The sequence below is a fragment of the Photorhabdus sp. RW14-46 genome (genome assembly GCF_963887965.1).
In the GTDB taxonomy this organism is placed as follows: Bacteria; Pseudomonadota; Gammaproteobacteria; order Enterobacterales; family Enterobacteriaceae; genus Photorhabdus; species Photorhabdus laumondii.
The window spans coordinates 1-54500 of sequence record NZ_CAWPHH010000030.1; the positions used below are offsets into that span (position 1 = coordinate 1).

The following is a 54500-nucleotide window of genomic DNA, read 5'->3' on the forward strand; positions in this document are numbered from 1 at the left end:
GGCTGATGACGATCCCCGGTATTGGTCCCATCACGGCGAGTGTGCTTTCCTCACCACTGGGTGATGGAAAACAATATTCTCGCAGCCGGGATTTTGCGGCCTCGACGGGTTTGGTTCCCCGCCAGTACAGCACCGGGGGAAGGACGACCTTATTGGGTATCAGTAAACGGGGTAATAAGACGCTCCGGCAACTGTTGGTACTCTGCGCCCGGTCATTCATGCAACAGATTGAACACCGGCAGGGAAAACTGGCTGACTGGGTTAAGCAGCAGCTTGAACGAAAGCACTCTAATATCGTGGCCTGTGCATTGGCTAATAAACTCGCCCGGATAGCGTGGGCCATTACGACACAACACACGGTATTTGTCGCCTAAAGCTGGCGTCATTGTGAACCTATTTAAATGTTACCCCACTGGTTTTGCGAAGACTGATTATGGATGACATGAACGGCCTACCGGCCTGATGAGAAACCTAACATAAAAAATGGCTCTTTCAAGCCGACAAGGTTTTAAGGTTCATCAGGCGCGGAACTCATCGAGGCGCAGGCTCCTTGCCTACAGTGACGCCGGATAGATTTAAGCAAGCCAAAAATTCATCAAAATAAGCGTTTAAAAATATTCTGTCAGGTGAAGTTAGGAATTTCACATTTGAGATATTCTTTTATCTTTGATTTTAGATTTAGCACCTTTAATTAGAGTAGATGGCATATGTATATTTTGCTGATTTATTTGTTGCTTAATATGTTGCACCACATAGGCAGCATCCTGATCGATCCCCAGAAAACGTCCAGAACCCCATGTATATAACCACGGCAAACCAATAAATGTGACATTCGGATCGATAGTAATACCACGGTCATGTTTGGGATAACCATTGGTTTGAAAAATATCTAAATCAAGCCATGAATAGTCTGGTTTAAAACCAATACACCAAATCACGGAAGTCATATTTTCTTTTGCTAAATCAATGTGTGTGATTTCCTGCTCAGGCTGCCAAACCGGTTGATATACCGATGCAGGTTCATCGGTTGCAATATTGTTTTTCTCTAAATACTCATCAATCGAGGCATTAATACGATTATAAGTAGCATCGGCAAGGTCCAGGTTTTCTGATAAATTTGGTTTAAACCAGAATTGACCCTCTTTAAAGTCATCAAAATGTCCGAACAGTTGCATACCTTCTAAGGCAAATTTACGCAGGTCAATATCACGCCCGCCGTCACGCCCTGTGACATAGTGGTTAGTACTGTTACGTACCTCTTCACTATAACGATGATGTTTGACAGTCGTTTCGTAATACCCCATATCAAACAGCCATTTCACCACATCTTTGCCGCGATAGAAGCGAGCACAACGTGGTGCATTGCCTGTCGATAAATAGACTTTTTTGCCTGCCAGATGTAAATCTTCGGCAATCTGTGCACCGGATTGTCCTGACCCGACCACCAGCACCGCACCTTTAGGCAGTTGCTCTACATTTAAATACTCTTCCGAATGCATCACTTTCACATGGTTAGGCAAGGTATCACTTAATTTTGGATAAATTGGGGTGTGATACCCGCCTGCTGCAACGACAAGCTGTTTGGCTGTGGTTGTACCGTGATTGGTTTCAATGACAAACTCATGCGCTGCCACTTTTTTCACATGTTCTACCTGAATATTTAAAATGGCGGGAGGATTAGTTTTTTCAATAAATTCGTCAAGATATGCCACAATTTCGTGCTTTTTCATAAAGCCGTCAGGGTCGTTCCCCTGATAAGGGTGTTCAGGCAATAGACACTGCCAGTTTGGTGTCACCAAAGTGAAATTATTCCAACGTTTATGGCGCCAGCTATGGGTCAACTCGGATTCTTTTTCCAATACCACATGGTCAATGCCCGCTTTTTGCAAATAGTGACTGATACATAGACCAGCCTGACCGCCACCAATAATTACCACATCATAATTTGGCTGTAACATTTGATTTTGGATACTTAACATGGAATATCCCTCTCATTGATTCGTCATTTCGATAATTTCAATTTGATCTTCCGGACTTAACCCGAAGAATTTGGCTTGGCGTTTGATTATCGCCAGATTGTCCACGGCTGAACTACAGAAAAAGCCATAACGTGCCCGTACCCTTTCCGATGCGGCATGCAGACCATTTTCAACTTGATGCAAGAACTGCATACTTGGGTAACGCTGACCAATGGACAGATATTCATAAATCACCGTTGAGGGTGAGTAATATTGAATCAGCTCCCCATTAGGCCATTTCACAGTAAAATTCACACTGGGCATAACATCGACTCCTGCTGACTTTTAGGTTTAATCTGTACGGATTGAGCCTGTAACTTTTTTAACGCATCGGCATAACAAAAACCGGTAAACATTTGGTGGTTAAAATCCCAAAATATTCCGTATTGCTGCTGTTGCTGCACGGCAACCACACCACTGGCATTGGTTTCACCAATCACCGCGCAGGCAATACCCTGACGGTGAAACAGCTCGATAATTTCTTCACATTCATTTGTATCGGCCGTCAGTAAAAAACCAAAACTGGGGAAGATTTGGAGCCATTTAAACCAGTCCACATTCTCAGGTTTAGGAATGGTATCTAAATTGATATGTGCCCCCGATGCTGTGGCTTCGAGCAGCATCAATAAACTGCCTAAGATACCGGCGTTGCTAATATCGCGGGCGGCATGAACCAGATTTGCCTCCGCCAATTGCGGCAACAAGGCAATTTGTGACTGTAAAATGCGGTCAGACACTCGCTCAAAGCATTTCCAATAAGGGGTATTGGGGTGGAATTGTCCTTTCAGATTTAAAGCAATCAGAATTTTTTGTTGTGGTTTGACATGCAACACCGAGAGTAGTTTTCGTGCTATGCCTTGAATCGCAACGGATAAAGTAGGCTGATAAACCACCCCAATATTGGTATGTCCACCGACCAATAGCACACTATAAGCACGACAAGCATCCTGCATACCTTGCATTAACAACTGGGCATGTTCGCTACTGGTATGCCAAAAACTGTTCACCACCGACAATGCCCGACCACCCATTGCGGCAATATCACTAATATTCGCCATGACTGCTGACCATCCGGCAAAGTAAGGATGATTGGTCACAAAGCTTGGTAACATGCCTTCACAGGCGTGCAATACATATTGACCATTTAGCGACACTGCCGCCGTGTCATCTCCGGGATAGGCATATAAGCTATCCAATGAATCCATATGGCAAGTTGTGTCAATTGAAACATTGTGAGCAATCGCCTGCTTGGACTGCATTGCAGGTGTATGTTTTAACATTTCGAGTAATTGATTGAGTTTCATCACTGTGTCTCCTTTTGCATATAGGCTTGCATTGGGACATGCGGTAATGGATAGTTTTCAATCTGTGCCTGCATCAGCACATGTGGAATGTTGGCAATGGTTAACTGACGCAAACTATCCCAACACAACCTTTGGAAATAGTGTTCATTTTGACTTTGCACGGTGGCTAAAAAAGTACGGCATCCTAAGTGCTTGGCGGTCGATACCGCGGTATTGATTAACGCTTTACCAATGATATGGCGACGTCGATATAAAGGTTCTACGCATAAACGCCCGCCATACCATGTCTGTTCGCCATCCGGGAAAATCCGTACTGCGCCAATCACTCGATCATGCGCACCCAACATTTTCTCAATGGCAACAATGCCTAATGCTTTAACATCGTATTCGTCACGATCTTCTTGCAAGATTTTCTGTTCATCGCGAAAGGTCATTTCACGCAAACGATAATATTGGCGACGCTCCCAATCTTCCGACACAATTTTGATGGCAATGTCATCGCTAACAAATTGTTTCCGCCCTTCATTTGGCTCCAGCAGCCAAGGATAGTGAGAAAGTTTCATATCACATTCTCCTTATTCATACGCTTTTAGCGAAGAGCAAGCGCCACATTTGGCACAGCCGGCTTGAGTATTTTCTGAGTTCAAACCATGTTGTTTGAGTTGTTGTCCGATTTTCGGATAGAGCGATTGCATAAAAGCTTGATCAGGTTTAGGGTGATGCTCTAATGGTGTACCTCGAATCGGCACAAACGGTACCACAAATGGATACACCCCCATTTCAGTCAGTTTGGCGCTCATCTCCACGATTTCCAGTTCGGTATCGCCCAAACCGGCCAAAATGTAGGTACTGACCTGTCCTCGGCCGAACACCGCAACGGCTGCCTCAAACGCCGCAAAATATTTTTCCAACGAGACTTCGGCTTTACCCGGCATCATTTTCTGCCGTACACGTTCGCTTACCGCCTCAAGGTGCATGCCAATCGACACCGCTCCTGCATCTTTTAAACGTTGGAACCAGGCAAAATCATCAGGTGGTTCGCACTGTACCTGTATTGGCAAATCGACTTGCGCCTTAATCGCTTTAACTGAGTCATATAAAATCTTGGCACCACGATCTCCTGTGTTTGGCGTACCTGTGGTGATCACCATTTGCTTAACGCCATCCAGCTCAACGGCGGCTTTCGCGACCTCAGCCAATTGTTCCGGGCGTTTACGGATCAAGGTTCGACCCTCTTTTAAAGACTGATCAATCGAGCAAAATTGGCAGGCAGTTGCTTTGTCCTTCATACGAATGCAATGCTGTAACACCGTTGTCGCCAGCACATCACGGCTATGTAAGGTGGCAATTTGTTGGTAGGCAATGCCTTCGGCGGTTTTTAAATCATAAAAACGGGGTCGTGCAGGTGCAGTTAAGGTCGCCACAGGAATCCGGTTTTTAAAGACAATCACCTTGTCAGAGTGCGGTTCAGGCTTGGCGGTGTAGGGAGAATCTTGTGCTGCAAGGTTCAGCACAGGAATCATCATGGTCTGCCCGTCAAGGCTCAGCGCTTTATGATCGCTTGGCCCTGCGCCACCTTTACGAGACAAGCCAAAATTGCCTTCCCATTTCAGACCATTACATTGTAAATCGGTTAATAGTTGCAAATCGGTTAATCGTTGTATTGCAGACATCTTTAACCCCCTATCGATTGGGTTTACATCAATATGGTTTCGACATGTTCTTCATTAAATGTTGAGAGCTTTTCGGGATGACTTTGAACTGATGTTTCGACTTTCAGTTCGTGTAATACGTGTGTTGGACGGCGATCAATCATTAAGCTGAGTAATTCAGGTCGGCTGTAATGTCCAATCGAATCCATCATGCGTTTGCGTTTATCAATCAGGCTAAAGTCCAGATCGGCAATACAATAACCTTCACCTTGTGTGATCGGTTCAGCCAGGAGCTTGCCTTCGGGAGAAACGATGGCGGCAAAACATCCGCCTGAAATTGGACCGATATCACAGCCAGTATCCTGCATAATCTGCCGTTGCTGTTCGGGATGCAGCCATGCGGTGGCGTTGATCACAAAGCAGCCAGACTCTAAAGCATGGTGTTGAATGGTTGCGCGGATTTGATCGGCAAAGACTTGCCCTACCAATGAACCGGGAAACATGGCGGCATGAATTTGCTCACCATCAGCCATTAAGGCAAAACGTGCCAACGGGTTGTAATGTTCCCAACAGGCCAGCGAACCAATACGCCCTACCGCAGAATTAATGGCACGTAAACCACTGCCATCACCTTGTCCCCACACCATGCGTTCATGGTAAGTTGGGGTAATTTTGCGGCGATGCTGAATGATTGAACCGTCGGCATTAAATAACAGTTGCGCGTTATAAATCGTACTGCCCGCACGTTCATTAATGCCAATCGATACCACCATGTTGGCTTCAAGACAGGCTTGACCAATCGCTAAAGTTGCTTCGGAAGGTACAACCACCGATTCATTTAATAGCTTTAAATGCTCTTTACCCATAGCAAATGGCGGTTGTACAAAGGAGAAATAAGGGTAATAAGGCACGACGGTTTCAGGAAAGACTGCGAATTGCACTCCCTGTTTTCCAAGCTCTAAAATAATGCCACAGATTTTTTTTACTGTTGCGGCTTGACTATAAAGCACTGGGCTACATTGTACTGCGGCGGCTTTAATGATTCGGTTCATAACCTTATCCCCTCGTGGTTTATGTTTACTTAGGCAGTCCAGGTATCAATGACTAAGGCATTGTCGCGACGCATCAGCAGTCTTAAATCCATCACATCCAATGGATTAATTGGCCGAATTCCCGGAATAAGCGCTTTTTCGGTTTGACCATAAAATGCTTGTAATGCAAAACGGCAGGCATAGACTTCGCCACCTTCTTCCATAAAGGCTTTCAACTGATTGTTGACGGCTAAATGACCTGGAAAAGCTTCTGCCCCTAAAGTTGGAAAACCCCGTTGTACACCCAACTGCACGCCTGGGCCGTAAAGCAAAATTTTGGTTTCAAAGCCTTTGCGCAACAGACGTTTTGCCTGTAACACATTGACCAAGCCGGCTGATCCTTCAAATGCAACGGTATGGAAAGTCACCAATGCTTTTTCACCTGGCAGGGCTTTGACGTCCTCAAACACTTTTTCTTCGTAATCAACAAGAAAATCGCCGTCTTTATATTGCTCGATATCAATCTTTGGCATGACCAACTCCTCGTTCAATGTTATTTGGGAATGAACCAACATGTAGTCTGTCTGTACTATTGCGAGAAATTATTGCGAGAACTGTGCCAAGTTGTATTTTGGAGTGGAAGTTAATTTTTATCACATTGAAAAATATCATTTAATTTTTATAAAAATAGTTTCCATGGAGATAAATTGAACGACTAGGGAATTAGGATTTTTCGTAGTATTATGAAATTTAATCGCTTAAATTATGAAATTTCATATACTCTATGGATTTTAAGAGGCAACTTGAAAGATGACAGGTATAGTAACTAACTTTATCTCGGACTGGGTAGTTTACGAAGACTCGATTCGCCCGCTGGTATTTGAACACACGTCACAGGCATTAATTGTGCTAGATCCACATCAAAACCAGTTTATTGATGTGAATATTAGCGCCACTCAATTATTACAATATGAACGTCATGAAATTATTCAAAAAACGGTGACTTCCATTTTTGGTCATTTCAGACAACTGCCATATCTTATGGCATTTACCGAAGAAGCTTTGGTAAAAGGTCGGGCCTGGAACAATGAGTTGTATATCTTTGATAGAAACGGTGAAAAAATCCAATTGGATATTACTGCTGTTTCATTGTCTTATAAAAATAAAACCTTGCTGATATGGTCGCTGGTGGATGTCAAAGATTTAGCATTGCGCCAACTCAATAAAAATGCCGATAAAGCCATTCGTATAGGTTTAAAAGAATCGCAAGCCTTACAAGAGCTGTTTATTGACTCTGACACAGGCAAGCATTTATTACTGAGTTCAGTCGGTGACGGTATTTACAGTATTAACAAACAAGGCTTGTGTACCTTTATTAACCCTGTCGGGGCTAAAATGTTGGGGCTGCAACCTGAAGATGTATTGAGTGACAATATCCATAACGTTCATCACCATACCCATGAAAATGGCGACCCCTATCCTGAAGAAGAGTGCCCGATTTACGCGGCGGTACATGACGGTATTGTGCACGAAGGGGTTCAGGAAATTTTTTGGCGTCGTGACGGTAGTTGCTTTCCAGTGGAATTTACCAGTACCCCAGTGATTCGTGACAGTGAAATTATTGGCGCGGTAGTGGTGTTCCGTGATATTACCGATCGGCTGAATACCGAAAAACAACTGACCCATGCCCTTGAAGAACTACAAGATTTAAAAAGTCGACTGGAACAGCAAAATGAATATCTGCAAGAAGAAATTTTACATGAAAATCAATATGATGAAATTATTGGCAGAAGTGCATCCATTTTACAGATTATTGAGAAAATCAAGGTGGTCGCTCCAACCGATGCCAATGTGATGATTTATGGTGAATCAGGTACAGGCAAAGAGCTGATTGCTCGTGCTATTCACCAATCCAGTCACCGTAAACAGCAACCACTTATTCGAGTCAATTGTGCCGCCATTCCTTCGGAACTGTTTGAAAGTGAATTTTTCGGACATGTTAAAGGTGCATTTACCGGGGCTGTGCGTGACCGTGCCGGACGTTTTGAATTGGCAGACCAAGGCACACTGTTTTTAGATGAAATTGGTGAAATTCCTATCGAGCTACAAAGTAAATTGCTGCGTGTATTGCAGGAAGGAACCTTTGAGCGAGTCGGCGAAGAAAAAACGCGACATGTGGATGTGCGGATTATTGCCGCCACCAACCGCAATTTAAAAGAAGAAATTAAACACAAACGTTTTCGTGAAGACCTCTATTTCCGTTTAAATGTATTCCCGATTTATTCACCGGCTTTACGTGACCGTAAAGAAGATATTCCACTTTTAGTTACGCATTTTACTAAGTTGATTTGTGACAAGCGTAAAATTAATTATCTCCCATTTTCACAAAGGCATATTTTAGAATTACAGCAATATGATTGGCCTGGTAATATTCGTGAATTACAAAATGTCATTGAACGCGCACTCATTATAGCGAAACAAGGCACGGTTTCGTTTAAATATTTGCTAGAACAAGATCAACAGCAAAATGAAACGACGCATCAGAATATTCACAATAAACTTCAACACATTGAAGTTGTGCTGACCATGCAGCAACTGAAAGACTTGGAAATTAAAAATTTCTCTCTTGCCGTTAAACAATGCAAAGGTAAAATTTTTGGTGATGATGGCGCAGCAAAATTGTTGGGAATGAACCCAACGACATTGATCTCACGCTTAAAGAAATTAGGAGTTGATTATTAAAAATCTCATCTTGAGTTTGGAAAATGCGCCTTATTTACTAGTTACAAAAACCCGCAAAAAACTGCGGACTCAATGCGGGCGGGGATATAAGGGGGAGCTAACCCGGTGTTTTCTGCGATTCTACATACGCCTTTAGTGTCTCGATGGTTGTACCGTCTGCACTATAGGCGAAATAAGAGCGTGATCATAGCCCCCCACTATCAGACTGCTTTCGCAGAATGGTTTTTTGAATTTTAAGTGAGAATTTGAATTTTTTTACATTTTTTATGCGCTCGTTGCAAATATTGCTTTACTGAGCTGGCAGAAACTTGGAGTTGATCAGCGATTTCGCTATAACGTAGTCCTTGTAGCTGTGCCAGTAAAAAAGCGCTTTTTACTTGAACTGGCAATTTATCAAGAGTGATCTCAAGTTTTTCAAGCTGTTCAAATGTAGCGATTCTGCTTTCAGCAGAGGGCATGGTCATTTCTGGTGTCGAGTTTATATATTCCAAATAGCTCTCCTCGTTCTTTCTTCGACGGTAATAGTTGGCAACCAGGCAACGGGCCACGGTTGCTAGAAAAGACCGTGGCTGGCGGATGTCTGACAAATTTGAATTTGATAGAACGTTCAGGAAAGTATCCTGCGTGAGATCCTCCGCATGGCAAGGGCAAGGGACTTTACGGCGTAGCCAGTTATATAACCAGTCATGATGTTCAAAGTAAAATTGTTGCGCAGAACTATTAATTTTAGGCATGTCTTTGGTGTTGGTATTATGATTTCCAACAATTTTTATAAATGAAAATGATTATTATTTTCATATGATCATCGTCTGTCAAGCTGTTGGCTTTAAGTGAATTCCCTTATGGCATTTTGCTGCAATCGGATGGGTTTTTAAGATCGAGAAAAAGCGCAAGTGTGTCATGAAAAAACAGATAAAACTTTAATCATTAAAGGTAAAAGGCTGTGATTAGGTTTTTTCAAAGCGGGTAGAAAATTCAACATCATACCGACATTGAACGAGAAAACATTAGGAAGGATGGGTTTTAAATTGATTAATAAGGTAGCAAAATGACTGGGCTAACTAAATATACCCGTTATCTTTCAAGTTGCTTCTTTGTTGGCTGCACTCGCTCACCCCAGTTACATAGCTTGCTATGCTCCTGGGGATTCACTCCTTTGCCGTCGCGATGCATCTTGAAATCCATAGGGTATATATCTTTTTATACGTTTTTATGCTGATTAAGTAATCATTTCGTCTATTACCGAACAAGTTGTATATCAGTATTGAGACGTTCGTTGCCAATCCCTATTTTGGAGAAATTCAAACAGACATAAATAATAACCGAACAGCAAATCCGATCAGCACCAGTCCCATCACCCGCTCGAACCAATACCCTTTCCGTATAAATTTATTACGAATCAATGTATTAGAAAAAATAACACTGACCAATACAAACCATACCGCATTGACCACACACATCCAAACCCCATAAAACATTTGTATCAGGATAGGTGTATTGCTACTCACCACAGTCGTAAAAATTGCCAAAAAGAACAACGTCGCCTTAGGATTCAGGGCATTTGTCATAAACCCCATCAGAAATGCTTTCTATCTACTCTGTGAAGCTTGAACAATTCCCTCACTTTCTAAGACAGCCAAATCGGTAGGCTTACTCCTGATAAATTTGATACCGAGCCATATGATGTAAGTTCCGCCAACAAGTTTTGCTAATTCCATTAACCACGGAGTGGTATGCATTAATGCACTAACCCCCACTAGTGTATAGATGACATGTACTGATATTCTCGCTCCGATACCCACTGCCGTACACATCCCAGCCCAGCGACCAAACCTCACACTTTGTCGTATGGTAACCGCGAAATCTGGCCCCGGTGCTACTACTGCCAGAAAATGAATCACCGCCAGTCCTAGAAATTCCCCCTCAATAGTTATACAACATATTAACTCCAGAATGACAGCGGGTTTGCCGCTCCGCGATAGCCAATAAAACAGGACAAACTTAAACGTAGATTGTCTACACCAGCAGTCACGGCGTGCATACATCGGGAGTTAAAGATCAAAAGATCACCCACATTCGGCTGGATCTCCAATGCTGGTTTACCAAGCAGGGAAGGTTCAATGCCATAACTGTTACCACGCATAGAATCAAACTCTTCAGGAGAAAGTTTATCTTTCCAGATCTGTAAGGTGCCGCCTTCACTGGGCATAGCAAGATAAACATTGGCCGCAAACTGTGCTTGTAGGCTCTTAGCTCTGAAACTATCCGGGGCATCCTTAGCAAAAATGTCGTGATGAGCAAGAAAGGTAACCCCAGGTTTAATCACCCTCGACAACCCCACGTACATTTTCTTTCCATAAAGTGTTTCTAGTTGAGCGCCGGCGGACCAAATCTCATCCAGAGTACATCTCAGTAGATCCATCGGGGATAGATAAGGTGAACAGCGTTGCCGCAAATCATTGATGTTTTTAAACACACTTTCAAAATAATCAGCTACACGAGGTGGCTCATTTTCTGCTTCATAAAATGCCATTCCAATCCGTCCTATGCTCGGGGCGTTCAAATATTTATCAAATCCATGTCCCAGTATTTTTTTACCCAGTTGCATCGCTAAAACACTAGGAACAAATTGCTTTACTCGAATGGCCAAAATAAATAAGTTTGTTAAAAGGATAATTAAATCATGTGACGCAAAAAAACTAAATAAGATGAACCATACGATAAAATAACAAGAGTCTTAATTTAACAGGTGTCCATTCTGACGACAATATACCTTCTTTAATAAAGAAATGACTAATTTATCAATCAAGGTAATTATGATTATTAAATAAAAATAATAATTAATTCAGCTAAATAAGTGTGATTTTTCAGAAGAGCAATCAGTTGCGATATTTCAGCGTCAGGGTGAGAAAGAAACTTGGAGAGTTGAATGGTCAGCAGTCTGAGTTCCCTCAAATAGAGGGAACTATCAGGTGAGAAATCAAAACTTCTGGGAAATACTGAATTTAATGTTACGTCCAACCCCGGAAACCGATTCACCGAGGTATGGGCGATAATCACGATTAAACAAGTTATTTACCGTGACACGTGCTTCAAGACCTTGCCAGAAATTGGGTTGCCAACTGGCGAATACGCCATGCAGTGCATAACCTTTGCTTTTGGGTATTGACCAGAGTGTTGCCATGGGATCTCCATCTTTCGGCGATCTGTCTTGTTTACGGATAAAATCTCCGGTCCAGCCTATTGCCATCTGCCATTGAGGGATTTTTACCCCTAACATGGCGCGGGCGGAGGTGGGTGGAATTTCCGCAATCCAGGTTTTATTACCCCAAGGATCGCGAGGTGAAGCATCTCTCTGACCACGGATAGTCGAATAAGAAAGTTTGCCGAACAAGGAATTGCTGTCGTAGAAAGTCTCGATTTCCAATCCTTGAATGGTATATCCCGGTAAATTACGGTAGTTGGATAAAGGTTTTCCGCAATCCGGTGATTTACATACTATTCCGCGACGGGTAAATATTTCATCCTTGCCTCTATTACGGAATAAAGTTGTACGGATTTGCAAATTATCTTGGTCTGCCAGTAGGTTATTGAAATTCAGAATCGCACCGAAGCGTAAACCCGTTATTCTTTCTACATCCAAGTTACGGCTGGTGGCAGTAACACTTGCCCGGGCATATTGCATTTCATACTGTTCATCCACCAACGGAGCGCGCCATGTCCGGCTGATATCTGAAAATAGTGACAGGTTTTGTGTTGCTTTCCACATGATACCAAAATGAGGAGACCAGCCAGTATAAGTAACACTGCGGTAATCGTGCCCTATATTTGGTGAATTATTATTGTAGATTGCCGCGATATTGGGTTTACCAATATTGGTGATATGGTCATAGCGAACACCGGGTGTCAAAGTAACATCGCCGATAACCATTGCATCCTGCAAATAGAAACTATTCGTTTTTTGCTCGCCTGAAGGCATATAGGTTGGCTGAAAATAGCCATAATTATATTCAGGTTTTTTGTCTTTACTTTTATCATGGATAAGGGTATTCCGTTGATTTTTATGCCAACGAACTCCAACTAATAATGTGTGCTCTATTGGTCCGGTTATAAAAGCACTTTTGTTATTTATATCTGCTAAGTTATCTACATAGTCGATCCAGCTTTCATTTCCTAATGAACCAAGAAAACCGCTGTGGGCTTTTTCAGAGCGTTTATCATGCTGTTCTGTTTTCGAATAGGCATAGGTTGCTGTCAGGTTAAGTAACGGATTGTCTTCTGGTGCAATATTCCATTTAGCTGTGTAATTTTGGTCTGTTTGATCACGATAAACTAACTTCCGGCGCCAGGCTTCATTCCAACCATATTTTTCAATGTCGGCTTCTGACGGAACGGCTATCTCATCACGTTTTGCTGCCCACGGCTGCCAGCCATCAGAATCAGCGCGGATAGCGGAAAGTGTCAATGTATTAGCATCGTTCAGGTAAAAATTCGTTTTCAGTAAATAGGATGCCTGATCACTTTTAGAGAACGCAAAACGGGTGCCATCCGGTCGTTTAATATTGCCGCCATCTCGTTTGCTCATATATAGCAGACCGTCAGCAAAGCCCTCTATTGTTCGGCCATAGACTGCGCTGCTATAAATATTTTGGCGATCATTGGTGTGATAACTGTATTTCAGCAATCCGCCAAAATCTTCTCCGGGCCGTAATAAATCACTGGCATCTTTGGTCACAACTTTAACCGTTCCGCCAAATCCGCCATTACCATCAAGTAGATTATGTGGGCCTTTATCGACATCGACTCGCTTGATTAATTCGGGTTCAATAAAGATAGAGCCTTGGAGATATTTCTCGAAGCCTTTCGGTGCATCATCTAAGGTGACTTTAACGTCTTCGGTATCACCCATTCCCCAGATATTCAGAGTTTGGCCGCCTGGACGAGGCGATCCTGACATGGAAACGCCGGGAAGTTGATCAAGCAGTTCGGCAATATTATCTGCCTGGGTACGTTCAATATCCTCTTTTTTCAATACCGAGCTTCCGGCACTGACGCTGTTATTCAATCCGCCAATAACAGAAAGTGTAGAAAGTGTAATGACTTTCTCTGATTTTTCCGGTTTTTCTTTTGATTTTTGCTCTCTATTTTCCTGTGCAGCCAGATAACCTGGCAGGCTCGTACTCAGCATAATTATGCTTGATAAAGCATAATAAAGAGTGCGATTAATTGGCTGTGTAGTCGCTGTAATTGGGGTTTTTTGTGGTTTCCCGCTATTTTTCATTGTTATTAGCATCCTTGGAATGTCGTTAAGTAGAAAAGTTGCACTTACAGGATAGGTCACTTAACGCAAGGAATCGGGCAGGGAAAAGTTAATAACGGTATTAATTAATTATTTTATTGGTCAAGATATTTTCAAATTTGAGCTAAAAGTGTCTTTTAACCGTCGCTCTGATGGTGTTACTAGCCGATATTGTTACTAGATTGCTCTTGAGTCTATTTTTATGTATGTTTATACAGTTGTTGTTGATAGGCTAAAGCAGAATGCGAAAGATTATTCATATTGATATGGACTGTTTCTACGCAGCGATTGAAATGCGTGATGATCCGTCACTTCGTCATATTCCCATTGCTGTGGGCGGCAATGCAGACAGGCGAGGTGTTATTAGTACCGCTAATTATCCTGCCCGTCGTTTTGGAGTACGTAGTGCAATGTCTACTGCAATGGCGCTGAAACTCTGCCCTCAGCTTAAAGTTCTTCCGGGGCGTATGGCACTGTATAGGGAGGTTTCCCGGCATATCCATCAGATATTGTCTCGTTATACTGAGTGGATAGAGCCTCTGTCATTGGATGAAGCTTATTTGAATGTTACTGATAGCCATCATTGTTATGGATCTGCCACGCTTATCGCACAGGAGATCCGTCAATCCATTTTTGATGAATTACAATTGACGGCATCAGCCGGTATTGCACCGGTGAAATTTTTGGCAAAAATCGCTTCTGATATTAATAAACCGAATGGGCAGTATGTCATTCCTCCTGATCGAGTGGCTGATTTTATTAAGGTTTTACCTTTGCGAAAAATTCCGGGGGTTGGCAAAGTCATGGTGCAACGGCTGGCTAATATGGGGCTGGAAACCTGTTCTGATGTACAAAAATATGACGTCATTGTTTTGGTGAAACAGTTGGGGAAATTTGGTCAGGTACTTTGGGATCGTTGTCACGGTATTGATGAACGGTTGGTGAATCCAGATCGTTTGCGAAAATCAATTGGTGTGGAGCGGACACTTGCGAGAGATATTCATCAATGGGAACAGTGCACTGAACTGATAGAAAGTTTATATCTGGAATTAGAAAAACGGTTGAGTAACGTTAAACCTGATCTGCGGATTGCCCGTCAGGGGATTAAACTGAAATTTGATGATTTTCAACTCACCACTCAGGAGCATGTTCATCCATTATTGGATAAGCAGGATTTACTGCAATTGGCCCAGAAAACATGGACATCTCGCCGGGAAGGGCGTGGCGTTCGTTTGGTTGGTTTGCACGTGACGTTGCAGGACCCAGAAATTGAGCGGCAACTCTTGCTTGAATGGTAATTCCCCTGCCATCACATAGGGCAGGGGAGAACTGATTAAGCCTTTTCAGGAATGGCTTTCAAAATTGCAGTCAGCAGTTGCCAATATTGCCCGACACTCTTGATGTGCACTTGTTCGTCAGGAGAGTGAGCGCCCGTAATGGTTGGCCCGATAGATACCATATCCATATCAGGATAAGGTTTCTTGAATAGGCCACATTCCAGCCCTGCATGGATTACCATAATATTAGGTGTCTTATCGAATAACTGTTGATAAGTTTCACTTACTAAGTGCATTACAGGAGAACTTGCATCTGGCTGCCAGCCGGGGTAATCACCTTTAGCGGAAATCTCGGCATTTGACAGTTTAGCGAGCGAAGAGAGCATACCGATGATATAGGACTTGCCGCTGTCGATAAGCGAACGGATTAAGCAAATGATATTCACTTTATCTTGTTCCATTGCAACAACGCCCACGTTTAGCGAGGTTTCTACTACACCTTTGATGACATCACTCATACGGATAACACCATTGGGGGTACTGTTTAGCAGTGAGATAAAACGGTTTTGGCAATCATCAGTTAATGCCTGAATATCGGTTTCAACCTCTTCCAGTAATACAGTCAGGTTTTTCTCAACGATGGCATACTCATTTTTCAGTATATCCAAGTAGTTATCTTTCAGTTGGGTAAGCTGTGCTGCTTTATCGGCAGGAATAGCAACAATAACATGGCCTTCACGAGGAATGGCATTACGCAGCGTACCGCCTTGGAAGTCGAGCAGTTTTAGCCCCAATTCCTGAGTATGGGCGACAAGGAAGCGAGCCAATAGTTTGTTGGCATTACCCAGTCCTAAATGAATATCACAACCGGAATGCCCGCCTTTTAGACCTTTAATGACCAGTTTTAGTGTTTTATAGTGAGCCGGCACAGCTTCACGGGTCAATGCTAAAGTGGTGGTAAAATCGATACCTCCAGCACAACCCATGTAGATTTCCCCTTCTTCTTCTGAATCGGTATTGATCAAGATATCAGCTTGAAGCCAGCCCTGTTGCAGGCCAAAAGCGCCATCCATTCCGGCTTCTTCCGTCATGGTCAATAAAACTTCTAGCGGGCCATGTTTTACATTGTCATCAGCCAGTACCGCCAATGCTGATGCCAGGCCAATACCATTATCGGCCCCCAGTGTTGTACCTTGGGCAGTAACCCATTCACCATCAACATAAGGGCTGATCGGATCTTTAGTGAAATCGTGCACTGTATCGTTGTTTTTTTGCGGCACCATATCAAGATGTGCTTGCAAAACAACCGCTTTACGATTTTCCAACCCTTTACTGGCTGGCTTTCTGATCAGAATATTGCCGACTTGATCACGTTCAACGTGCAACTCTTTTTCTTGCGCCCATTGAACAATGTGGGTTGCCAGCGCTTCTTCATGGTAAGAAGGGTGAGGAATAGAGCAGATTTTGGCAAAGATGTCCCATAGAGGTTGAGGGGATAATTGTGATAGTTCTGACACGACGAATCTCCTATGACTGCATCTCAATTAAGTTTCTATATGATGAGCGCTTAACGCCATGATGTTATTGGGCTCAGAATACCACTTTACTTTTGTTAAGAATAATACGATTCATTGATTCCCTGTTTCCGCTAGTTTTTACAGACCTAAGTCACTATAATTCGCGCAACTTTTTTTGCGAGATGCTTTTCTAAAGTATTTTTAAGTTGTCGGGATCAATTCTTATGAGCGAAAAATATGTCGTAACTTGGGATATGTTGCAAATACATGCCCGTAAATTGGCACAACGTTTACTTCCTGTCGAACAGTGGAAAGGCATCATTGCCGTGAGTCGCGGTGGTCTTGTCCCTGGGGCGCTTTTGGCGCGTGAATTGGGTATTCGTCATGTAGATACCGTCTGTATTTCCAGCTATGACCATAATAATCAACGTGAGCTGAAAGTTCTGAAAAAAGCAGAAGGCGATGGTGAAGGTTTCATCGTTGTGGATGATCTGGTTGATACTGGAGGCACTGCTCAGGCCATCCGTGAAATATATCCCAAAGCCCATTTTGTGACTATTTTTGCAAAGCCGGCAGGCCAACCGTTGGTTGATGATTATATTGTTGATATTCCTCAAGATACTTGGATCGAGCAACCTTGGGATATGGGTGTAGTATTCGTTCCACCCATTTGTGAAGGTAGATAAAATCAGCATTAGTTATGGCAAATCGGAACCTTTCAGAATCACTTTTTAAGCCAAGACAAAAACATCAGGAAACTTCCACGTTGGTAAAGCACCGCGATCCTCGGTTAATTGCGGGTAATTACAGTACGTTAGATGGTAATAGTCATGGTAGCTGGTATCGTATGATTAACCGGCTGATGTGGATTTGGCGAGAAATTGATCCGTTTGAAATAGAAGAAGTGTTGTGCCGGATTGCCATGACAAACGCACAGCGTAGTGATGATAATTTACTGGATACTGTGATTGGGTATCGTAAAGGTAACTGGGTTTTTGAGTGGTCACATCAGGCGATGTTGTGGCAACAGAGAGCGTTGCAGGCAGAGCAGATCCCAGAAGCGGGCAATTTCTGGTTGAAAGCGGCTAATTTGTATAGCATCGCTGGTTATCCCCATCTTAAGGGGGATGAGTTGTCTCAGCAGGCTGTCATTTTAGCCAATAAAGCTTATGAAAATGCGGCTCGTTGTTCTGGCTATCAGTTGAGGAAAATAGAGTTCAAACTCAAGGAAGGGGGTTGTGTGACCGGTTTCCTTCATCTGTCTCAGCAACTGCAAAGACCTTCTCCAACTATTTTGGTTTGTGGCAGTTTGGATAATTTGCAAAGCGATTATTATCGGCTGTTCCGTGATTATCTGGCACCACTTGGATTTGCGATGTTAACTGTGGATATGCCCTCGATTGGTTACTCTTCACGCCTGAGGATGACACAGGATACCTGTATTCTCCATCAACAAATCATCCATCAACTGGATGAAATTCCCTGGATTGACCACACCAGGATTGGTCTATTTGGTTTTCGCTTTGGTGCCAATATTGCCGTCCGGTTGGCCTATTTGGAATCTAAACGTATTAAGGGCGTTGCGACTCTTGGCGCTATCGTTCATGAGTGGCTCAGCAGTGTTGAACGTCAACAAAATTCACCTTCGATGTATCTTGATATGTTTGCTAGCAGACTGGGTATTTATAATGTGGATGAAAAGGCGTTTCGTCTCGAACTCGGTTGTTACTCCCTTAAAAAACAAGGTTTGTTAGGTCGGCGTTGTTCCGTTCCTATGTTAGCGGGTTATTGGCAGAATGATATTTTCAGCCCGAAAGAAGAATCTAAGCTGATAGCAATGTCATCAATGGATAGTCAATTACTGGCTATTCCGACAACACCTGTTTATAACAGTTTCAATAAGGCGTTACGGGAGATTAGTCAATGGTTGAGAAATAAAGTCTGTTGATGAAATTTACGTTACTTGTTGATTATTAACTGCTTTATTTTATAAAGATTTCATGCGCTTTCGGGTGAAGTGAACAATGTTGATTTGTTCTAAGCGCCTATATTTTTCAATTTAGCATTATGATGCCTGTTGGCATAACGCTTCTCTCCTGTTAAAACTGAGCACTGTTTTTTTAATTTAAATTTAATGGCAAAAATATGATGAATAGCAGCCAAACATTGGTTGTGAAACTGGGGACGAGTGTACTGACAGGCGGCTCTCGTCGCCTGAATCGAGCTCATATTGTAGAACTGGTAAGGCAATGTGCTCAGCAACATGAAAAAGGTCATCGCATTATTATTGTGACTTCCGGTGCTATTGCGGCAGGGAGGGAACATTTGGGCTATCCGGATCTACCTGCAACAATTGCATCCAAGCAATTGCTGGCGGCGGTCGGCCAAAGTCGGTTGATTCAGTTATGGGAGCAGTTTTTTTCTATTTATGGTATCCATGTTGGGCAAATGTTATTGACCCGGGCGGATTTAGAAGATCGCGAACGTTTTTTAAATGCCAGAGATACTTTACAGGCTTTGCTTGATAATCGCATTGTGCCTGTCATTAATGAGAATGATGCGGTTGCGACGGCGGAAATAAAAGTGGGTGATAATGATAATTTATCTGCACTAGCGGCAATTCTGGGGGGCGCCGATAAATTGCTATTGCTGACGGATATTGAAGGGCTGTATACCGCTGATCCGCGTAACAATCCAGACGCAAAACTTATCCCGGAAGTTTATGACATCAGCGATGAATTACGTATGGTTGCCGGTGATAGCATTTCGGGTTTAGGGACGGGAGGCATGGCAACTAAACTTCAGGCGGCGGGGATTGCTGGTCGCGCGGGGATTGATGTCATTATTGCCGCGGGTAATAAACCCGATGTCATCTCTGATGTCATTGAAGGTAATCCGGTAGGTACTCGTTTTCATGGGTTGGAAAGCCCGATGGAAAATCGCAAGCGTTGGATTTTTGGCGCACCTCCGGCGGGTGAAATTATTGTAGATCATGGCGCTGAAACAGCAATCTGCGAAAAAGGCAGCTCTTTATTACCGAAAGGGATTAAAAATATTAAAGGTGATTTCTCCCGTGGAGAGGTTATCTGTATTCGTAGTCTGTCTGGTAAAGATTTGGCGCATGGTGTTTGCCGTTATAACAGTGATGCTCTACGTTTAATTGCAGGCCACCATTCACAACAGATAAGCCAAATCCTCGGTTATGAATATGGTGCTGTTGCGGTTCATCGTGATGACATGATCGTGAGTTAAGGATTCATAATGTTAGAACAAATGGGAAAAGCTGCCAGGGAAGCTGCATGGCAACTGGCACAGCTAAGTACAAAACAGAAAAATCAGGCATTAATTCGCATTGCAGATTTACTGGAGCAGGAAAGTGCAATCATTCTTGAAGCTAATCAGCTTGATATGATTCAGGCCCGTGAACAGGGCATGAGCGAAGCATTGTTGGATCGTCTATTATTGACGCCGGAACGTTTGACCGCGATAGCTCACGATGTTCGTCAGGTATGCGGTTTATCTGACCCGGTAGGGGAAGTCATTGATGGCAGTTTGCTTGACAGTGGCTTGAGGTTGGAGCGTCGCCGTGTACCGCTGGGTGTGGTCGGGGTGATTTATGAAGCACGCCCTAATGTCACCATCGATGTTGCATCTCTGTGTTTGAAAACCGGTAATGCGGTTATTTTGCGTGGGGGTAAAGAGACTCACAACACTAATCAAGCGACAGTGAAAGTCATTCAGCAGGCACTTGAACAGAGTGGATTACCGGCCGCCGCCGTGCAGGCGATAGATAAACCGGACCGTGAGTTAGTTATTCAGCTACTGAAATTGGATCGCTATGTGGATATGTTGATTCCACGTGGTGGTGCAGGGTTGCATAAGTTGTGCCGTGAGCAATCGACCATTCCAGTGATTACCGGCGGAATTGGCGTCTGTCATACCTTTGTCGATGAAAGTGCTGATTTTGATAAGGCATTAACTGTCATCACTAACGCTAAAGTGCAACGCCCAAGTGCCTGTAATGCTTTGGAAACATTGCTGGTACATCAGAAGATTGCGGCTGATTTTCTGCCTGCACTGAGCAAGTACATGGAAGAGCAAGGCGTTACTCTGCATGCGAGTAAATCAGCAATGGTGTTTTTGAAAGATGGAGCTGCTAAGGTCGTGGATGTTACAGAAGCAGATTACCGTGATGAGTGGTTATCTCTGGATATGAATGTGGAAATTGTCAGTGATATGGAGCAGGCAATTGATCATATTCGTACCTATGGTACGTCCCATTCTGATGCTATTTTGACTCAATCTTTGCACAATGCTGACTATTTTGTTCGTCAGGTTGATTCTGCTGCGGTTTATGTGAATGCTAGCACTCGCTTTACTGATGGTGGCCAGTTTGGCTTGGGAGCGGAAGTTGCTGTTAGCACGCAAAAGCTGCATTCTCGTGGTCCAATGGGATTAGATGCGTTGACTACGTATAAATGGATTGGTTATGGAGAGGATTTAGTCCGTAAGTAATGTGCTATACCCTATGGATTTCAAGATGCATCGCGACGGCAAGGGAGCGAATCCCCGGGAGCATAGATAACTATGTGACCGGGGTGAGTGAGCGCGGCCAACAAAGAGGCAACTTGAAAGATAACGGGTATATTGTTACCCCAGAAGCGAGCCTGATTATATTGAAGTTTCGGTAAAGTCATGCTTTTGGGGTGGTTTTTACCGTATATATTAACTTTTAATTTTACGTTGATGTAAATTTCTGGTTACTATAGGCGTTAATATATTTTTAACGATGAAATTTATCAAGGATATCAGGCAGTGAACCAAATATTGTTTATTGTAGGTGCACGTGGGGCAGGAAAAACGACGGTTGGAAAATTATTAGCCAATGAATTATCGTACACATTTATTGACACTGATCACCATATCCAACAAACCAGTAATATGACCATTGCGGATATTGTTAACCAGCAAGGATGGCAACAATTTCGGCAATTAGAAAGCCAAGCTTTACAACAAGTTACTCAAATTAATCGCGTTATTTCTACTGGAGGAGGTATCATTCTTTCCGCTGAAAATCGCCAATATATGCGACAAAATGGCACGGTGATTTATCTTCAAGCTTCAGCGAGCATTTTGGCTGAGCGATTAATGCAGCAACCAGAAAGTACCCAACGTCCTAGTTTGACGGGAAAATCTATTGTTGAAGAAATGGAAGAAGTGCTTGCCGCCAGAGAAAATCTCTATTGTGAATGTGCGAACCATATTATTAATGCGCACCTTTCACCGGAAAAAATTACAACTTATGTGAAAGAGATTATGTTCTCTGGAATAGTTTCCTGACACTATTTTGGTATTTTTTATAGAGAAATAAGAATATTACAGTGTCGAATAATAAATAGTATCTTCTATTTATTTTTTCAAATGGGTTGAGATACGAATATGTTGTTTAAATTTCTAAGGCTTGTTTTTCGTTTGATGTTTCGTTTAACAGTAGAAGGAGATATTAAACAATTTAACCACCCAAAATGCCTTATCACGCCTAATCATGTCTCTTTTCTTGATGGTGTTTTGCTAACACTTTTTTTGCCGGTTAAGCCAGTATTTGCTGTCTATTCCAACATTGCAAATCGTGGTTTTATGAAACTGGTAAGTCGCTATGTTGAAATAGTTCCCTTAGACCCAATAAATCCAATGGCTGTCAGGATACTGGTTAAGGAAATAGAAAAAGGGCGGCCAATAGTTGTTTTTCCTGAGGGAAGAATTACTGTGACTGGTTCTTTGATGAAAATCTATGATGGGGCAGCTTTTATTGCGGCGATATCCGAAGCCGTTGTGGTTCCTGTTCGTTTTGAAGGGTTAGAAAGAACCCTATTCAGCCGATTAAAGGGTATTTTCAAACTTCACCTTTTTCCGAAGGTGACAATGAAAATCCTGCCTGCGACACAATTGCTGATGCCGAATGCGTCTAGTTCGGAGCAACGACGTCGTTTAGCCGGTGAGCGTTTGCATGAAATAATGATGAATGCTCGAATGGCGACCCGACCGCAAGAAACAATATTTGAATCTTTACTGGTTGCACGAAAACAATTTGGTCGTTTTAAGCCCTGTATTGAAGATGTTTCTTTTAAAGAAGACAGTTATAACAGTCTGCTTAAAAAAGTACTGGCGGCCAGTCGTATTTTGCAGCGTTTTACCTGCCAGGGGGAACGGATTGGTTTTCTTTTACCTAATGCCACTATTATGGTAGCTGCGATATTCGGGGCATCTTTGAGAGGAAGAATACCGGCTTTACTAAACTATACAACCGACAGTCATGGATTGAAGAATGCGCTAGCGGTTGCCAGTATTAAAACTATCGTGACTTCCCGGCAATTTCTGAAAAAGGAGCGATTAACACATTTATCCGAGCAGGTTACCGAGGTTAACTGGGTTTATCTTGAGGATTTGGAAAGTACAGTGACTTTGCTGGATAAATTATGGATCTTGTGGCACCTCTTTTTTCCGAAGCAAGCGATGGTGGCACAAAAACCCGATGATGATGCTTTGGTGCTATTTACGTCCGGTTCAGATGCTGTATCAAAAGGTGTCGTTCACAGTCACGCTAGTTTGTTAGCCAATGTGGAACAGATAAAAACCATTACTGATTTCAATCCACTTGACCGTTTTATGTCTTCTCTACCGCTATTTCATGCATTTGGGTTGACTGTTGGCTTATTCACTCCATTGTTGTCTGGTAGCCGAATATTCCTCTACCCAAATCCATTGCATTATCGGGTAGTACCAGAACTGGTATATGAATGTAACTGTACCGTATTATTGGGTACATCCAGTTTCCTGGAGAATTATGCCTATTCTGCTCATCCGTATGATTTTGCACGTCTTCGTTGTGTTATAGCCGGTATTGAAAAGCTCGCTGAAAATACTAAACAGATTTGGCAAGACAAATTCGGTATTCGCATTTTAGAAGGATATGGCATGACAGAATGTGCGCCTGTCATTGCATTGAATGTGCCGATGATGGCTAAGGTCGGTACGGTTGGGCGGATTTTGCCGGCAATGGAATTCCGTTTGATTCCAATAGCAGGAATTAAGCAGGGGGGACGTTTGCAGCTACGTGGCCCGAATATGATGAAAGGATATCTGAGAATGGAAGATCCAAATCATTTGGAACCACCAGCGGTAAAAGATGAACATGGGAATATTCAGTTTGATTGGCTCGATACTGGTGACATTGTTTCAATTGATGAACAGGGATTCTGTACTATTCTCGGTCGGGGGAAACGTTTTGCTAAACAGGGAGAACTTGACGGTGGTAAAGCCGATTTTGTTACTTTGTGTAAAATAGCGGAAGCTGAATAGGAACAATATATTGTGAATGCATCCTCCGTTGTTCAACCGCTATTGACCCGTGGCATGAAAGCCGTATTGGTGTCGCAGTTTTTTTCGGCTTTTGCCGATAATGCACTGTTGTTTGCGATCTTGGCACAGTTGAAAGCCCAGTTTTATCCTGACTGGAGCCAGCCAATATTACAGATAGTGTTTGTCTTGGCATATATCCTATTGGCACCTTTTGTAGGGCAAATTGCCGATCGTTTCCCGAAAGATCGTGTGATGTTGTTTGCTAATAGCTTCAAGTTGTTGGGCGCGTTTACTATTTGCCTGGGATATGATCCATTTCTGGGTTATGCCTTGGTGGGCGTGGGAGCAGCATCATATTCACCGGCTAAATATGGCATTTTGGTTGAACTGACCGATGGTGATCGTTTAGTAAAGGCGAATGGTTTGATGGAGGCTTCAACAATAATTGCCATTCTTACGGGCTCTGTCGTTGGTGGTTTTTTGTCTGATTGGAACTTGGCAATCGCACTGCTGGTTTGTGCGCTGATGTACGGTATTGCTGTTGTCGCTAATTTCTTTATCCCCCGATTATCGGCGGTGCGTCGGGATAAGGGCTGGAATCTGAAAAAGATGCTGACAGACTTTGCTTCAGCTTGTTGCATTCTTTGGCATAACAAAGGCGCTCGATTTTCTTTAATTGGTACGAGTTTGTTCTGGGGAGCGGGTATAACACTGAGATTCCTATTGGTCTTATGGGTACCTGTTGTTCTGGGAATTTCTGACAATAGCACGCCGACAATACTTAATGTGATGGTTGCTGTCGGCATTATTATCGGTGCGGGTGCTGCTGCCCGTTTTATCACCCTTAAAACAGTTCACCGTTGTATGCCTGCCGGTGTTTTAATCGGCGTGATGGTGGTCATTTTCGCTGTCCAGCACAGTATTTGGGCTTCCTACGTCTTATTAATCATTCTCGGTATTTTTGGCGGTTTGTTTATTGTCCCGCTGAATGCATTATTGCAGGAAAGCGGCAGGCAAACGATTGGGGTCGGTTATGCAATCGCAGTACAGAATTTGGGTGAGAATATCGCCATGTTATTGATGCTTGGCCTCTACTCATTGGTTATTAAAATAGGCGTCCCGGTTGTTACAACAGGGATAGGCTTTGGTACTCTGTTGGCGTTGACAATCACGAGTTTGTGGATTTGGAACCGGTTTCAAAGAAATTGATCTTTTATCGGATAAAGAGAGTGTTATGAGTGAAAAAATTCTGACTCAGCTTAGTATTGAGCTAGGAGAGAAACTGAGACAGCAAACACTGTCGGTGACCTGTGCCGAATCTTGCACCGGTGGCTGGTTGGCGAAAACAATTTCAGATATTGCCGGTAGCTCTGCTTATTTTGACCGAAGCTTTGTGACATACAGTAATAAAGCTAAGCATCAGATGCTCGGTGTGTCAGAGGCCGTTTTACAGCAATATGGGGCTGTCAGTGAACAGGTTGTGAGAGAAATGGCGACAGGAGCACTGAAAGCCGCACAGGCAGATCTAGCGGTTTCGGTTAGTGGCATTGCCGGGCCTGATGGTGGCAGCGAAGAAAAACCTGTTGGCACAGTGTGGTTTGGGTTTGCCTATCTAACGGTAAATGGGGTAGAAGTTGTGCCCCGCCGTTGTTGTTTTAACGGTGATCGAAATGAAGTACGCCTTCAAGCTGTCATTTATTCTCTGAAAACACTGTTATCAGAGATTATATACCTTATTGGATTTCAAGATGCTTCAAAGAGGCAACTTGAAAGATAACGGGTATAAAAAATTAACTTGATGCTGTATGATTATACAGTATAATTGTAGGCAACATTTCAGTATTAAAAATTATTCATCGGCAGTGAGAGAGCCCTTTCATTGCTTACGAGGGAGTAAAAATGGCTATTGATGAAAATAAACAAAAAGCACTAGCAGCGGCACTCGGCCAAATTGAAAAACAGTTTGGTAAAGGTTCCATCATGCGTTTGGGCGAAGACCGTTCAATGGACGTTGAAACTATCTCCACGGGTTCATTATCACTGGATATTGCATTAGGTGCTGGTGGTCTGCCGATGGGGCGTATTGTTGAAATCTATGGCCCGGAATCTTCGGGTAAGACAACGCTGACATTACAGGTTATTGCTGCGGCACAACGTGAAGGTAAAACCTGTGCGTTTATTGATGCTGAACACGCTCTTGATCCCATCTATGCTAAGAAGTTGGGTGTTGATATTGATAACTTGTTGTGTTCTCAACCCGATACGGGGGAACAGGCTCTTGAGATCTGTGATGCGTTGACTCGCTCCGGCGCTGTTGATGTCATTATCGTAGACTCCGTTGCCGCTTTAACGCCAAAAGCCGAAATAGAAGGAGAAATTGGTGATTCTCATATGGGGCTGGCCGCTCGAATGATGAGTCAGGCAATGCGTAAACTGGCCGGTAACTTGAAAAGTTCTAATACGTTGTTGATCTTTATCAACCAGATTCGTATGAAAATTGGTGTCATGTTTGGTAACCCTGAAACTACCACCGGTGGTAACGCGCTGAAATTCTATGCTTCTGTTCGTCTAGATATTCGCCGCATTGGTTCTGTGAAAAATGGTGAAGAGGTCGTTGGTAGCGAGACCCGTGTTAAGGTGGTAAAAAACAAAGTGGCAGCGCCATTTAAGCAAGCAGAATTCCAGATTATGTATGGTGAAGGCATTAACACTTATGGTGAATTAATCGATTTAGGTGTGAAGCATAAACTGGTGGAAAAAGCAGGCGCATGGTACAGCTATAATGGCGATAAAATTGGTCAAGGCAAAGCGAATGCTACCATCTATCTGAAAGAGCATCCTGAAGTTGCTACTGAGCTGGATAAAAAATTACGTGAAATGCTGTTGCACAATGCCGGCGAATTCAATAGTGCTGCTTCTGATTATGAAGACAATGAAAACGAAGAGATGAATAACGAAGAATTCTAATCTAATAATATCGGTAATCTCTATTCTTGTATTCAAAGCTGTAAAAGTTTTGTCATCAAACTAATACCGCGTTAATAATGACGCGGTTTCCTCTCTCAGAAAGCGAGTATTATCCATATTATGCGATCATGCTTTCAGAAAATATCCAGACGATTTACAATGCTGCCAGCGAATGGATGTATTTGGGATTTTATACCCTATGGATTTCAAGATGCTTCGCGACGGCAAGGCCAACAAAGAGGCAACTTGAAAGATGACGGGTATACTTCTAATAGAAGAGCTTTTATCTTATCCCCACTTTGTTTATTCGTGAGTTGAAAATAGGTGATGGAATATCCCACCTAACCAATTCATAAATCTGTTTTTTCCAGCTTGATTTTGGGACAATTATGAGCAAAAGCACTGCTGAGATCCGTCAAGCGTTTCTCGACTTTTTTCATACTAAAGGGCATCAAGTCGTACCAAGTAGTTCTTTGGTGCCAAATAATGACCCAACACTGCTGTTTACCAACGCAGGGATGAACCAGTTTAAGGATGTCTTTCTTGGACAGGACAAAAGATCTTACTCCCGAGCAACAACTGCTCAGCGCTGTGTTCGTGCTGGTGGTAAACATAATGATTTAGAAAATGTAGGTTACACCGCACGTCATCATACTTTCTTTGAGATGCTAGGTAATTTTAGTTTTGGTGACTATTTCAAACATGATGCTATTAGTTATGCTTGGGAACTTCTGACTGGCAAAGATTGGTTTAATTTGCCTAAAGAAAAATTATGGGTGACTGTCTATCAGACAGATGATGAAGCCTATGATATTTGGAAGAACGACGTCGGAATACCAGCAGAAAGAATTATCCGCATTGGTGATAACAAAGGTGCACCTTATGCATCGGATAACTTCTGGCAAATGGGTGATACCGGTCCTTGTGGCCCTTGCACTGAAATTTTTTATGATCATGGTGAGCATATCTGGGGTGGGCCGCCAGGAAGCCCGGAGGAAGATGGTGACAGATATATTGAAATCTGGAATATCGTCTTTATGCAGTTCAATCGTCATGCCGATGGCACGATGGAGCCGTTGCCAAAACCATCCGTAGATACGGGGATGGGGCTGGAGCGTATCACTGCTGTATTGCAGCACGTCAATTCTAATTATGAGATTGATCTGTTCCGTGATTTGATTACAGTTGTTGCTAATGTCACTGGTGCTACAGATGATCTGAGTAATAAATCTCTGCGGGTTATTGCTGATCACATTCGTTCATGTGCATTTTTGATTTGTGATGGTGTTGTTCCTTCTAATGAAAACCGTGGTTATGTTCTGCGTCGTATTATCCGCCGAGCTATCCGTCACGGTAACATGTTGGGGGCTAAAGATACCTTCTTCTATAAACTGGTTGCGCCATTGCTAGAAGTGATGGGCGCGGCGGGAGAAGAGCTTAAACGCCAGCAAGCAGTTGTTGAGCAGATCTTGAAAACAGAAGAAGAGCAGTTTGCTCGTACGCTGGAACGTGGTCTTCAATTATTAGACGATGAACTCGCAAAACTGTCCGGTGATATTCTGGATGGCGAAACGGCTTTCCGTTTGTATGATACCTATGGTTTCCCTGTGGATTTAACCGCTGATGTTTGCCGTGAGCGTAATATTAGCGTTGATGAAGCGGGATTTGCAGTGGCAATGGAAAATCAGCGTCGTCGAGCCCGTGAATCAAGTGGTTTCGGTACCGATTATAATGAATTGATCAAAGTTGATGAACGCAGCGATTTCTCTGGTTACGATCATAACGAACAGCAGGCAACAGTGACTGCTATCTTCCGTGATGGTGAATCAGTCAATCAAATTCAGGCGGGCGAAGAAGCGATTGTTATACTGGATAAGACCGCTTTTTATGCTGAATCCGGTGGACAAGTTGGTGACTCGGGTATTCTGAGTAATACCAATTGTGCTTTTTGTGTTATTGATACACAAAAATATGGTCAGGCTATTGGTCATATTGGTAAGCTTGAGAAAGGTACCTTAAGTGTAAACCATAACATCAATGCGGTTATTGATATTGAACGTCGTGATGCAATTCGTTTGAATCACTCAGCAACCCATCTGTTACATGCTGCGTTACGTCAAATTTTGGGTGAGCACGTATCACAGAAAGGCTCTCTGGTTAACGATAAATACCTTCGCTTTGATTTTTCTCACTTTGAAGCGATGAAACCAGAACAGATCCGTCTGGTTGAGGATTTGGTTAATGCCGAAGTTCGTCAAAATTCACCTGTTGTTACTGAATTGATGGATCTGGAGACAGCAAAAGTCAAAGGTGCGATGGCACTGTTTGGTGAAAAATACGAAGAGCAAGTTCGTGTACTATCAATGGGGGATTTTTCCACTGAATTATGTGGAGGAACTCATGCAAATCGTACTGGTGATATTGGCTTGTTTCGTATTATTGCTGAATCTGGAACGGCTGCGGGTATCCGTAGGATCGAAGCAATTACAGGTAAAAAAGCGGTGGAATCTGTACATCAACAGGTTGATTTACTTCAAGATATTGCTCAATTAGTGAAAAGTGATATCCATAGCTTGAGTGAAAAAGTACGGATGACGCTGGATAGAGCCAAAGCGTTGGAAAAAGAGCTTCAACAGCTTAAAGATCAACAGGCTGCACAAGAGAGCTCTTCTTTAGCAAGTAAAGCGAAAGAAGTGAAGGGTGTGAAGTTGCTGGTCAGTCAGTTAAGCAATACAGAGCCTAAGATATTGAGAACGATGGTTGATGATCTTAAAAATCAACTAGGTTCAGCAATTATTGTGCTTTCCACTATAAGTGATGATAAAGTCAGCTTAATTGTTGGTGTCACAAAGGATCTGACTGCTAAAATAAGAGCAGGTGAGTTAATTTCTTCTGTAGCTCAGCAAATCGGTGGTAAAGGCGGTGGTCGCTCTGATATGGCCCAAGCAGGTGGTTCTGATATTGAAGCGTTGCCTTCTGCTTTGGATAGCGTGGAAGAGTGGGTAGCATCGCGGCTATAAGCGGTATTACCTGAGTTTAGAGGGCACCATAGCGTTGTTTTTATGGTGCCTTGAAATCTTGTTGTGAAATTGTTAAAAGGTTGAGCGCATATTTATTTATTTTGGCTAAACTATATAGGTAGGAAATGCGCTTAAAATTGCTTATACTTTAAGCATATACCATTGTTTTACGTTTTCACGGTGTTTGATGGATAATAGCGGGGAAACCGAAAGACCCGACTCTTTTAAATTTTCAAGGAGCAAAGAATGCTTATTCTGACTCGTCGAGTTGGTGAAACGCTCATGATAGGCGATGAGGTAACAGTTACAGTACTAGGGGTTAAAGGTAACCAAGTTCGTATTGGTGTAAATGCTCCTAAAGAAGTTTCTGTTCACCGTGAAGAAATTTATCAGCGGATTCAGGCCGAAAAATCTCAGCCAACAACTTATTGACTCTAAGTTGGCGTCCTATCTCTGTCAGAACCGGGCGCCATTTTTGAGGGATCTCACCTCTGTTGGTATTTTTTGTCTTGCTAGTTTCTTAACTTCTTGTCTATTTTCCTCTCTTTTTTGTTTTTCTATCGTAAGAACAGAGTATTCCTATCATGTTATTGTGGCGAATAATGATTTGCATGCACTTTCTTTAATTGAAGGTGTAATAGTTTGCTGCTGACAAAGTACACTTTTTGGTGTCAAACTACACATCTTGTGTGTGAAGTGTTCAAACAAACACAGGTTTAGAAAAATTGTTTGACTTATAAGTCTGGGAAAGTAATATGTGCGCCACGCAGTGACGAGGAGCTTAAACAAAAGTTCTGAGTCGCGATTCGAAAGAAAGCGTACGGTGAGATGGCCGAGAGGCTGAAGGCGCTCCCCTGCTAAGGGAGTATGCGGTCAAAAGCTGCATCGAGGGTTCGAATCCCTCTCTCACCGCCATTTAAACCACGCATCCATAGCTCAGCTGGATAGAGTACTCGGCTACGAACCGAGCGGTCGGAGGTTCGAATCCTTCTGGATGCGCCATATTTAACCTTGAGATGAAGTCATCTGAGGTGCCATTTAGGTAATCGAAGCAATTACTGCCTTTTACCAGAGTGAAAAACTGAACACGCATCCATAGCTCAGCTGGATAGAGTACTCGGCTACGAACCGAGCGGTCGGAGGTTCGAATCCTTCTGGATGCGCCAATTTAACCTTGAGATGAAACCATCCGAGGTACCATTCAGGTAATCGAAGCAACTACTGCCTTTTACCAGAGTAAAAAACTGAACATGCATCCATAGCTCAGCTGGATAGAGTACTCGGCTACGAACCGAGCGGTCGGAGGTTCGAATCCTTCTGGATGCGCCATATCAAGCCCTGCTTAAACAGCAGGGCTTTTTCTTTTTTAGTGGTTTGTGTTGCCATAACCAACCCATTCCTCGTTCTCTGTATGACGCTGACATATTTTTGCTGCCATACCCAATGGATTTCAAGATGCATCGCGACGGCAAAGGAGCGAATCTCCAGGAGCATAGATAACTATGTGATCGGGGTGAGTGAGTGCAGCCAATAAAGAGACAACTTGAAAGATGACGGGTATATATCTAATCAGCGACAATTTGGCTTGTTTAAGATAAAGTAACCCCTTATAAAAATTCTTCTAAAACACTACGGGAGGTCGAATTGATCCCGGACGTATCAAGGGCTTTATCATGGCTAGAGGAGCATCCGACAATTTTAAAGGGAATTCGTCGCGGTGTTGAACGTGAAACATTACGTATTACTTCAGATGGTAGTTTAGCCATAACAGAACATCCTAAAACACTTGGTGCAGCGCTTACGCATAAATGGATTACTACTGACTTTGCTGAGTCATTGTTGGAATTCATAACACCAGCTGGTGATGATATAAAATATACGATTTCTTTTCTTAGCGATATTCATCGTCACACGGCGCGTGTGCTGGACAAAGAAAAAATGTGGCCATTAAGTATGCCATGCTTTATTGATGCGGAAGAGAACATTACTCTGGCTCAATATGGTGCATCGAATGTTGGTCGCTATAAGACTTTATACCGCGAAGGATTGAAAAATCGTTATGGCGCGTTGATGCAGACCATATCCGGGGTTCATTATAATTTTTCATTGCCAATTGAGTTTTGGCGTGCTTGGGTTGGTGTTGAAGATGCAGAGAGTGGTAAAGAACAGATCTCTAATGGCTATTTCCGTTTGATCCGTAACTATTATCGCTTTGGATGGGTGATCCCATACTTGTTTGGTGCTTCTCCGGCAATTTGTTCCTCGTTCTTACGTGGAAGAGAGATTTCTTTTCTTTTTGAACGGACAGAAGATGGAACTTGTTATCTGCCTTATGCGACTTCACTAAGAATGAGTAACTTGGGGTACACCAATAAATCACAGAGCGATCTGAATATTACGTTTAATAACTTACATACCTATATTGACGGGCTGAAAAAAGCGATTCACAAGCCATCTGACGAGTTTGCTAAATTGGGCACTAAGCAAGGTGATAAACATATTCAGCTCAATACCAACGTCTTACAAATTGAAAATGAGTTGTATGCGCCAATCCGACCTAAGCGTGTCACTAGAGGGAATGAATCGCCTTCTGACGCTTTGTTGCGTGGGGGAGTGGAATATATCGAAGTTCGTTCATTAGATATTAATCCATTTGCCGCGATTGGTGTCAATGAAACACAAATTCGTTTTCTTGACCTATTCTTAATATGGTGTGTGCTTGCCGAAGCGCCGGAAATGGGCAGTGATGAATTAGATTGTTGCCGTAAGAACTGGAATAGAGTGATCCTTGAAGGGCGTAAACCCGGGCAAATGATTGGTCTTGGTTGTGGAAGTGTGGAAGAGCCGTTAGCAAAAGTTGGCAAAAAGTTATTTAGTGACTTGAAACGGGTTGCTGCAATATTGGATAGTTGTTCTGGCACGCAGTATCAAAAGGTTTGCGAAGAATTAATTGCTACGTTTGATGATTCATCACTGACTTTATCAGCTCGCGTGCTGGAAAAAATGAAGAGTCAGGGCATTGGTGGCTTTGGACTGGAACTAGCAGATGAATACCATCAGCAACTGATCAGTGAAAAATATGAGGTTATTAGCGACGAACAGTTTGCTATAGAACGCAGGGCCTCTGTAGAGCGACAAGACGCGTTGGAACGTGAGGATACGATGAGTTTTGATGAGTATCTGAAACAACAGACAGGATGCTAGAAAAGAAAATGACCACAAGTAAAAGTGGCCAAAGAGGGTTTTCTAGAGAATAGGGATAATAGTGACGCGTGTTTCATTCTTTATGACCGGTGGCAGATGAAAAAGTTTCATTTGCTTGAAGAAAAATCTGAATTTTTTGTGGAGATGAAGAAATGCCTTTACTGGATAGTTTTACTGTTGACCATACTCGAATGAATGCGCCAGCCGTAAGAGTTGCTAAGACTATGAAAACGCCTCATGGCGACACCATCACAGTTTTCGACTTACGTTTCTGCATACCCAATAAACAGGTTATGCCTGAAAAGGGTATTCATACACTTGAACATTTGTTTGCTGGTTTTATGCGCAATCACCTCAATGGTGAGGGCGTTGAAATTATTGATATATCGCCAATGGGATGTCGAACAGGTTTTTATATGAGCTTGATTGGCGAACCGGCAGAAGTACGTGTTGCAGACGCATGGAAAGCGGCTATGGCTGATGTCTTGAAAGTGAAAGATCAGAGCCAGATCCCGGAACTAAATATTTATCAATGCGGTACTTATCACATGCATTCACTGACAGAGGCTCAGGATATTGCACATCATATTCTTGATTCAGACGTCCTCGTTAATAAGAATGATGAGTTAGCATTGCCAGAAGAAAAACTGACCGAATTGAAAGTGTAGTTCCATAGTAGTGATAATATTTTGGGTTCCTGAGATTATTAACAGGAATTTGCCGTTGGAGGTTGGAGGTGCGCGCCTCCAACGGTGTCAATTTTCCGCAGCGATTTAAATGAATTGTGCTTTTTGATCAGAAAATAGGCTGATGGGAGTGACGCGAACTTGTTTAATGACATTATCGTTCACTGAAAGTACTTCAAAATTATATTTGCCGATTTGCACTTGTACATTAAGTGCGGGTATTTCTCCCAACTCTTCAAGCACCATACCATTAACCGTTCGTGGTCCATCAACAGGCAATGCCCAGTTGAAGGCTTTATTTAATTCGCGGATATTGGCTGTCCCGTCAACCAAAATAGTCCCATCGCTTTGTGGTGAAACTTCTTCTGCCAGAGAAGGAGACATTGATGTTGTAAAATCACCGACAATCTCTTCGAGGATATCTTCAACAGTGACCAGACCTTGAATATCACCATATTCATCAACGATGAGCCCGGCCTTCTCCTTATTACGTTGGAAATTCACTAACTGGATATTAAGTGGCGTGCTGACGGGGACATAGTAGATTTTATCTGCTGCTTTGATCAGGTTTCTTTTGGTGAACTCTTTTTTTTCTGTCATCAATCGGTAAGCTTCACGCACACGAAGCATACCAATGGCATCATCAAGTGAATCACGGTAAAGAACGATCCGGCCATGAGGAGAATGAGTTAATTGCCGAATGATGGATTTCCAGTCATCATTAATATCAATGCCAACAATTTCATTACGGGGAACCATAATGTCGCCGATTGTGACTTTTTCCAGATCTAAAATTGAAATCAGCATATCCTGATGTTGCTGTGATAGCTTGGCATTTGATTCATGCACAATAGTGCGAAGTTCATCTTTACTCATTGCGTGACTGGAGCCAGTAGGTTGTTTGATACCAAGGCAACGCATTAATAATAAAGTAATTTTATTTAGCACCCAGACTAACGGCAGCATGATTTTCTGTAACGGGCGGAGCAAAAAACTACTCGGAAAAGCGACTTTTTCAGGATAGAGGGCGGCTATCGTTTTTGGCATAACTTCAGAAAATATCAGCACAATAAAGGTCAGAATACCGGTTGCGATAGCAACTCCGGCATCGCCATAAAGACGCATACCAATAATAGTCGCGAGTGCTGAGGCAAGAATATTAACCAGATTGTTACCGATAAGAATCAGGCTGATGAGCTGCTCAGGATGACGAAGTAATGCTTCAACTCTGCGGGCAGAGTGATTCCCTTGCTTTGCCAGATGACGTAAGCGATAACGATTCATTGTCATCATACCTGTCTCGGAAGCGGAGAAATAAGCTGAGACAATGACCATGATGATTAAAATAATCAGTAATGTGCTTGTTGAGACATGCTCCAAAGCAGAATTCCTTCCAAGTATTGATTGAACATCATACTGCTAGTAAACCATGATTTCCTGTAATAATCGATTACCGAAATAGGCGAGTGTCAGGGTAAATGCGCCGATCAGATTAAACCAGATAACGCGTTTACCGCGCCATCCATCATGGTAGTGGCCCCATAGTAAAACAATGTAAACAAACCATGCGATAATAGACAAAATTGCTTTATGGATGTTTTCGCTACTGAAAATATTATCCATATAGAGGATGCCGGTGCAGAGCGTCAGCGTTAGCAATATTACGCCAAGCTGGGTGATATGAAACATTTTGCGTTCAATGAACATTAAGGGAGGCATATCTGGCGTAAAAGTGAGCTTTTTATTTTTAAGCTGATGATCCAACCACCCAAGCTGTAATGCATATAATGCAGCGATGAGTAAAGTTGCATAACCAAGAAGTGCCAACCCAATATGGATAGATAATTCAAAGCTGGTCTCCAGATGGGTGATAAATTCACCTGGCATAAGACTCGCTAAGACCAAATTTATCATGGAAAAACTGTAAACAATGGGTAGCAGGAACCAGGCACGGCCATGAGAAGCAACAATTGTCATTATGATACAAGTCAGTAAACTGACAATAGAACCTAGGTTTAGAAGAGTGAGGTTTTGCCCGCTGCTGACGTGGAATATCTGGTGTTTAAGTGCAATCGCATGGCAAATTAAAGCGACAATCGCGGAAAGTAGTGCCAGCCTGCGGTATCCTTTCGGTTTCCGCAGCAAGCCGGGAATAATCAGTACCAGGCTGAATAAATAAGCGAATGAAGAAATTATAGAAAATACTGGCATAGCATTAGTCGTTTTAGCGATAGTCTTAGGTTGAATTAAAGCTTAAGTATACCGCCAGCAAGGATAGCCTCCAACCGTTGTTAATCATCGATGTGAATCTCTGTGCAGAGATCCCTTTCCATCGTGTTATAATTTGCGGAATACGCCTTACAGGTAGCCCATTTTTAAAAATTGAGCAGAGACAATGTTTGATAATTTAACCGACAGACTATCGCGCACATTGCGCAATATCAGTGGCCGTGGGCGACTGACCGAAGATAATATTAAAGAGACACTGCGTGAAGTTCGCATGGCTTTACTTGAAGCTGACGTCGCATTGCCTGTAGTGCGTGATTTTATTTCATGTGTTAAAGAGAGCGCGGTAGGCCACGAGGTTAATAAAAGCCTGACTCCCGGGCAAGAGTTTGTCAAAATTGTTCAGAATGAACTCGTTAAGGCGATGGGTGAAGTTAACAGTGAACTGAATCTTTCTACTCAGCCGCCTGCTGTCGTATTAATGGCAGGTCTACAAGGTGCAGGTAAAACGACCAGCGTTGCCAAGCTAGGCAGCTTTCTGAAAGGAAAACAGAAGAAAAAAGTTTTGGTGGTATCTGCTGACGTCTATCGTCCAGCGGCTATCAAACAGCTTGAAACCTTGGCGCAGGCAGTTGGTATTGATTTCTACCCTTCTGATGCTCAGGAAAAACCCGTTGATATCGTGACTCAAGCGGTACAGCACGCCAAATTGAAATTCTATGATGTGCTTTTGGTGGATACGGCGGGTCGTCTGCATGTTGACGAAGCTATGATGGATGAAATCAAGCAGGTTCATAAAGCCATCAATCCAGTAGAAACCCTATTTGTTGTTGATGCAATGACGGGGCAGGATGCGGCTAATACCGCGAAAGCTTTCAATGAAGCATTGCCACTGACGGGTGTCGTGTTAACGAAAGTCGATGGTGATGCCCGTGGCGGTGCTGCGCTATCCATCCGTCATATTACCGGTAAGCCGATTAAATTTCTGGGTGTTGGTGAAAAAACGGATGCACTGGAGCCATTCCATCCGGATCGTATTGCCTCTCGCATCCTTGGAATGGGTGATGTCCTCTCCCTGATTGAAGAGATTGAAAGTAAAGTCGATCGCACTCAGGCCGAAAAATTGGCTTCTAAATTAAAAAAAGGTGACGGCTTCGATTTAAATGATTTTCTAGATCAGCTAAAGCAGATGCGTAACATGGGGGGAATGGCCAGCATGTTAAGCAAAATGCCGGGGATGTCTCAAGTGCCAGATGCAGTGAAATCCCAGATGGATGATAAAATTCTGGTGAAAATGGAAGCGATTATCAATTCCATGACGCGTAAAGAGCGACAAAAACCAGAAATAATCAAAGGTTCTCGTAAACGTCGTATTGCCAGTGGTTCGGGCACTCAGGTTCAGGATGTTAACCGCTTGCTTAAACAATTCGATGAAATGCAGCGCATGATGAAAAAGATGAAAAAAGGCGGTCTGGCAAAAATGATGCGTGGTATGAAAGGCATGATGCCACCCGGATTTATGGGCCGTTAATCGATAAAGTCTCGAAGAATATCCACTTTGGATTGCTTTTTGCGCCAAAGTGAGTAAACTTTTCGGGCTTTTTATCTGACAACCGGACTTCGTTCCTCGATGAAGTCTGGTTGTTTTGTTAACTAATGAGGATGTTATGGTAACAATTCGTTTAGCTCGTGGCGGCGCCAAAAAGCGTCCGTTTTACCAAGTAGTCGTGACCGATAGCCGCAGCCCGCGTGATGGTCGCTTTATCGAGCGTGTTGGCTTCTTCAACCCTATTGCAACAGGGAAAGCAGAAGCATTACGTTTAGATCTGGACCGTATTGAACATTGGATTGGTCTGGGTGCAACTGTGTCTGATCGTGTTTCTACACTGATCAAAGACGCCAAAAAAGTAGCTTAATCTGTCGCGGTGGTAACTATGAGCAAGCAAACCTGTATTGAACTTCCTGTAAACCCAATTGTATTGGGAAAACTGGGTTCAACGTATGGTATTCGTGGTTGGCTCAGAGTTTTTTCTTCCACCGAACATGCCGAAGACATTTTTGCGTATCAACCGTGGTTTATTCAACGAGCGGGTCGGTGGCAACACATCGAACTGGAAGCTTGGAAACACCACAATCAGGATATGATCATCAAAATTAAAGGTATTGATGATCTGGATGCTGCGAATTCACTGACTAATTGCGAAATTATTGTAGATTCAGAACAACTGCCAGAGCTGGATACGGGTGATTACTACTGGAAAGACTTAATAGGCTGCCAGGTAATCAGCACCGCAGGTTATAACTTGGGGACTGTCAATGACATGATGGAAACCGGTTCTAACGACGTAATGGTAGTTAAAGCAAACCTGAAAGATGCATTCGGTGTCAAGGAACGGCTAATTCCGTTTCTTGATGGGCAGGTTATCAAGAAAGTCGATCTCGCTACTAAAACTATTGAAGTAGATTGGGATCCTGGTTTTTAAACTCCGGTTATAAGCGGTTGAAATGAGTGGGACGCGATAATGTGGATTGGGGTTATTAGCCTGTTTCCTGAAATGTTCCGCGCAATAACCGATTATGGGGTAACTGGCCGGGCAGTGAAAAATGGCCTGTTAAGTATTGAATGCTGGAATCCACGGGATTTTACCTATGACCGGCATCGTACCGTTGACGATCGGCCTTATGGCGGTGGTCCAGGCATGTTGATGATGGTTCAGCCTTTACGGGAAGCCATTCATGCAGCAAAAACTGCGGCAGGCGAAGGTGCAAAAGTGATTTATCTTTCACCTCAGGGGCGCAAACTCAACCAACAAGGGGTTTGTGAGCTGGCAACAAATGAAAAACTGATTTTGATTTGTGGCCGCTATGAAGGGATAGATGAGCGGGTGATCCAAACCGAGATTGACGAAGAGTGGTCTATCGGTGATTACGTGCTCAGCGGTGGTGAAATCCCTGCAATGACGATGATTGACTCAGTTTCTCGGTTCGTTCCGGGCGTTCTGGGGCATCAGGCATCAGCGGAGGAGGACTCTTTTGCTGATGGATTGCTGGATTGTCCGCACTATACTCGCCCGGAGGTATTAGATGGTATGGAAGTTCCACCCGTATTGCTGTCTGGAAATCATGCTGAAATTAATCGCTGGCGGATGAAACAATCGCTTGGCCGGACCTGGCTTAGAAGACCTGAACTTCTGGAAAACCTAGCTCTGACTGACGAGCAAAGGATATTGCTAACAGAGTTCCAACGGGAACATCTAACTGAAGCAACTAATTAATCCAGACATATCCCCGAAGGGAATGTCTCTGATATATCAGTTTACCTAGGGTAAGAGAATTATTATGAGCAACATTATTAAACAACTAGAACAAGAGCAGATGAAGCAAGACGTACCTTCATTCCGTCCGGGTGATTCCGTGGAAGTTAAGGTATGGGTCGTAGAAGGTGCTAAGAAACGTCTGCAGGCATTCGAGGGCGTGGTTATCGCTATCCGTAACCGCGGTCTGCACTCTGCATTCACTGTTCGCAAAGTTTCTAACGGCGAAGGTGTTGAGCGTGTATTCCAGACTCACTCCCCAGTCGTAGACAGCATTAACGTTAAACGTCGTGGTGCTGTTCGTAGAGCTAAATTGTACTATCTGCGTGAGCGTTCTGGTAAAGCTGCTCGTATTAAAGAGCGTCTGAACAGTAAATAATACGCTTTCGTTACATCCGAAAGTTATCATTAAAGAGGTCAGCAATTGTGCTGGCCTCTTTTTTTACGCTCAATTTAAAACTGCGTTTTGTCAATTTAAACTGTATTTTGCGGGCGTGGTCATCAATTTGGTTTTGGCTCTGCTATATTTTTAATGACTGTAGTGAAGAATCAGGTTGAATGCGGGTGGGTTTTGGGAGGGTTTTTTATTACGCTCTTCAGGAACGAAATCAATGTTGCCTTTTATGAAGAAGGATGTTTACTCATCGATAAATTATTCGGCAATACATTATTATCAGATCGTAATAATCTTAAAGACAATTATTTTGAGAGTCTTATACCCTATGGATTTCAAGATGCATCGCGGCGGCAAGGGAACGAATCCCCGGGAGCATAGATAACTATGTGACCGGGGTGAGTGAGTGCAGCCAACAAAGAAGCAACTTGAAAGATGACGGGTATAGAATAATTTCAGACGTGATTAACTGACTATAAGGATTTGCTTTGAAAACTTTTCAAATACATAACAAAAAAATGGCTTACCGAGATGAAGGTGAAGGTTTCCCGTTATTATTGGGACATAGCTATTTGTTTGATTCTACTATGTGGGCACCTCAGATCGAGGCGTTAAGTAAACAATACCGGGTGATTGCTCCTGATCTCTGGGGGCATGGAAACTCGGAAGAGTTACCGGAACAACATAGCACTTTGGCTGATTTAGCTCGGGATTACCTGGCGTTGATGGATCAACTTGGCATTGAAGAATTCGCTATCATTGGCTTATCTGCTGGTGGTATGTGGGGAATTGAGTTGGTCGATATGGCACCGGACAGAGTTAAAGCACTGGTTTTGATGGATACCTTTGTCGGATTAGAACCTGAAGTGACTTATACAAAATACGTTGCCATGTTGGATGCGATAGAGCAGGTTGGTGCAATTCCTCAATCTATTTTGCAACAGCAGATAGTGCCAGCCTTCTTTAGCCAGCAACCGGCTCAGCATTTGGTTGATGAATTAACTCAGCGTCTGGTCGCCATTCCTGCGGAAATATTGCGCAATAGTATTGTTCCGTTAGGTAGAATAATATTTGGGCGTGAAGATAGAACTCATTTGTTGGAAAAATTAGATATTCCGTCACTTGTTATTACTGGTGAACAAGATACGCCTCGCCCGCCTCTGGAGGGTTATTTGATGGCTGAAATATTGCACTGTGATCATATTATTATCCAGGATGCAGGGCATATTTCTACATTGGAGCAACCCTATAAAGTTAATCAGGAATTAATTGCTTTTTTACAGCAAGCTTTGTAACAATTACTTTAATCTGTGTAACAGGTATTTTAATAAAGAGGCCGGATTTTCCGGCCCTAGTGTATTAAATTTAAAAGAGTGATATAAATTTTTTCATCACAATATAATTTTCATAATATTTTATGGGCACTATTCAGTAACTTTATGTGAAATATAAAATAAGATTGTTGATATTATCTATTTTTAATAATGAAAATGAGGTAAATATATTTTTACCTGATGATTTTAAATGGGAAATAAAGGGTTAATAATCATAAAATATTTCTATTTTGTGTTTTGATATTAATTTTATTTTAAGATAACCATTTCTAATATTTTTATACCCGTTATCCTTCAAGTTGCCTCTTTGTTGGCTGCACTCGCTCACCCCGGTCACATCGTTATCTATGCTCCCGGGGATTCACTCCCTTGCCGTCGCGATGCATCTTGAAATCCATAGGGTATATATATGAAATAATTTTAATCTTATTAATTAGTTATAGAATAGATTTATCACTAAATTGACTCTTTTTTTATTTTTTGTAAACAATAATTTACAGTGTTTTGGATTTGTTTACACTTTTGGATTGTATTCTTTACGACGCGTGATATGTTATTGGTCAAATGCATAAAAACAAATGAGTACAGAATGATAATTTGAGGAGAAAATCGACATGTTCATGCAAAGAGATGCACTTAATAACGTTCACATCAGTGGTGAGCAAATTCTTATCACCCCAAAAGAATTAAAGCAACAATACCCACTGAGTGATGATGATCTGCATGTTATTGCAAATGCACGTAAAACAATTGCGGATATTATTCAGCGCCGTGATCCCCGTTTGCTGGTAGTGTGTGGCCCTTGCTCTATTCATGACGTGGATGCGGCGCTGGATTATGCTCACCGTTTGGCCGCTCTTTCTGCTGAATTGAGTGATAGCTTGTACATTGTCATGCGTGTCTATTTTGAAAAGCCTCGAACAACAGTGGGTTGGAAAGGTCTTATTAATGATCCATACATGGATGGTTCATTTGATGTGGAAGCTGGCCTGCATATTGCCCGCCGCTTACTACTTAGTTTAGTGAAAATGGGATTGCCTCTTGCAACAGAAGCTTTAGATCCGAATAGCCCACAATATTTGGGGGATTTATTCAGTTGGTCTGCAATTGGTGCGAGAACCACAGAATCCCAGACACACCGGGAAATGGCTTCAGGTTTATCTATGCCGGTTGGTTTCAAAAATGGGACTGACGGTAGCTTGAACACGGCAATTAATGCGATGTGTGCAGCCGCTATGCCACATCGTTTTGTGGGAATAAACCAGTCGGGGCAGGTGTGTTTATTACAAACGCAAGGAAACCCGAATGGACATATTATCTTGCGTGGTGGTAAGACCCCTAATTACAGTGCTCAACATGTAATGGAATGTGAACAGCAAATGATGCAGGCTGGATTATTGCCATCCTTGATGATTGATTGTAGTCATGGTAACTCTAATAAGGATTTTCGGCGCCAAAGTTTGGTTGTAGATTCTGTTGCGGATCAGATCATTTCAGGTAATCAATCTATTACTGGCATTATGTTGGAGAGCCATATTAATGAAGGTAACCAATCTTCTGAGCAACCGCGTAGTGAAATGAAATATGGTGTATCAGTCACTGACGCGTGTATTAGTTGGCAGACGACAGAAGCAGTTCTAAGAAAATTACATCAGCAAATTAGCATGCAATTGTCGCAAAGAATGGCAGTATTGAAAAAAGCGGGATAATAAATATGGCGGCTGAATTATCTCAATTGCGGGATAAGATTGATGAAGTGGATAAAGCTTTGCTGGGCTTGCTGGCAAAGCGTCTGGAATTGGTTGCAGAGATTGGTGAGGTAAAAAGTCAGAATGGGCTGTCAATTTATGCACCTGACAGAGAAATGGCGATGCTTGCTTCACGTCGGCAGGAGGCCGAAGAGTTTGGTGTTCCACCGGATTTAATTGAGGATATTCTGCGCCGCATTATGCGGGAGTCTTATACCAGTGAGAATAACAAAGGGTTTAAAACGCTTTGCCCTCAATTGGGGCCGATAGTCATTGTTGGTGGCTTGGGCAAAATGGGGAAACTATTTGGCCGTTTGTTAACTTTGTCTGGTTATGAAGTCAGAAATCTGGAACCACAAGATTGGCCTAACGCGGAACAAATTCTGGCGGGAGTGGGGATGGTGATTATCAGTGTACCTATTCATTTGACAGAAGAAGTTATTCGCCGTTTACCGCCATTACCTGACCATTGCATTTTGGTGGACTTAGCGTCCGTTAAACAGCAGCCATTACAGGCTATGCTTGATGTGCATAAAGGTCCAGTGTTGGGATTACATCCTATGTTTGGGCCGGATGTCGGTAGTTTGGTAAAACAAGTTGTTGTTTACTGTGACGGACGTCAAGAGGAAGCTTATCAATGGTTTTTAGAACAGTTGTTAATTTGGGGGGCTTGCTTGCATCAAATGAGCCCTGAACAGCATGATAAAAACATGAGCTTTATTCAGGCGTTGCGCCATTTCACGACATTTGCTTATGGGCAACATCTCGCACAGGAAGGGGCGGATTTACAACAACTGTTATCAATATCTTCACCTATTTACCGTTTGGAATTGATCATGGTCGGGCGCTTATTTGCGCAAGATCCCCAGCTCTACGCGGATATTATTATGTCATCACCAGAGAATATTGATCTTATACGCCGTTATCATCAAAGTTTTGGACAAGCGTTAGAGATATTGGAAAGCCAGGACAAACGGGCTTTTGTCAGCAGTTTTGAAGATGTTAGTGAATGGTTTGGTGATTATGCACCTCGTTTTATGAGGGAAAGCAGGGTATTGCTTCAACAAGCGAATGATAGTCGCCAATAATTAAAAATAACTGGATATGACAATATCCGGTTCTTTTTGTTGACTAATAACCCCGAAAGTAACTGAGTTATTATTTGGTTAAATTATTTATTTGCGGATTTTGTTACATCGATTATTTAACTGGTTTAGGGGGATTTATTCTCCGGTTGAAAACGTTATTAAAGACGGCTTCTTTTTGGAGATATATTTTCTGGTAAACGGATAAACCTATTCATATTTTCATTTGTCTTTTTTCGAGGTATGTAAGCATTGATAAAGTCAGTTTTTATTTCTTATTTATCGCTGATAGTTTTATGATCGGCAGTTTTTAAATTATTATTAAACGTCATGGTGTTAACTTATGGGTTTAATCGGCATACGATTTTAATCGTGTTTTAACCCCCCCTTTTAACAGTTGTTTTTCCCTCTTTTAATGCCTTTTTTATTAAAGTTTAACCATCATGGTATGTTGGTATTTTACGCTCAATGAATATTAATCATATTCGTTTTAAGCATTAACAAAACCGGTTTTTATTTCTTATTTTTTACTGATGGTTTTACGATGGGCAGTTTTTAAATTATTATTAAACGTCATGGTGTTAACTTCTGGGTTTAATCGGCATACGATTTTAATCGTGTTTTAACCCCCCTTTTAACAGTTGTTTTTCCCTCTTTTAATGCCTTTTTTATTAAAGTTTAACCATCATGGTATGTTGGTGTTTTACGCTCAATGAATATTAATCATATTCGTTTTAAGCATTAACAAAATCGATTTTTATTTCTTATTTTTTACTGATGGTTTTACGATGGGCAGTTTTTAAATTATTATTAAACGTCATGGTGTTAACTTCTGGGTTTAATCGGCATACGATTTTAATTGTGTTTTAACCCCCCCCCCTTTTTTAACAGTTGTTTTTCCCTCTTTTAATGCCCTTTTTTACTAAGTTTAACCATCATGGTATGTCGGTGTTTTACGCTCAATGAATATTAATCATATTCGTTTTAAGCATTAAAAAAACCGGTTTTTATTTCTTATTTTTTACTGATGGTTTTACGATGGGCAGTTTTTAAATTATTATTAAACGTCATGGTGTTAACTTCTGGATTTAATCGGTATACGGTTTTAATCGTGTTTTAACCCCCCTTTTTAACAGTTGTTTTTCCCTCTTTTAATGCCTTTTTTATTAAAGTTTAACTATCATGGTATGTTGGTGTTTTACGCTCAATGAATATTAATCATATTCGTTTTAAGCATTAACAAAACCGGTTTTTATTTCTTATTTTTTACTGATAGTTTTATGAACGGCAGTTTTTAAATTATTATTAAACGTCATGGTGTTAACTTCTGGGTTTAATCGGCATACGGTTTTAACCATGTTTTACCCTTTTTTATTGCGTTATTTTTATAACTTGCTTCGTAAAATAATTGGGATATAGCATCGCTGATGAATAAATTAAATATGGCGGGAATAGGATTTATTTAGATGCCCCTTACTTTTTAAAAATTTGGCATTAATGGATACCTGTTTTTTTAACACTTTTTTGATTAATAACCGAGTTAATCACCGATAAAAAGGCGCTTGCGAACGCCCCAAAAAGCGAATGCAAGCAAAAAAGGAAAGTAAATAAGATTAAAACTTGTGAGGTTATTCTCATTCTGAGGTTTTTTATTTTTTAATTAAAAATTCATTTAATGAATGACCTTCATTGAGTAGTTTTTGTAAACCTGATGGTTTTTTTCCGTTTCCTGACCAGTATTTAACTTCTCCATTCTCGTTAAACTGATACTTAGGTTTTCTCGTCTTTCCTTTTCCTGCATTTGATTTTTTAGGTTTAAAATCAGAGAGGGTAATAGGTATGTTAATGGTTTTAAGATTAAGGCCGGTTTCTTCAATCAGCCTTAATATTTCTAAACGTTTTTGTTCTTTTTGTTCCGCTTCTAAACTCATTAATCTGAAGGTTTCTTTGCTGTCTTGAACGACTACCTCTAATGCTTTGTAAACATCTTCTAACCATTCAACATCTTTTGTTTGAGCAAATCTTCTTAACACGGACATTCTTGATAAATGTTTTGATACAATCTCATATTCTTGTTCTATGGTTAATGTTGTCATTTTGTCACCTTGTTAATAAGTTTAAAACTTGTCTTTTCTGATGTTTTCTCTTCCGGTGTCAGTATAACACCGGATTTTTTACTTGCTTTAAAAAAACTTTAATCATTTCTGTTTTACCTTTAATGATTAAAGTTTTTGCCTTCTTTTTCACGATATGCTTGCCGTTTTTTCCCAGGTTTTAAAACCGTGGTGATAGATAAAACGTGGTTTTTATTAACACCGGTTTTATCACATTCAGATAAAACGTATTTATCCTACGTGAATAAGTGGGAGTTTTTTAATTCCTTATTTTCAGATGGCACGAAAAACGATAACTTATATTATTTAGCCTGAGAAAGTCGGGGTTTACGAAATAAATAAAAAGCCTTTAAACCGAAGGTTAAAGGCAGTAAAAGTTTTCTCATTGATAATCAAAATATTAAAAGCCAATAATCTGAACCGGATATTTTAATACCCGGTTCTTTTTAATCAGGAGGGGTTAACCGGTACCACGCTTTCTGTAGGGTAACATCCCAATACCTTTAATGAATGAGTGATTTTCGCCAATGCTTTCAGAACGTGTTGCATATTAATTGAACGAATATTAGCTTGGACATCAATATAAAACATCTCTTCCCACGGATTTCCGTTGATCGGGCGGGATTCCAGTTTACTCATAATAATATTATGTTTTTTCAGCACCATTAGCGCATCTACCAGTGCTCCTGCCTGCTGTCCGGTTGCCATAATAAATGTCGTTTTGGCCGGTACTTGTTCTGCAACTTCGATAGGCTGACGGGCAACAATAATAAAACGAGTAATATTATGTGATTGATTTGCGAGATTCTGTTCCAGAACCTGTAACTGATAAAGTGCACCGCCTGCTTCACTCCCTAAAGCTGCAATTTCTGGTGAATTCTGTTCGGCGACTTTTTGCATCGCTGCGGCAGTGCTTTCGCAATATTTAATTTTCCAATGCGGGAATTGATTAATATATTGGCTACATTGTTGGAATGGTTGAGGGTGACTGTAAACCGTTTTGATCTCCGATAGCGTTGTGTCTGTTGCAACGAGTAGGCAATGGTTAATAGGAATGGTTATTTCTCCCACAATTGACAAATTGGTATGTTGCAATAAGTCATAAACATCATTGATGGAACCCGAGCTGGTATTTTCAATGGGTAACATTCCGTAATCCGCTTGGCCTGTTTCAACCAAGGAGAAGATATCCTGGAACTTATGGCAGCTACATTCAATTAATTGATTGAAATGGCGGGCGGCATATTGGCGGGCTGCGATATGAGAGTAGGAACCTCTAGGACCGAGGAATGCAATACGTGCTGAATCTTGGGGTGTTTGATTTAGGTGTTGCTGCAATAATGCTTGTTGAGTGAGGACGGAATCTTCAATGATCATCTGAAAGAGACGAGAAATATAAAAGCCATCAAGCCCGTAGCTTTTTCCTTTTTTAATCAGAACATCTAGTAGTTCTCGTTCGCGATCCTTGTCTCTGATAGGGCGATTATCCTGTAACTTAGTTTGGGCAATATCAAAAGCTAATTGGCGACGCTCTGCTAATAAAATCAGTAACTTTAAATCAAGTTCGCTGACTTTTTCCCGTATTTTCAGCAAATTATTTTGATCCATAAATGGGTTCCTTACATTCTGATAATAATTAGGTTTGCAATGGACAGAAAAAAGCCTCCCGATGGGGAGGCGCTGTATTCATCATATTCTCATATTCATAGTTTGTGTGACTGCTCTTTGCTCAATCGGGCGAAGCTTCCCATGTTATCGGCAGCCGTCCGCACTGGATAAGGGTTTACGGTGGTTTTTGTTAATTAACCTTATGTTGTTGTTTCTGTCAACAAAAAACGCGTCCAAATTGGACGCGTTAGAGGCAAGTCATTGTTATTTTATTGTGATATTTCTGGTTCTGTTTCTAGTGGTGTTTCTAGATTAAGGTTTGATTCTTTAACACTGTTGTCAGTACGGCGTGCTTCTCCCTTATGCTGTACTTTATTCAATTGGCGCTCCAGTTTTGTTAATAATTCATTGATAGCAATATACATATCTTCATGCTTTGCACCGGCAACTAACATACCATTTGGTGTACTTATGGTTGCATCAGCCCTAAAAATTTGAGGCCCTTTTGATAGAATAATATGAGGATTTATTAGATTTACTCGCCATTTATTTAGTTTGTTTAACCGTTTTTCGACGTGGTTGCGAATTGCCGGGGTAATCTCCATTTGTTTGCTGGTAATATTCACTATCATATAGTTACCTCTCATTATTGATTATCCACCTTCAATAATTTCAGCATACATTTCTTTTTCATGAAAAAGGTGATCTAAATCACTATTTGATCAGGTATGAGACAACTAGTTGAAGTAATTGTGATTAGTGGTAAAAATACGGAGAATATCTATTGCAGGATTGAAGCTAATGAGACACTATTGACAAGTTGAGTCTTTTATTCATCCTAATTGATAAGCGGTCTTTTTGGGATTTGATAAGTAAAAATAAAACAGCGGCACCAACCGCTGTTTTATTGTCTGCTTTTTTATACCGGATTAGCAGCAATGAGTTTTGCTACTTTATCTGCCTGAGCGATTAAACCTAAATGTGTATAAGCGCTTTTCATGTAAGGCAGCGCTTCGAGAGTTGACTGTGTATCAGGGTAATCACGTAACATTTGTTCAATTCGATTTACCACCGCGACATAGGCACCACGTTTGTTATAATATTCCACAACAGAAAGTTCATATTTTGCCAGGCGCTCTTTGATAAACATTAAACGCTTAATAGCATCGGCAGTATACAGGCTGTTAGGATGATAACGTACTAATTGACTAAAATCCTTGAATGCTACCCTGGCGTGTTCAGGATCACGATCTGAGTGGTCAATGCCGAAGAAACTTTGCAATGGACTGTTATCCAATGCTTGTGAAGTTAATCCACGCATATACAGAACATAATCGATGTTGGGGTGAGTTGGATTCAGGCGTATGAAACGGTCAATAGAAGCGAGAGCCATTGGCAGGTCAGAGGATTTATAATAAGCATAAATCAGATCGAGTTGTACTTGCTGCGAATAGGGGCCAAATGGATAGCGATTATCGAGGGTTTCCAATTGCTTGATCGCATCGGGATAGCTACCTTTTTGCAGCTTTTCCTGACCCTTAGAGTAAATTTCCGCAGGTGGGCTGTCGGGGACAGCATTCTTATTACCAGCGCACCCGGAAAGTGCCAGGCTCAATGTGGCTGCCGCCACCAGATATTTTATGCGTATCATCACGTGTTGATTATCCTCTGAGTGTTTTTCTGGGAGACTATCCATGAAGCTCCCGGCAAAAGATCGAGTTACAATAGCACACTATATTAAATTAAACGGCTCTGCCGTCAAAACTCAACGTAAGTGTAGAAACAATATATGGCACAACAAATACGACTTAATACAACAGTCGCCGAATCTCAGCTCGGTCAACGTTTAGATCAGGCTTTGGCTGAATTGTTCCCTGATTATTCAAGATCACGCATAAAAGATTGGATCTTGGATGACAGAGTTCAGGTTAATGGCAAATTAATCAATAAGCCAAAAGAAAAAGTGCTGGGAGGTGAAGAAATTGCCATTGATGCCATCATTGAAGAAGATGCGCGTTGGGAACCTCAGAATATTGCGTTAAATATTGTCTATGAAGATGATGACATTCTAGTCATAAATAAATCGCGTGATTTGGTTGTCCATCCGGGAGCAGGAAACCCAGATGGTACGGTATTGAATGCACTGTTATATCATTATCCTGAAATCGCCGATGTCCCTCGGGCAGGCATTGTTCACCGTCTTGATAAAGATACGACAGGGCTGATGGTTATTGCTAAAACGGTTCCCGCTCAAACGCGTTTAGTCGAATCACTCCAACTACGCGAAATTACCCGTGAATATGAAGCGGTGGCGACAGGTCGTATGACAGCGGGTGGAATGGTTGAAGAGCCAATTTCTCGTCATCCAACAAAACGAACACATATGGCAGTGCATCCAATGGGCAAACCGGCTATTACCCATTATCGGGTAATGGAACATTTTAGGGCACATACTCGTCTGCGGCTGAGACTGGAAACCGGTAGAACGCACCAGATACGTGTTCACATGGCCCATATTAGTCACCCATTGGTGGGCGATCCTTTATATGGTGGTCGTCCTCGTCCTTTGAAAGGGGCTTCTGATGAGTTTCGCGAGGTAATGCGTAACTTTGATCGTCAGGCATTGCACGCCACGATGCTACGTCTTTATCATCCGATAACCGGCATTGAAATGGAATGGCATGCGGAATTACCTGACGATATGGTGATGCTGATTAAGGCATTAAAAGCAGATGCAGAAGCGTTTAAAGACGAAATGGATTGGTAAATGACTTCGCTTATTTTTCCAAACTGGCCACAACCGACGACAATAAAAGCCTGTAGTTCTACCCGCTTAGGGGGAATAAGTTTATCACCTTACGATAGCCTGAATCTGGGTAAGCATGTGGGTGATAAACCGGATGTTGTTGAACAAAACAGGCATATTCTAGCGAAAATGGCGGAACTGCCTCAGCAACCCGTCTGGCTAGAACAAGTTCATTGTACGCGTGTTGTGAGACTCAATGGTCAGCCACTGGAAGATAATAGAGCTGATGCTGTTTATACCCATATTCCTGGGCAGGTTTGTGCTGTGATGACAGCAGATTGCCTGCCTGTACTATTTTGCAGTTTGGCTGGTGATGAGGTTGCGGCTGCCCATGCGGGGTGGCGAGGTTTATGCGCCGGCGTACTGGAAAACACGATTGCTCAATTTAACGCTAAACCTCATCAGATCCAAGCTTGGTTAGGGCCGGCAATTGGTGCGGAAAAATTTGAAGTGGGCAATGAAGTTTTGCACGCGTTCACTATCCAGCATGCTGATTTGAGTCGAGCTTTTATACCTTTTGGCGAAAAGTATTTAGCGGATATCTATTTGTTGGCAAAGTTAAAATTGCAATCTGTTGGTGTGAAAGCGATTTTTGGCGGGGATGAATGTACTGTCAGTAATAAAGAGAAATTTTTCTCTTATCGTCGTGATGGGATCACCGGACGTATGGCAACTTTAATCTGGCTGATATAACCTATCCCGTAGGGCGATCCGTTGGCGCATGAGAGAATATCTCACAATTTGCTTTTCAGAATAACCTTGAATATTTGAGGAATGGCCTCATTTAATCTCCAGTAGCAAAATTCTGAATAGTATTGGAGGTGTTATGCGTCTGGATCGTCTTACTAATAAATTCCAGCTTGCTCTCGCTGACGCCCAGTCCTTTGCACTTGGGCATGATAATCAGTTCATCGAACCAATTCACTTAATGAGTTCACTGTTAAAACAAGAGGGTGGCTCTATTCGCCCATTATTAACGTCAATTGGAATCGATGCGGGCCGTTTCAGCAATCAGCTTGAGCTGGCTTTAGAACGCTTGCCGCGGGTACAGGGTATTGGTGGTGATGTACAACCATCCAATGACTTAGTTCGTCATTTAAATCTGTGTGACAAACTGGCACAAAAAGCCGGGGATAATTTTATCTCCTCTGAGTTATTTGTTCTGGCAGCATTGGAAGAACGTGGCACATTAAGTGACATATTGAAAGCTGTTGGCGCAACAAAAGAAAAAATCACTAAGGCAATAGAACAAATGCGTGGTGGTGAAAAAGTTGATGATCAGGGAGCGGAAGATCAACGCCAAGCCCTGAAAAAATACACTATTGATCTCACTGAACGTGCTGAACAAGGCAAACTTGATCCGGTGATTGGCCGTGATGAAGAAATTCGCCGCACCATTCAGGTATTACAACGCCGTACCAAAAATAACCCGGTTTTAATTGGTGAACCCGGGGTTGGTAAAACTGCCATTGTGGAAGGGCTTGCTCAACGAATCATTAATGGTGAAGTTCCTGAGGGGCTGAAAAATAAGCGAGTCCTTTCCTTGGATATGGGCGCGCTGTTAGCAGGGGCTAAATATCGTGGTGAATTCGAAGAGCGTTTGAAAGGTGTGTTGAATGACCTTGCTAAACAGGAAGGCAATGTCATTCTGTTTATTGACGAATTGCATACTATGGTTGGTGCCGGTAAGGCTGATGGGGCAATGGATGCTGGTAACATGTTAAAACCCGCCTTGGCCCGTGGTGAACTTCACTGTGTTGGTGCAACAACACTGGATGAATATCGTCAATATATTGAAAAAGATGCAGCGCTGGAACGCCGTTTCCAAAAAGTCTATGTTGCAGAACCTTCCGTAGAGGACACTATCGCTATTTTGCGCGGTCTGAAAGAGCGTTATGAGTTACATCATCATGTACAAATTACCGACCCTGCAATTGTCGCGGCAGCAACATTATCTCATCGTTATATCTCGGACCGTATGTTGCCGGATAAAGCTATCGACTTGATCGATGAAGCGGGTGCCAGTTTACGTATGCAAATGGATTCAAAACCGGAAGCGCTGGACCGTTTGGAACGCCGGGTTATCCAATTGAAGTTGGAACAGCAGGCGCTGAAAAAAGAGTCTGATGATGCCAGTAAAAAACGGCTTGAAATGCTTAATGAAGAGCTGCTCGTAAAAGAACGCGAATACTCTGAACTAGAAGAAGAGTGGAAAGCTGAAAAAGCAGCACTTACGGGTACTCAGCACATAAAAGCGGAATTGGAAAATGCCCGTATCAGTTTAGAACAGGCACGCCGCAGTGGTGATTTAGCGAAGATGTCTGAAATTCAGTATGGAAAAATACCTGGATTGGAAAAACAACTTGCCGCAGCCACACAAGCTGAAAGTAAGCATATGAAACTGCTTCGTAACAAAGTTACCGATGCGGAAATTGCAGACATTCTTGCTCGTTGGACGGGTATTCCTGTTGCCAGAATGCTTGAGAGTGAAAAAGATAAACTGTTGCGCATGGAGCAAGAGCTGCATAAACGTGTCATTGGTCAGGATGAGGCAGTCAATGCAATATCTAATGCGATTCGCCGTAGCCGTGCTGGATTGGCTGATCCAAACCGGCCGATTGGCTCATTCCTGTTCCTTGGTCCAACCGGTGTTGGTAAAACTGAGTTGTGTAAGGCGTTAGCGAATTTCCTGTTTGACAGCGATGATGCGATGGTGCGTATCGATATGTCTGAATTTATGGAAAAACATGCCGTATCACGGTTGGTAGGAGCACCGCCGGGATATGTTGGTTATGAAGAAGGTGGTTATCTAACAGAAGCGGTTCGTCGTCGACCTTATTCCGTTATTCTGCTTGATGAAGTGGAAAAAGCGCACTCGGATGTATTCAATATCTTATTACAGGTGCTGGATGATGGTCGATTGACTGATGGGCAAGGTCGTACTGTCGATTTCCGTAACACGGTTGTCATCATGACTTCTAATCTCGGGTCGGACATGATCCAAGAGCGTTTTGGTAGTCTAAATTATGATGAAATGAAAGATATAGTGATGGGAATTGTTAGCCATAATTTCAGACCTGAATTTATTAACCGTATTGATGAAGCTGTTGTATTCCATCCATTAGGGCGTCGGCATTTGTCAGCGATTGCAGATATCCAATTGCAACGTTTATACAAGCGACTGGAAGAACGTGGTTATCAGGTTACGATTACTCAGCAAGCGTTGGAAATATTGGCAGAAGCCGGGTTCGATCCTGTTTACGGAGCACGGCCATTGAAGCGAGCTATCCAGCAGGAAATCGAAAACCCACTAGCTCAAAAGATACTTTCCGGCCAACTATTGCCAGGAAAACCAGTTACTCTGGATGTGGAAAATAGCCATATCGTAGCAAAGCAATAACGTTATATTTAACGAGAGATAAGGGGCAGGAAACTGCCTCTTTTTTATCATATTGCGCATTAAATCGCAATCTAGCCTTGTTTTTGCTTAATTGATGTTCGAATGGATTCTTTTTGTAATTAAATGCTTGCCAGCGTCAAAGAACGCCCTATAATGCGCCACCACTGACCGACACAACGCTGATAAACATTGTGAGGTCGGGCAGAGAAAGCGATAATAAGTGCTTGACTCTGCGGGTGAAAAGCGTAGTATACGCAGCCCGGCTGAACGAGAATGTTATTTTTTATGTCAGCCTGCTCTTTAACAATTAATCAGACAATCTGTGTGGGCACTCACAAGACCGTATCACAAAAAAATACGTTTTAAAGTCTTGAAGAGTGAACAACAGTTAATTC

47 protein-coding genes, 4 tRNA genes and 3 pseudogenes are annotated in these 54500 nt (G+C 42.2%); 34 read left to right on the top strand and 20 right to left on the bottom strand.

Features of this window, described 5'->3' with window-relative positions; translation table 11 throughout:
• A partial coding sequence (locus AACQ38_RS18830) for a transposase (protein WP_165578807.1) occupies positions 1-374 on the top strand: 374 nt, incomplete at its 5' end.
• Positions 375-641: 267 nt separating this feature from the next.
• Here the strand turns inward: AACQ38_RS18830 and AACQ38_RS18835 are convergent.
• The 7 genes from AACQ38_RS18835 to AACQ38_RS18865 are packed head-to-tail and all read right to left on the bottom strand — an operon-like array spanning position 642 to position 6538.
• Entirely contained in the window at positions 642-1979 is a 1338-nt protein-coding gene (locus AACQ38_RS18835) for an MSMEG_0569 family flavin-dependent oxidoreductase (protein WP_165578808.1), read from the bottom strand.
• A 12-nt stretch (positions 1980-1991) separates the two neighbouring features.
• Positions 1992-2282: an MSMEG_0570 family nitrogen starvation response protein gene (locus tag AACQ38_RS18840; protein WP_058588734.1), complete on the bottom strand. Its 291-nt coding sequence runs from the start codon at positions 2280-2282 to the stop codon at positions 1992-1994.
• Positions 2270-3322, bottom strand: a complete 1053-nt coding sequence (locus AACQ38_RS18845; RefSeq protein WP_207631921.1) for a sll0787 family AIR synthase-like protein — start codon at positions 3320-3322, stop codon at positions 2270-2272. The genes AACQ38_RS18840 and AACQ38_RS18845 overlap by 13 nt, the downstream gene beginning before the upstream one ends.
• Positions 3322-3885 carry an MSMEG_0567/Sll0786 family nitrogen starvation N-acetyltransferase gene (locus tag AACQ38_RS18850; RefSeq protein ID WP_011145554.1) on the bottom strand — a complete coding sequence of 188 codons (564 nt, stop codon included), beginning with the start codon at positions 3883-3885 and terminating at the stop codon, positions 3322-3324. Before AACQ38_RS18850 ends, AACQ38_RS18845 begins: the two co-directional genes overlap by 1 nt.
• Before the next feature lie 12 nt (positions 3886-3897).
• Positions 3898-4995, bottom strand: coding sequence for an MSMEG_0568 family radical SAM protein (locus tag AACQ38_RS18855; RefSeq protein WP_165578810.1), 1098 nt, complete (start codon positions 4993-4995; stop codon positions 3898-3900).
• A gap of 23 nt (positions 4996-5018) precedes the next feature.
• On the bottom strand, positions 5019-6026 hold the full coding sequence (locus AACQ38_RS18860) for a Nit6803 family nitrilase (RefSeq protein ID WP_058588731.1): 1008 nt from the start codon (positions 6024-6026) through the stop codon (positions 5019-5021).
• A gap of 29 nt (positions 6027-6055) precedes the next feature.
• Complete coding sequence (locus AACQ38_RS18865) at positions 6056-6538, bottom strand: MSMEG_0572/Sll0783 family nitrogen starvation response protein (RefSeq protein WP_011145557.1); 483 nt, start codon at positions 6536-6538, stop codon at positions 6056-6058.
• Between the two features lie 277 nt (positions 6539-6815).
• On the opposite strand from AACQ38_RS18865, the gene AACQ38_RS18870 reads away from it, so the two are divergent.
• Positions 6816-8747, top strand: a complete 1932-nt coding sequence (locus AACQ38_RS18870) for a sigma 54-interacting transcriptional regulator (protein WP_165578811.1) — start codon at positions 6816-6818, stop codon at positions 8745-8747.
• A gap of 97 nt (positions 8748-8844) precedes the next feature.
• Here AACQ38_RS18870 and AACQ38_RS18875 read toward each other — a convergent pair.
• The 5 genes and pseudogenes from AACQ38_RS18875 to AACQ38_RS18895 all read right to left on the bottom strand — a co-directional run.
• A pseudogene (locus AACQ38_RS18875) lies at positions 8845-8973 on the bottom strand (IS200/IS605 family transposase); the annotation flags it as partial.
• 7 nt (positions 8974-8980) lie between these two features.
• On the bottom strand, positions 8981-9481 hold the full coding sequence (locus AACQ38_RS18880; protein ID WP_165578812.1) for a sigma-70 family RNA polymerase sigma factor: 501 nt from the start codon (positions 9479-9481) through the stop codon (positions 8981-8983).
• Positions 9482-10048: 567 nt separating this feature from the next.
• Positions 10049-10792, bottom strand: a pseudogene (locus AACQ38_RS18885) (LysE family translocator).
• Positions 10690-11280: a 2OG-Fe(II) oxygenase gene (locus AACQ38_RS18890; RefSeq protein WP_242685627.1), complete on the bottom strand. Its 591-nt coding sequence runs from the start codon at positions 11278-11280 to the stop codon at positions 10690-10692. Before AACQ38_RS18890 ends, AACQ38_RS18885 begins: the two are co-directional and overlap by 103 nt.
• Positions 11281-11727: 447 nt before the next feature.
• Positions 11728-14040, bottom strand: a complete 2313-nt coding sequence (locus tag AACQ38_RS18895; protein ID WP_165578814.1) for a TonB-dependent hemoglobin/transferrin/lactoferrin family receptor — start codon at positions 14038-14040, stop codon at positions 11728-11730.
• A 248-nt stretch (positions 14041-14288) separates the two neighbouring features.
• Here AACQ38_RS18895 and dinB point away from each other — a divergent pair, with 248 nt between their 5' ends.
• On the top strand, positions 14289-15344 hold the full coding sequence (gene dinB, locus AACQ38_RS18900; RefSeq protein ID WP_011145564.1) for a DNA polymerase IV: 1056 nt from the start codon (positions 14289-14291) through the stop codon (positions 15342-15344).
• Between the two features lie 35 nt (positions 15345-15379).
• On the opposite strand, the gene pepD is transcribed toward dinB, so the two are convergent.
• Positions 15380-16840, bottom strand: a complete 1461-nt coding sequence (pepD, locus tag AACQ38_RS18905) for a beta-Ala-His dipeptidase (protein ID WP_165578815.1) — start codon at positions 16838-16840, stop codon at positions 15380-15382.
• A gap of 224 nt (positions 16841-17064) precedes the next feature.
• On the opposite strand from pepD, the gene gpt reads away from it, so the two are divergent.
• The 20 genes and pseudogenes from gpt to luxS all read left to right on the top strand — a co-directional run bounded on the left by gpt (position 17065) and on the right by luxS (position 34058).
• On the top strand, positions 17065-17526 hold the full coding sequence (gene gpt, locus AACQ38_RS18910; RefSeq protein WP_011145566.1) for a xanthine phosphoribosyltransferase: 462 nt from the start codon (positions 17065-17067) through the stop codon (positions 17524-17526).
• Positions 17527-17540: 14 nt separating this feature from the next.
• The gene (gene frsA / locus AACQ38_RS18915; protein ID WP_165578816.1) at positions 17541-18788 is read left to right on the top strand and encodes an esterase FrsA; all 1248 of its coding nucleotides are present in this window, start codon (positions 17541-17543) and stop codon (positions 18786-18788) included.
• Positions 18789-18988: 200 nt separating this feature from the next.
• On the top strand, positions 18989-20092 hold the full coding sequence (gene proB / locus AACQ38_RS18920; protein WP_041380721.1) for a glutamate 5-kinase: 1104 nt from the start codon (positions 18989-18991) through the stop codon (positions 20090-20092).
• Between the two features lie 9 nt (positions 20093-20101).
• The gene (gene proA / locus AACQ38_RS18925; RefSeq protein ID WP_011145569.1) at positions 20102-21355 is read left to right on the top strand and encodes a glutamate-5-semialdehyde dehydrogenase; all 1254 of its coding nucleotides are present in this window, start codon (positions 20102-20104) and stop codon (positions 21353-21355) included.
• A complete protein-coding gene (locus AACQ38_RS18930) occupies positions 21355-21531 on the top strand; it encodes a hypothetical protein (protein WP_158538217.1) in 177 nt (58 codons plus the stop codon). Before proA ends, AACQ38_RS18930 begins: the two co-directional genes overlap by 1 nt.
• Positions 21532-21655: 124 nt before the next feature.
• A complete protein-coding gene (gene aroL / locus AACQ38_RS18935; RefSeq protein ID WP_011145570.1) occupies positions 21656-22180 on the top strand; it encodes a shikimate kinase AroL in 525 nt (174 codons plus the stop codon).
• 99 nt (positions 22181-22279) lie between these two features.
• Positions 22280-24133: pseudogene (gene aas, locus AACQ38_RS18940) on the top strand (bifunctional acyl-ACP--phospholipid O-acyltransferase/long-chain-fatty-acid--ACP ligase); the annotation flags it as partial.
• A gap of 120 nt (positions 24134-24253) precedes the next feature.
• Positions 24254-25408 carry a lysophospholipid transporter LplT gene (lplT, locus tag AACQ38_RS18945; protein ID WP_109791958.1) on the top strand — a complete coding sequence of 385 codons (1155 nt, stop codon included), beginning with the start codon at positions 24254-24256 and terminating at the stop codon, positions 25406-25408.
• A gap of 25 nt (positions 25409-25433) precedes the next feature.
• Complete coding sequence (gene pncC, locus AACQ38_RS18950; protein WP_165578817.1) at positions 25434-25976, top strand: nicotinamide-nucleotide amidase; 543 nt, start codon at positions 25434-25436, stop codon at positions 25974-25976.
• A gap of 122 nt (positions 25977-26098) precedes the next feature.
• Positions 26099-27166: a recombinase RecA gene (gene recA / locus AACQ38_RS18955; RefSeq protein WP_011145574.1), complete on the top strand. Its 1068-nt coding sequence runs from the start codon at positions 26099-26101 to the stop codon at positions 27164-27166.
• A gap of 159 nt (positions 27167-27325) precedes the next feature.
• Positions 27326-27484 (top strand): hypothetical protein, encoded by a 159-nt coding sequence (locus tag AACQ38_RS18960; protein ID WP_207631923.1) that lies wholly within the window; start codon positions 27326-27328, stop codon positions 27482-27484.
• 71 nt (positions 27485-27555) lie between these two features.
• Positions 27556-30186: an alanine--tRNA ligase gene (alaS, locus tag AACQ38_RS18965; protein ID WP_165578819.1), complete on the top strand. Its 2631-nt coding sequence runs from the start codon at positions 27556-27558 to the stop codon at positions 30184-30186.
• A 246-nt stretch (positions 30187-30432) separates the two neighbouring features.
• Complete coding sequence (gene csrA / locus AACQ38_RS18970; RefSeq protein WP_002209449.1) at positions 30433-30618, top strand: carbon storage regulator CsrA; 186 nt, start codon at positions 30433-30435, stop codon at positions 30616-30618.
• Positions 30619-31008: 390 nt separating this feature from the next.
• Positions 31009-31101 (top strand) — tRNA-Ser (locus AACQ38_RS18975).
• 10 nt (positions 31102-31111) lie between these two features.
• A tRNA-Arg gene (locus AACQ38_RS18980) sits at positions 31112-31188 on the top strand.
• Positions 31189-31275: 87 nt separating this feature from the next.
• A tRNA-Arg gene (locus tag AACQ38_RS18985) sits at positions 31276-31352 on the top strand.
• An 86-nt stretch (positions 31353-31438) separates the two neighbouring features.
• Positions 31439-31515: transfer RNA gene (locus tag AACQ38_RS18990), tRNA-Arg, on the top strand.
• A gap of 82 nt (positions 31516-31597) precedes the next feature.
• Positions 31598-31720 (top strand): hypothetical protein, encoded by a 123-nt coding sequence (locus AACQ38_RS18995; RefSeq protein WP_278249261.1) that lies wholly within the window; start codon positions 31598-31600, stop codon positions 31718-31720.
• Between the two features lie 110 nt (positions 31721-31830).
• Positions 31831-33390, top strand: coding sequence for a glutamate--cysteine ligase (gene gshA, locus AACQ38_RS19000; RefSeq protein WP_165578820.1), 1560 nt, complete (start codon positions 31831-31833; stop codon positions 33388-33390).
• A gap of 152 nt (positions 33391-33542) precedes the next feature.
• The gene (gene luxS, locus AACQ38_RS19005) at positions 33543-34058 is read left to right on the top strand and encodes an S-ribosylhomocysteine lyase (protein ID WP_011145577.1); all 516 of its coding nucleotides are present in this window, start codon (positions 33543-33545) and stop codon (positions 34056-34058) included.
• Between the two features lie 105 nt (positions 34059-34163).
• Here the strand turns inward: luxS and AACQ38_RS19010 are convergent, their stop codons facing one another.
• Positions 34164-35456, bottom strand: coding sequence for an HlyC/CorC family transporter (locus tag AACQ38_RS19010; RefSeq protein ID WP_165578821.1), 1293 nt, complete (start codon positions 35454-35456; stop codon positions 34164-34166).
• Positions 35457-35495: 39 nt separating this feature from the next.
• On the bottom strand, positions 35496-36287 hold the full coding sequence (locus AACQ38_RS19015) for a cytochrome C assembly family protein (protein ID WP_011145579.1): 792 nt from the start codon (positions 36285-36287) through the stop codon (positions 35496-35498).
• A 184-nt stretch (positions 36288-36471) separates the two neighbouring features.
• Here AACQ38_RS19015 and ffh point away from each other — a divergent pair, with 184 nt between their 5' ends.
• The 6 genes from ffh (at position 36472) to AACQ38_RS19045 (ending at position 41305) form a co-directional block, all read left to right on the top strand.
• Positions 36472-37833: a signal recognition particle protein gene (gene ffh / locus AACQ38_RS19020; protein ID WP_011145580.1), complete on the top strand. Its 1362-nt coding sequence runs from the start codon at positions 36472-36474 to the stop codon at positions 37831-37833.
• A 136-nt stretch (positions 37834-37969) separates the two neighbouring features.
• On the top strand, positions 37970-38218 hold the full coding sequence (gene rpsP, locus AACQ38_RS19025; RefSeq protein WP_011145581.1) for a 30S ribosomal protein S16: 249 nt from the start codon (positions 37970-37972) through the stop codon (positions 38216-38218).
• Positions 38219-38236: 18 nt separating this feature from the next.
• On the top strand, positions 38237-38785 hold the full coding sequence (gene rimM, locus AACQ38_RS19030; RefSeq protein WP_011145582.1) for a ribosome maturation factor RimM: 549 nt from the start codon (positions 38237-38239) through the stop codon (positions 38783-38785).
• A gap of 39 nt (positions 38786-38824) precedes the next feature.
• A complete protein-coding gene (gene trmD / locus AACQ38_RS19035) occupies positions 38825-39577 on the top strand; it encodes a tRNA (guanosine(37)-N1)-methyltransferase TrmD (protein WP_165578822.1) in 753 nt (250 codons plus the stop codon).
• A gap of 64 nt (positions 39578-39641) precedes the next feature.
• On the top strand, positions 39642-39995 hold the full coding sequence (gene rplS / locus AACQ38_RS19040; protein WP_011145584.1) for a 50S ribosomal protein L19: 354 nt from the start codon (positions 39642-39644) through the stop codon (positions 39993-39995).
• Positions 39996-40498: 503 nt separating this feature from the next.
• Positions 40499-41305: an alpha/beta fold hydrolase gene (locus tag AACQ38_RS19045; protein ID WP_011145585.1), complete on the top strand. Its 807-nt coding sequence runs from the start codon at positions 40499-40501 to the stop codon at positions 41303-41305.
• A 244-nt stretch (positions 41306-41549) separates the two neighbouring features.
• Here the strand turns inward: AACQ38_RS19045 and AACQ38_RS19050 are convergent, their stop codons facing one another.
• A complete protein-coding gene (locus tag AACQ38_RS19050; protein WP_278249262.1) occupies positions 41550-41681 on the bottom strand; it encodes a hypothetical protein in 132 nt (43 codons plus the stop codon).
• Between the two features lie 277 nt (positions 41682-41958).
• On the opposite strand from AACQ38_RS19050, the gene AACQ38_RS19055 reads away from it, so the two are divergent.
• Both AACQ38_RS19055 and tyrA read left to right on the top strand, forming a co-directional pair.
• Complete coding sequence (locus tag AACQ38_RS19055; RefSeq protein WP_058588542.1) at positions 41959-43053, top strand: 3-deoxy-7-phosphoheptulonate synthase; 1095 nt, start codon at positions 41959-41961, stop codon at positions 43051-43053.
• A 5-nt stretch (positions 43054-43058) separates the two neighbouring features.
• Positions 43059-44180 (top strand): bifunctional chorismate mutase/prephenate dehydrogenase, encoded by a 1122-nt coding sequence (tyrA, locus tag AACQ38_RS19060; RefSeq protein ID WP_011145587.1) that lies wholly within the window; start codon positions 43059-43061, stop codon positions 44178-44180.
• Positions 44181-45826: 1646 nt separating this feature from the next.
• Here tyrA and AACQ38_RS19065 read toward each other — a convergent pair.
• The 4 genes from AACQ38_RS19065 to bamD all read right to left on the bottom strand — a co-directional run bounded on the left by AACQ38_RS19065 (position 45827) and on the right by bamD (position 49550).
• A complete protein-coding gene (locus AACQ38_RS19065) occupies positions 45827-46273 on the bottom strand; it encodes an H-NS histone family protein (protein ID WP_113025207.1) in 447 nt (148 codons plus the stop codon).
• Between the two features lie 468 nt (positions 46274-46741).
• The gene (pheA, locus tag AACQ38_RS19070) at positions 46742-47899 is read right to left on the bottom strand and encodes a bifunctional chorismate mutase/prephenate dehydratase (RefSeq protein ID WP_011145589.1); all 1158 of its coding nucleotides are present in this window, start codon (positions 47897-47899) and stop codon (positions 46742-46744) included.
• 269 nt (positions 47900-48168) lie between these two features.
• Positions 48169-48531, bottom strand: coding sequence for a ribosome-associated translation inhibitor RaiA (gene raiA / locus AACQ38_RS19075; RefSeq protein ID WP_011145590.1), 363 nt, complete (start codon positions 48529-48531; stop codon positions 48169-48171).
• 287 nt (positions 48532-48818) lie between these two features.
• Positions 48819-49550 carry an outer membrane protein assembly factor BamD gene (gene bamD / locus AACQ38_RS19080; RefSeq protein WP_041380725.1) on the bottom strand — a complete coding sequence of 244 codons (732 nt, stop codon included), beginning with the start codon at positions 49548-49550 and terminating at the stop codon, positions 48819-48821.
• A 138-nt stretch (positions 49551-49688) separates the two neighbouring features.
• Here bamD and rluD point away from each other — a divergent pair, with 138 nt between their 5' ends.
• The 3 genes from rluD (at position 49689) to clpB (ending at position 54105) form a co-directional block, all read left to right on the top strand.
• Complete coding sequence (rluD, locus tag AACQ38_RS19085; protein ID WP_011145592.1) at positions 49689-50666, top strand: 23S rRNA pseudouridine(1911/1915/1917) synthase RluD; 978 nt, start codon at positions 49689-49691, stop codon at positions 50664-50666.
• A complete protein-coding gene (gene yfiH / locus AACQ38_RS19090) occupies positions 50667-51398 on the top strand; it encodes a purine nucleoside phosphorylase YfiH (protein WP_165578823.1) in 732 nt (243 codons plus the stop codon).
• A 133-nt stretch (positions 51399-51531) separates the two neighbouring features.
• The gene (clpB, locus tag AACQ38_RS19095; protein ID WP_011145594.1) at positions 51532-54105 is read left to right on the top strand and encodes an ATP-dependent chaperone ClpB; all 2574 of its coding nucleotides are present in this window, start codon (positions 51532-51534) and stop codon (positions 54103-54105) included.
• Positions 54106-54500: the final 395 nt, after the last annotated feature.

What these genes read in the sequence shown, in the direction of transcription:
- AACQ38_RS18835 (WP_165578808.1), bottom strand. Translation starts at nt 1,979, where the DNA reads ATGTTAAGTATCCAAAATCAAATGTTACAGCCAAATTATGATGTGGTA.
- AACQ38_RS18840 (WP_058588734.1), bottom strand. Translation starts at nt 2,282, where the DNA reads ATGCCCAGTGTGAATTTTACTGTGAAATGGCCTAATGGGGAGCTGATT.
- AACQ38_RS18845 (WP_207631921.1), bottom strand. Translation starts at nt 3,322, where the DNA reads ATGAAACTCAATCAATTACTCGAAATGTTAAAACATACACCTGCAATG.
- AACQ38_RS18850 (WP_011145554.1), bottom strand. Translation starts at nt 3,885, where the DNA reads ATGAAACTTTCTCACTATCCTTGGCTGCTGGAGCCAAATGAAGGGCGG.
- AACQ38_RS18855 (WP_165578810.1), bottom strand. Translation starts at nt 4,995, where the DNA reads ATGTCTGCAATACAACGATTAACCGATTTGCAACTATTAACCGATTTA.
- AACQ38_RS18860 (WP_058588731.1), bottom strand. Translation starts at nt 6,026, where the DNA reads ATGAACCGAATCATTAAAGCCGCCGCAGTACAATGTAGCCCAGTGCTT.
- AACQ38_RS18865 (WP_011145557.1), bottom strand. Translation starts at nt 6,538, where the DNA reads ATGCCAAAGATTGATATCGAGCAATATAAAGACGGCGATTTTCTTGTT.
- AACQ38_RS18870 (WP_165578811.1), top strand. Translation starts at nt 6,816, where the DNA reads ATGACAGGTATAGTAACTAACTTTATCTCGGACTGGGTAGTTTACGAA.
- AACQ38_RS18880 (WP_165578812.1), bottom strand. Translation starts at nt 9,481, where the DNA reads ATGCCTAAAATTAATAGTTCTGCGCAACAATTTTACTTTGAACATCAT.
- AACQ38_RS18890 (WP_242685627.1), bottom strand. Translation starts at nt 11,280, where the DNA reads ATGGCATTTTATGAAGCAGAAAATGAGCCACCTCGTGTAGCTGATTAT.
- AACQ38_RS18895 (WP_165578814.1), bottom strand. Translation starts at nt 14,040, where the DNA reads ATGCTAATAACAATGAAAAATAGCGGGAAACCACAAAAAACCCCAATT.
- dinB (WP_011145564.1), top strand. Translation starts at nt 14,289, where the DNA reads ATGCGAAAGATTATTCATATTGATATGGACTGTTTCTACGCAGCGATT.
- gpt (WP_011145566.1), top strand. Translation starts at nt 17,065, where the DNA reads ATGAGCGAAAAATATGTCGTAACTTGGGATATGTTGCAAATACATGCC.
- frsA (WP_165578816.1), top strand. Translation starts at nt 17,541, where the DNA reads ATGGCAAATCGGAACCTTTCAGAATCACTTTTTAAGCCAAGACAAAAA.
- proB (WP_041380721.1), top strand. Translation starts at nt 18,989, where the DNA reads ATGAATAGCAGCCAAACATTGGTTGTGAAACTGGGGACGAGTGTACTG.
- proA (WP_011145569.1), top strand. Translation starts at nt 20,102, where the DNA reads ATGTTAGAACAAATGGGAAAAGCTGCCAGGGAAGCTGCATGGCAACTG.
- AACQ38_RS18930 (WP_158538217.1), top strand. Translation starts at nt 21,355, where the DNA reads ATGTGCTATACCCTATGGATTTCAAGATGCATCGCGACGGCAAGGGAG.
- lplT (WP_109791958.1), top strand. Translation starts at nt 24,254, where the DNA reads ATGAAAGCCGTATTGGTGTCGCAGTTTTTTTCGGCTTTTGCCGATAAT.
- pncC (WP_165578817.1), top strand. Translation starts at nt 25,434, where the DNA reads ATGAGTGAAAAAATTCTGACTCAGCTTAGTATTGAGCTAGGAGAGAAA.
- recA (WP_011145574.1), top strand. Translation starts at nt 26,099, where the DNA reads ATGGCTATTGATGAAAATAAACAAAAAGCACTAGCAGCGGCACTCGGC.
- AACQ38_RS18960 (WP_207631923.1), top strand. Translation starts at nt 27,326, where the DNA reads ATGCTGCCAGCGAATGGATGTATTTGGGATTTTATACCCTATGGATTT.
- alaS (WP_165578819.1), top strand. Translation starts at nt 27,556, where the DNA reads ATGAGCAAAAGCACTGCTGAGATCCGTCAAGCGTTTCTCGACTTTTTT.
- csrA (WP_002209449.1), top strand. Translation starts at nt 30,433, where the DNA reads ATGCTTATTCTGACTCGTCGAGTTGGTGAAACGCTCATGATAGGCGAT.
- AACQ38_RS18995 (WP_278249261.1), top strand. Translation starts at nt 31,598, where the DNA reads ATGACGCTGACATATTTTTGCTGCCATACCCAATGGATTTCAAGATGC.
- luxS (WP_011145577.1), top strand. Translation starts at nt 33,543, where the DNA reads ATGCCTTTACTGGATAGTTTTACTGTTGACCATACTCGAATGAATGCG.
- AACQ38_RS19015 (WP_011145579.1), bottom strand. Translation starts at nt 36,287, where the DNA reads ATGCCAGTATTTTCTATAATTTCTTCATTCGCTTATTTATTCAGCCTG.
- ffh (WP_011145580.1), top strand. Translation starts at nt 36,472, where the DNA reads ATGTTTGATAATTTAACCGACAGACTATCGCGCACATTGCGCAATATC.
- rpsP (WP_011145581.1), top strand. Translation starts at nt 37,970, where the DNA reads ATGGTAACAATTCGTTTAGCTCGTGGCGGCGCCAAAAAGCGTCCGTTT.
- rimM (WP_011145582.1), top strand. Translation starts at nt 38,237, where the DNA reads ATGAGCAAGCAAACCTGTATTGAACTTCCTGTAAACCCAATTGTATTG.
- trmD (WP_165578822.1), top strand. Translation starts at nt 38,825, where the DNA reads ATGTGGATTGGGGTTATTAGCCTGTTTCCTGAAATGTTCCGCGCAATA.
- rplS (WP_011145584.1), top strand. Translation starts at nt 39,642, where the DNA reads ATGAGCAACATTATTAAACAACTAGAACAAGAGCAGATGAAGCAAGAC.
- AACQ38_RS19055 (WP_058588542.1), top strand. Translation starts at nt 41,959, where the DNA reads ATGTTCATGCAAAGAGATGCACTTAATAACGTTCACATCAGTGGTGAG.
- tyrA (WP_011145587.1), top strand. Translation starts at nt 43,059, where the DNA reads ATGGCGGCTGAATTATCTCAATTGCGGGATAAGATTGATGAAGTGGAT.
- AACQ38_RS19065 (WP_113025207.1), bottom strand. Translation starts at nt 46,273, where the DNA reads ATGACAACATTAACCATAGAACAAGAATATGAGATTGTATCAAAACAT.
- pheA (WP_011145589.1), bottom strand. Translation starts at nt 47,899, where the DNA reads ATGGATCAAAATAATTTGCTGAAAATACGGGAAAAAGTCAGCGAACTT.
- raiA (WP_011145590.1), bottom strand. Translation starts at nt 48,531, where the DNA reads ATGATAGTGAATATTACCAGCAAACAAATGGAGATTACCCCGGCAATT.
- bamD (WP_041380725.1), bottom strand. Translation starts at nt 49,550, where the DNA reads ATGATACGCATAAAATATCTGGTGGCGGCAGCCACATTGAGCCTGGCA.
- rluD (WP_011145592.1), top strand. Translation starts at nt 49,689, where the DNA reads ATGGCACAACAAATACGACTTAATACAACAGTCGCCGAATCTCAGCTC.
- yfiH (WP_165578823.1), top strand. Translation starts at nt 50,667, where the DNA reads ATGACTTCGCTTATTTTTCCAAACTGGCCACAACCGACGACAATAAAA.
- clpB (WP_011145594.1), top strand. Translation starts at nt 51,532, where the DNA reads ATGCGTCTGGATCGTCTTACTAATAAATTCCAGCTTGCTCTCGCTGAC.